General features: G+C 58.1%; 49 protein-coding genes, 13 tRNA genes, 2 rRNA genes, 2 pseudogenes and 2 CRISPR repeat arrays (2 of these 68 only partly in view). Of the genes and pseudogenes, 50 read left to right on the forward strand and 16 right to left on the reverse strand.

The features are described from left to right. The 17 genes from ADJ74_RS04770 to ADJ74_RS04850 all read left to right on the forward strand — a co-directional run. Window positions 1-2,820 (forward strand): 23S ribosomal RNA (locus tag ADJ74_RS04770) (it extends 248 nt beyond the left edge of the window). 310 nt (window positions 2,821-3,130) lie between these two features. Continuing rightward, window positions 3,131-3,247 (forward strand): 5S ribosomal RNA (gene rrf / locus ADJ74_RS04775). 5 nt (window positions 3,248-3,252) lie between these two features. Further along, window positions 3,253-3,328, forward strand: a tRNA-Asn gene (locus ADJ74_RS04780). Between the two features lie 68 nt (window positions 3,329-3,396). Further along, window positions 3,397-3,473, forward strand: a tRNA-Gln gene (locus ADJ74_RS04785). 39 nt (window positions 3,474-3,512) lie between these two features. After that, window positions 3,513-3,588: transfer RNA gene (locus tag ADJ74_RS04790), tRNA-Lys, on the forward strand. 16 nt (window positions 3,589-3,604) lie between these two features. Further along, window positions 3,605-3,680 (forward strand) — tRNA-Lys (locus tag ADJ74_RS04795). Between the two features lie 6 nt (window positions 3,681-3,686). Then, window positions 3,687-3,762 (forward strand) — tRNA-Val (locus ADJ74_RS04800). A gap of 18 nt (window positions 3,763-3,780) precedes the next feature. Beyond that, a tRNA-Asp gene (locus ADJ74_RS04805) sits at window positions 3,781-3,857 on the forward strand. 36 nt (window positions 3,858-3,893) lie between these two features. Next, window positions 3,894-3,969: transfer RNA gene (locus tag ADJ74_RS04810), tRNA-Phe, on the forward strand. Between the two features lie 52 nt (window positions 3,970-4,021). After that, a tRNA-Thr gene (locus ADJ74_RS04815) sits at window positions 4,022-4,097 on the forward strand. A gap of 1 nt (window position 4,098) precedes the next feature. Further along, window positions 4,099-4,172 (forward strand) — tRNA-Gly (locus ADJ74_RS04820). Between the two features lie 11 nt (window positions 4,173-4,183). Beyond that, a tRNA-Leu gene (locus ADJ74_RS04825) sits at window positions 4,184-4,270 on the forward strand. A 13-nt stretch (window positions 4,271-4,283) separates the two neighbouring features. Beyond that, window positions 4,284-4,369, forward strand: a tRNA-Leu gene (locus ADJ74_RS04830). Window positions 4,370-4,441: 72 nt separating this feature from the next. Then, window positions 4,442-4,527 (forward strand) — tRNA-Leu (locus tag ADJ74_RS04835). Between the two features lie 10 nt (window positions 4,528-4,537). Then, a tRNA-Leu gene (locus ADJ74_RS04840) sits at window positions 4,538-4,623 on the forward strand. 146 nt (window positions 4,624-4,769) lie between these two features. Then, a complete protein-coding gene (locus ADJ74_RS04845) occupies window positions 4,770-6,059 on the forward strand; it encodes a triacylglycerol lipase (protein WP_050342339.1) in 1,290 nt (429 codons plus the stop codon). A 265-nt stretch (window positions 6,060-6,324) separates the two neighbouring features. Next, a complete protein-coding gene (locus ADJ74_RS04850; RefSeq protein ID WP_050344209.1) occupies window positions 6,325-7,005 on the forward strand; it encodes a trimeric intracellular cation channel family protein in 681 nt (226 codons plus the stop codon). A gap of 63 nt (window positions 7,006-7,068) precedes the next feature. Here the strand turns inward: ADJ74_RS04850 and ADJ74_RS04855 are convergent, their stop codons facing one another. Together ADJ74_RS04855 and ADJ74_RS04860 are read right to left on the reverse strand one after the other, a co-directional pair. Next, on the reverse strand, window positions 7,069-7,290 hold the full coding sequence (locus tag ADJ74_RS04855; RefSeq protein ID WP_050342341.1) for a molybdopterin-binding protein: 222 nt from the start codon (window positions 7,288-7,290) through the stop codon (window positions 7,069-7,071). Between the two features lie 269 nt (window positions 7,291-7,559). After that, on the reverse strand, window positions 7,560-8,495 hold the full coding sequence (locus tag ADJ74_RS04860) for an LPP20 family lipoprotein (protein WP_050342343.1): 936 nt from the start codon (window positions 8,493-8,495) through the stop codon (window positions 7,560-7,562). 202 nt (window positions 8,496-8,697) lie between these two features. On the opposite strand from ADJ74_RS04860, the gene ADJ74_RS04865 reads away from it, so the two are divergent. The 3 genes from ADJ74_RS04865 to ADJ74_RS04875 all read left to right on the forward strand — a co-directional run bounded on the left by ADJ74_RS04865 (window position 8,698) and on the right by ADJ74_RS04875 (window position 10,263). Further along, the gene (locus ADJ74_RS04865; protein WP_050342345.1) at window positions 8,698-9,129 is read left to right on the forward strand and encodes a hypothetical protein; all 432 of its coding nucleotides are present in this window, start codon (window positions 8,698-8,700) and stop codon (window positions 9,127-9,129) included. Further along, window positions 9,111-9,416, forward strand: a complete 306-nt coding sequence (locus ADJ74_RS04870) for a hypothetical protein (RefSeq protein WP_172664512.1) — start codon at window positions 9,111-9,113, stop codon at window positions 9,414-9,416. The genes ADJ74_RS04865 and ADJ74_RS04870 overlap by 19 nt, the downstream gene beginning before the upstream one ends. Before the next feature lie 124 nt (window positions 9,417-9,540). After that, on the forward strand, window positions 9,541-10,263 hold the full coding sequence (locus ADJ74_RS04875; RefSeq protein WP_039981186.1) for a DUF4198 domain-containing protein: 723 nt from the start codon (window positions 9,541-9,543) through the stop codon (window positions 10,261-10,263). A 226-nt stretch (window positions 10,264-10,489) separates the two neighbouring features. Here ADJ74_RS04875 and ADJ74_RS04880 read toward each other — a convergent pair whose 3' ends face one another. Then, the gene (locus tag ADJ74_RS04880) at window positions 10,490-10,750 is read right to left on the reverse strand and encodes a hypothetical protein (RefSeq protein WP_050342349.1); all 261 of its coding nucleotides are present in this window, start codon (window positions 10,748-10,750) and stop codon (window positions 10,490-10,492) included. Window positions 10,751-11,089: 339 nt separating this feature from the next. Between ADJ74_RS04880 and ADJ74_RS04885 the strand changes: the two genes are divergently transcribed. The 9 genes from ADJ74_RS04885 (at window position 11,090) to ADJ74_RS04925 (ending at window position 17,941) form a co-directional block, all read left to right on the forward strand. Continuing rightward, window positions 11,090-11,491, forward strand: a complete 402-nt coding sequence (locus ADJ74_RS04885) for a hypothetical protein (protein WP_050342351.1) — start codon at window positions 11,090-11,092, stop codon at window positions 11,489-11,491. 32 nt (window positions 11,492-11,523) lie between these two features. Further along, complete coding sequence (atpB, locus tag ADJ74_RS04890; RefSeq protein ID WP_006690455.1) at window positions 11,524-12,204, forward strand: F0F1 ATP synthase subunit A; 681 nt, start codon at window positions 11,524-11,526, stop codon at window positions 12,202-12,204. A gap of 93 nt (window positions 12,205-12,297) precedes the next feature. After that, window positions 12,298-12,549 carry a F0F1 ATP synthase subunit C gene (gene atpE / locus ADJ74_RS04895; protein WP_050342353.1) on the forward strand — a complete coding sequence of 84 codons (252 nt, stop codon included), beginning with the start codon at window positions 12,298-12,300 and terminating at the stop codon, window positions 12,547-12,549. 39 nt (window positions 12,550-12,588) lie between these two features. Next, entirely contained in the window at window positions 12,589-13,113 is a 525-nt protein-coding gene (gene atpF / locus ADJ74_RS04900) for a F0F1 ATP synthase subunit B (RefSeq protein WP_050342355.1), read from the forward strand. Then, the gene (locus tag ADJ74_RS04905) at window positions 13,107-13,646 is read left to right on the forward strand and encodes a F0F1 ATP synthase subunit delta (RefSeq protein ID WP_009753344.1); all 540 of its coding nucleotides are present in this window, start codon (window positions 13,107-13,109) and stop codon (window positions 13,644-13,646) included. The genes atpF and ADJ74_RS04905 overlap by 7 nt, the downstream gene beginning before the upstream one ends. Window positions 13,647-13,663: 17 nt before the next feature. Continuing rightward, a complete protein-coding gene (gene atpA, locus ADJ74_RS04910) occupies window positions 13,664-15,181 on the forward strand; it encodes a F0F1 ATP synthase subunit alpha (RefSeq protein WP_009753343.1) in 1,518 nt (505 codons plus the stop codon). Between the two features lie 18 nt (window positions 15,182-15,199). Next, window positions 15,200-16,048, forward strand: a complete 849-nt coding sequence (atpG, locus tag ADJ74_RS04915; RefSeq protein ID WP_006690450.1) for an ATP synthase F1 subunit gamma — start codon at window positions 15,200-15,202, stop codon at window positions 16,046-16,048. A gap of 42 nt (window positions 16,049-16,090) precedes the next feature. Further along, complete coding sequence (gene atpD / locus ADJ74_RS04920; RefSeq protein ID WP_006690449.1) at window positions 16,091-17,503, forward strand: F0F1 ATP synthase subunit beta; 1,413 nt, start codon at window positions 16,091-16,093, stop codon at window positions 17,501-17,503. A gap of 3 nt (window positions 17,504-17,506) precedes the next feature. Then, on the forward strand, window positions 17,507-17,941 hold the full coding sequence (locus tag ADJ74_RS04925; protein ID WP_009753342.1) for a F0F1 ATP synthase subunit epsilon: 435 nt from the start codon (window positions 17,507-17,509) through the stop codon (window positions 17,939-17,941). 63 nt (window positions 17,942-18,004) lie between these two features. Here ADJ74_RS04925 and ADJ74_RS04930 read toward each other — a convergent pair whose 3' ends face one another. Further along, a complete protein-coding gene (locus tag ADJ74_RS04930) occupies window positions 18,005-18,283 on the reverse strand; it encodes a hypothetical protein (RefSeq protein WP_050342356.1) in 279 nt (92 codons plus the stop codon). Window positions 18,284-18,416: 133 nt separating this feature from the next. On the opposite strand from ADJ74_RS04930, the gene ADJ74_RS04935 reads away from it, so the two are divergent. Then, window positions 18,417-19,445 carry an AI-2E family transporter gene (locus tag ADJ74_RS04935; RefSeq protein ID WP_050342357.1) on the forward strand — a complete coding sequence of 343 codons (1,029 nt, stop codon included), beginning with the start codon at window positions 18,417-18,419 and terminating at the stop codon, window positions 19,443-19,445. A gap of 88 nt (window positions 19,446-19,533) precedes the next feature. Beyond that, window positions 19,534-20,754, forward strand: coding sequence for an MFS transporter (locus ADJ74_RS04940; protein WP_050342359.1), 1,221 nt, complete (start codon window positions 19,534-19,536; stop codon window positions 20,752-20,754). 170 nt (window positions 20,755-20,924) lie between these two features. Here ADJ74_RS04940 and tnpA read toward each other — a convergent pair whose 3' ends face one another. The 7 genes from tnpA to ADJ74_RS04975 form a co-directional block, all read right to left on the reverse strand. Further along, the gene (gene tnpA, locus ADJ74_RS04945; protein WP_050342360.1) at window positions 20,925-21,398 is read right to left on the reverse strand and encodes an IS200/IS605 family transposase; all 474 of its coding nucleotides are present in this window, start codon (window positions 21,396-21,398) and stop codon (window positions 20,925-20,927) included. Window positions 21,399-21,581: 183 nt separating this feature from the next. Then, window positions 21,582-22,034, reverse strand: a complete 453-nt coding sequence (locus tag ADJ74_RS04950) for a DNA starvation/stationary phase protection protein (RefSeq protein ID WP_050342361.1) — start codon at window positions 22,032-22,034, stop codon at window positions 21,582-21,584. Between the two features lie 171 nt (window positions 22,035-22,205). Next, window positions 22,206-23,543 carry an L-fucose:H+ symporter permease gene (gene fucP / locus ADJ74_RS04955; RefSeq protein ID WP_050342364.1) on the reverse strand — a complete coding sequence of 446 codons (1,338 nt, stop codon included), beginning with the start codon at window positions 23,541-23,543 and terminating at the stop codon, window positions 22,206-22,208. Window positions 23,544-23,574: 31 nt separating this feature from the next. Next, window positions 23,575-24,261 (reverse strand): class II aldolase/adducin family protein, encoded by a 687-nt coding sequence (locus tag ADJ74_RS04960; RefSeq protein WP_050342365.1) that lies wholly within the window; start codon window positions 24,259-24,261, stop codon window positions 23,575-23,577. Between the two features lie 12 nt (window positions 24,262-24,273). After that, entirely contained in the window at window positions 24,274-24,717 is a 444-nt protein-coding gene (locus tag ADJ74_RS04965) for an RbsD/FucU family protein (protein ID WP_050342368.1), read from the reverse strand. Then, window positions 24,711-26,183 (reverse strand): rhamnulokinase family protein, encoded by a 1,473-nt coding sequence (locus ADJ74_RS04970; protein WP_050342370.1) that lies wholly within the window; start codon window positions 26,181-26,183, stop codon window positions 24,711-24,713. The genes ADJ74_RS04965 and ADJ74_RS04970 overlap by 7 nt, the downstream gene beginning before the upstream one ends. 14 nt (window positions 26,184-26,197) lie before the next feature. Beyond that, the gene (locus ADJ74_RS04975) at window positions 26,198-27,988 is read right to left on the reverse strand and encodes an L-fucose isomerase (RefSeq protein ID WP_050342372.1); all 1,791 of its coding nucleotides are present in this window, start codon (window positions 27,986-27,988) and stop codon (window positions 26,198-26,200) included. A 251-nt stretch (window positions 27,989-28,239) separates the two neighbouring features. Between ADJ74_RS04975 and ADJ74_RS04980 the strand changes: the two genes are divergently transcribed. The 14 genes and pseudogenes from ADJ74_RS04980 to ADJ74_RS05040 all read left to right on the forward strand — a co-directional run bounded on the left by ADJ74_RS04980 (window position 28,240) and on the right by ADJ74_RS05040 (window position 44,360). Beyond that, complete coding sequence (locus ADJ74_RS04980) at window positions 28,240-29,106, forward strand: AraC family transcriptional regulator (RefSeq protein WP_050342374.1); 867 nt, start codon at window positions 28,240-28,242, stop codon at window positions 29,104-29,106. Window positions 29,107-29,179: 73 nt separating this feature from the next. Further along, window positions 29,180-30,469, forward strand: a complete 1,290-nt coding sequence (locus ADJ74_RS04985) for an O-acetylhomoserine aminocarboxypropyltransferase/cysteine synthase family protein (protein ID WP_050342376.1) — start codon at window positions 29,180-29,182, stop codon at window positions 30,467-30,469. A 366-nt stretch (window positions 30,470-30,835) separates the two neighbouring features. Continuing rightward, window positions 30,836-31,717: a tol-pal system YbgF family protein gene (locus ADJ74_RS04990; protein ID WP_050342377.1), complete on the forward strand. Its 882-nt coding sequence runs from the start codon at window positions 30,836-30,838 to the stop codon at window positions 31,715-31,717. Between the two features lie 26 nt (window positions 31,718-31,743). After that, the gene (locus ADJ74_RS04995) at window positions 31,744-32,625 is read left to right on the forward strand and encodes a PRC-barrel domain-containing protein (RefSeq protein ID WP_050342379.1); all 882 of its coding nucleotides are present in this window, start codon (window positions 31,744-31,746) and stop codon (window positions 32,623-32,625) included. Between the two features lie 215 nt (window positions 32,626-32,840). Then, a CRISPR array of direct repeats spans window positions 32,841-33,237; the repeat unit is 34 nt; unit sequence ATTTAAGAACCAGAACCCCGCAAGGGGACGGAAA. 152 nt (window positions 33,238-33,389) lie between these two features. Continuing rightward, on the forward strand, window positions 33,390-35,792 hold the full coding sequence (gene cas10, locus ADJ74_RS05000; protein WP_050342380.1) for a type III-A CRISPR-associated protein Cas10/Csm1: 2,403 nt from the start codon (window positions 33,390-33,392) through the stop codon (window positions 35,790-35,792). Continuing rightward, complete coding sequence (csm2, locus tag ADJ74_RS05005; RefSeq protein WP_050342381.1) at window positions 35,785-36,210, forward strand: type III-A CRISPR-associated protein Csm2; 426 nt, start codon at window positions 35,785-35,787, stop codon at window positions 36,208-36,210. Before cas10 ends, csm2 begins: the two co-directional genes overlap by 8 nt. A gap of 2 nt (window positions 36,211-36,212) precedes the next feature. Continuing rightward, window positions 36,213-36,935, forward strand: a complete 723-nt coding sequence (gene csm3, locus ADJ74_RS05010) for a type III-A CRISPR-associated RAMP protein Csm3 (RefSeq protein ID WP_050342384.1) — start codon at window positions 36,213-36,215, stop codon at window positions 36,933-36,935. After that, on the forward strand, window positions 36,932-37,942 hold the full coding sequence (locus ADJ74_RS05015) for a CRISPR-associated protein Csm4 (protein WP_050342385.1): 1,011 nt from the start codon (window positions 36,932-36,934) through the stop codon (window positions 37,940-37,942). The genes csm3 and ADJ74_RS05015 overlap by 4 nt, the downstream gene beginning before the upstream one ends. After that, window positions 37,939-39,141 (forward strand): type III-A CRISPR-associated RAMP protein Csm5, encoded by a 1,203-nt coding sequence (gene csm5, locus ADJ74_RS05020; RefSeq protein ID WP_050342386.1) that lies wholly within the window; start codon window positions 37,939-37,941, stop codon window positions 39,139-39,141. The genes ADJ74_RS05015 and csm5 overlap by 4 nt, the downstream gene beginning before the upstream one ends. Further along, window positions 39,125-39,880: a CRISPR system precrRNA processing endoribonuclease RAMP protein Cas6 gene (cas6, locus tag ADJ74_RS05025; RefSeq protein ID WP_050342388.1), complete on the forward strand. Its 756-nt coding sequence runs from the start codon at window positions 39,125-39,127 to the stop codon at window positions 39,878-39,880. The genes csm5 and cas6 overlap by 17 nt, the downstream gene beginning before the upstream one ends. A 5-nt stretch (window positions 39,881-39,885) precedes the next feature. Beyond that, window positions 39,886-41,241 (forward strand): hypothetical protein, encoded by a 1,356-nt coding sequence (locus ADJ74_RS05030; protein ID WP_050344210.1) that lies wholly within the window; start codon window positions 39,886-39,888, stop codon window positions 41,239-41,241. Between the two features lie 74 nt (window positions 41,242-41,315). Next, window positions 41,316-41,552, forward strand: a pseudogene (locus ADJ74_RS10935) (CRISPR-associated endonuclease Cas1); the annotation flags it as partial. 71 nt (window positions 41,553-41,623) lie between these two features. Beyond that, window positions 41,624-41,755, forward strand: a pseudogene (locus tag ADJ74_RS10940) (CRISPR-associated endonuclease Cas2); the annotation flags it as partial. A gap of 345 nt (window positions 41,756-42,100) precedes the next feature. Then, a CRISPR array of direct repeats spans window positions 42,101-42,858; the repeat unit is 35 nt; unit sequence ATTTCAAAACCATATCCCCGCAAGGGGACGGAAAC. Between the two features lie 233 nt (window positions 42,859-43,091). Next, window positions 43,092-44,360: a polysaccharide lyase family 1 protein gene (locus ADJ74_RS05040; RefSeq protein ID WP_050342392.1), complete on the forward strand. Its 1,269-nt coding sequence runs from the start codon at window positions 43,092-43,094 to the stop codon at window positions 44,358-44,360. A gap of 275 nt (window positions 44,361-44,635) precedes the next feature. On the opposite strand, the gene ADJ74_RS05045 is transcribed toward ADJ74_RS05040, so the two are convergent. Both ADJ74_RS05045 and ADJ74_RS05050 read right to left on the reverse strand, forming a co-directional pair. Continuing rightward, a complete protein-coding gene (locus ADJ74_RS05045) occupies window positions 44,636-45,055 on the reverse strand; it encodes a pyridoxamine 5'-phosphate oxidase family protein (protein ID WP_039981176.1) in 420 nt (139 codons plus the stop codon). Window positions 45,056-45,161: 106 nt separating this feature from the next. Then, complete coding sequence (locus ADJ74_RS05050) at window positions 45,162-47,189, reverse strand: OPT family oligopeptide transporter (RefSeq protein WP_050342395.1); 2,028 nt, start codon at window positions 47,187-47,189, stop codon at window positions 45,162-45,164. Window positions 47,190-47,991: 802 nt separating this feature from the next. Here ADJ74_RS05050 and ADJ74_RS05055 point away from each other — a divergent pair. The 5 genes from ADJ74_RS05055 (at window position 47,992) to ADJ74_RS05075 (ending at window position 51,317) form a co-directional block, all read left to right on the forward strand. Further along, on the forward strand, window positions 47,992-48,759 hold the full coding sequence (locus ADJ74_RS05055) for a cyclase family protein (protein ID WP_050342397.1): 768 nt from the start codon (window positions 47,992-47,994) through the stop codon (window positions 48,757-48,759). A 159-nt stretch (window positions 48,760-48,918) separates the two neighbouring features. Next, window positions 48,919-50,004: an aminofutalosine synthase MqnE gene (gene mqnE / locus ADJ74_RS05060; protein ID WP_172664513.1), complete on the forward strand. Its 1,086-nt coding sequence runs from the start codon at window positions 48,919-48,921 to the stop codon at window positions 50,002-50,004. 72 nt (window positions 50,005-50,076) lie between these two features. Continuing rightward, a complete protein-coding gene (locus ADJ74_RS05065) occupies window positions 50,077-50,712 on the forward strand; it encodes an LUD domain-containing protein (protein WP_050342401.1) in 636 nt (211 codons plus the stop codon). 75 nt (window positions 50,713-50,787) lie between these two features. Beyond that, window positions 50,788-51,054, forward strand: coding sequence for a type II toxin-antitoxin system RelB/DinJ family antitoxin (locus ADJ74_RS05070; protein ID WP_050342403.1), 267 nt, complete (start codon window positions 50,788-50,790; stop codon window positions 51,052-51,054). A gap of 50 nt (window positions 51,055-51,104) precedes the next feature. Then, window positions 51,105-51,317 carry a Txe/YoeB family addiction module toxin gene (locus ADJ74_RS05075; RefSeq protein WP_253271726.1) on the forward strand — a complete coding sequence of 71 codons (213 nt, stop codon included), beginning with the start codon at window positions 51,105-51,107 and terminating at the stop codon, window positions 51,315-51,317. A 46-nt stretch (window positions 51,318-51,363) separates the two neighbouring features. Here the strand turns inward: ADJ74_RS05075 and ADJ74_RS05080 are convergent, their stop codons facing one another. The 3 genes from ADJ74_RS05080 to ADJ74_RS05090 form a co-directional block, all read right to left on the reverse strand. Then, a complete protein-coding gene (locus tag ADJ74_RS05080) occupies window positions 51,364-53,907 on the reverse strand; it encodes a hypothetical protein (protein ID WP_050342405.1) in 2,544 nt (847 codons plus the stop codon). 169 nt (window positions 53,908-54,076) lie between these two features. Further along, entirely contained in the window at window positions 54,077-56,017 is a 1,941-nt protein-coding gene (locus tag ADJ74_RS05085; RefSeq protein ID WP_050342407.1) for a suppressor of fused domain protein, read from the reverse strand. A 138-nt stretch (window positions 56,018-56,155) separates the two neighbouring features. Then, window positions 56,156-56,856: the 3' portion of a hypothetical protein gene (locus ADJ74_RS05090; RefSeq protein ID WP_050342409.1), read on the reverse strand. 385 nt of this gene lie beyond the right edge of the window; 701 of the gene's 1,086 nt are visible here — the last part of the coding sequence; its start codon lies off the right edge, out of view; the stop codon is at window positions 56,156-56,158.

The raw sequence follows: 56,856 nt of genomic DNA on the forward strand, positions 1-56,856 counted from the left end.
AAACGGGAAGAGCCCAAACCAAGAGACTTCGGTTTCTTGGGGTTGCGGACCTGCAACAAGACATAAGCTTTAGTGGAAGCATCTGGGAAGGTGCGGCAAAGAGAGTGAGACCCTCGTACACGAAAGAGCGAGTGTTGGGCAGGGATCCAGAGTACCACAGGGCACGAGGAACCCGGTGGGAAGCAGGGTGGACCACCATCCAAGGCTAAATACATCGAAACGACCGATAGCGAAAAGTACCGTGAGGGAAAGGTGAAAAGAACCCCGGGAGGGGAGTGCAAAAGAACCTGAAACCGTATGTCTACAAACAGTCGGAGCACTTTACATGTGCGACGGCGTGCCTATTGAAGAATGAACCGGCGAGTTAATTTATGCTGCGAGGTTAAGCGGGAGACGCGGAGCCGAAGCGAAAGCGAGTCTTAAGAGGGCGCAAGTAGCATGGATTAGACCCGAAACCACAGTGATCTATGCATGTCCAGGTTGAAGCTCAGGTAAAAATGAGTGGAGGACCGAACCCGTGCGTGTTGAAAAACGTTGGGATGAGGTGTGCATAGGGGTGAAATGCCAATCGAACGTGGAGATAGCTGGTTCTCCCCGAAATAGCTTTAGGGCTAGCCTCAGGCGAATAACCATAGAGACGGTAGAGCACTGATCGGGCAAGGGGGCGTAAAGCCTACCGACCCCAGTCAAACTACGAATGGCTCATATGGGCAGCCTGGGAGTCAGAATGCGAGTGATAAGACCCGTATTCAAGAGGGAAACAGCCCAGACCGCCGGCTAAGGTCCCAAATGCTGTGCTAAGTGGAGAAGGATGTAGGACTTCGAAAACAACCAGGATGTTGGCTCAGAAGCAGCCACCATTAAAAGAGTGCGTAATAGCTCACTGGTCGAGAGGCCCTGCGCCGAAAATATCCGGGGCTCAAGCACAGAACCGAAGCCGCGGCAGGGTGTACATATCGACAGAGCGTTTAAGGCGCAGGAAAAATAGGTATCTGCAAGGAAACCGAGAGCGGCGTAGCAGCGCTACGTCAAACGAGGTTGACGCAGCAGAGAGCGATTTTAACAAGCCTTTTGAACGTTGTGCCGATGTGTACACACTGGGTAGGGGAGCGTTCTTATCCGGACGAAGGCAGACCGGAAGGACTGCTGGACGGATAAGAAGTGAGAATGCCGGTATGAGTAGCGAAACGACAGGTGAGAATCCTGTCCACCGAAAGCCTAAGGAATCCCGGGCAACGCTCGTCGTCCCGGGGTAAGTCGGGACCTAAGCCGAGGCGAAAAGCATAGGCGATGGACAACTGGCGAAAATTCCAGTACCGGGCGACTTCGTTTGAGGATGGAGTGACGCAGGAAGGAAGCTGAGCGCGCGACTGGTAGAGCGCGTCGAAGGCGGTAGGCTGGTATGGAGGCAAATCCCCATACTATAAGGCCGAGAACCGATAGATAGGAAAGACTACGGTCAATCTGAATTCAGCCGCACTACACTGCCAAGAAAAGCTTCTAACGAGAAGTCGTCCGCCCGTACCAAAACCGACACAGGTAGGCGGGGAGAGAATCCTAAGGTGCGCGGGAAAACCCTCGTTAAGGAACTCGGCAAAATGCATCCGTAACTTCGGGAAAAGGATGGCCGCTGGTGGTGAAGACATTTACTGTTGGAGCTGTTGGCGGCGGCAGAAAAGAGGCCCAAGCGACTGTTTACCACAAACACAGGTGCCTGCGAAAGCGCAAGCTGAAGTATAGGTGCTGACGCCTGCCCGGTGCAGGAAGGTTAAGGAGAGTTGTTAGTCCTAGAGATGAAGCAGCGAACTGAAGCCCCTGTAAACGGCGGCCGTAACTATAACGGTCCTAAGGTAGCGAAATTCCTTGTCGGGTAAGTTCCGACCCGCACGAAAGGCGTAACGATTTGGGCACTGTCTCAACGAGGGACCCGGTGAAATTGAAATACCTGTGAAGATGCAGGTTACCCGCGACTGGACAGAAAGACCCCATGGAGCTTTACTGCAGCTTGGCATTGGTCTTTGGCATATAACGTACAGGATAGCCGGGAGACTGGGAAGTCATATCGCTAGATGTGATGGAGTCACCGTTGGGATACCGGCCTTTATATGCTAAGGATCTAACCGGAACATTAACCGTGTTCGGGACAGTACCAGGCGGGCAGTTTGACTGGGGCGGTCGCCTCCGAAAGAGCAACGGAGGCGTCCAAAGGTTCCCTCAGCGCGGACAGAAATCGCGCGAAGAGCATAAAGGCAGAAGGGAGCTTGACTGCGAGACTGACGGGTCGAGCAGGTACGAAAGTAGGGCTTAGTGATCCGGTGGAAAGAGAGTGGAATTGCCATCGCTCAACGGATAAAAGCTACCCTGGGGATAACAGGCTAATCTCTCCCAAGAGTCCATATCGACGGGGAGGTTTGGCACCTCGATGTCGGCTCATCACATCCTGGGGCTGAAGCAGGTCCCAAGGGTTGGGCTGTTCGCCCATTAAAGTGGTACGTGAGCTGGGTTCAGAACGTCGTGAGACAGTTCGGTCCATATCCATCGCGGGCGTAAGATACATGAGGGAGGCTGCTCCTAGTACGAGAGGACCGGAGTGGACGGACCAACGGTGTACCGGTTGTCCTGCCAAGGGCACGGCCGGGTAGCTGCGTCCGGAAGGGATAAACGCTGAAAGCATCTAAGCGTGAAGCCCGTCCCGAGATGAAGTATCTCATTCCTATAAGGAAGTAAGACCCCTTGAAGAAGACAAGGTAGATAGGCTGGGTGTGGAAGCACAGCAATGTGTGCAGCTGACCAGCACTAATCGGTCGAGGGCTTGACTTACTGACCTGTCCGAGAAGCGAATCCGTAGGATGAAGCTGAACGGGAAACAGGTCGTATGCGAGAACGTCCCAAGAACACGAGCGAAAGCGACGTGTGATTGGATGACGTTGACCGCTATTCTAAGAAGGTATTGCCTAACAATTTGCTGACGTTTCTTCTGTGAAGTTTTGAGTGAGCAAGACTCATTCAGAGCGGTCAGTGTCAGCCAATCGTCTGCGTCCTTTGGACTTGACTCTTGGGACACTTTCCCATACGGCTTGTTACCCAATCGCATGCGCCCTGCGGGCTTTGCTCTTGGACAAGTCAGTAATGCGGTGATGATGCCTGGACGGTTCCACCTGTTCCCATTCCGAACACAGTAGTTAAGCGTCCACAGGCCGAGGGTACTTCGTTGGAGACGACGTGGGAGAGTAGGTAGTTGCCGCAACATACTCCTCGATAGCTCAGTCGGTAGAGCGTCTGACTGTTAATCAGAATGTCACTGGTTCGAGTCCAGTTCGAGGAGCCATTTTGTATTTACAGCGGCGTCGCCGCTTTGGGGATACGGATCGCATGATCGGTGTGCCCGTGGATAGTTGGGGTATAGCCAAGTCGGTTAAGGCACGGGACTTTGACTCCCGCATCCGTTGGTTCGAATCCAACTACCCCAGCCAAAATATACCCTTTTTGGCGGGTTACGTGGCGCTGATAAAGGTTCACTAGCTCAGTTGGTAGAGCATCTGACTTTTAATCAGAGGGTCCCGGGTTCGAGTCCCGGGTGAGCCACCATTTCTTTACATATCATGACTCACTAGCTCAACTGGCAGAGCAACTGACTCTTAATCAGTAGGTTCACGGTTCGATTCCGTGGTGGGTCACCATTTTATGGGCGATTAGCTCAGCTGGGAGAGCGCTTGCCTTACAAGCAAGATGTCGGCAGTTCGATCCTGTCATCGCCCACCATAGGTGCTTACCTTTTACGGCCCGGTAGTTTAGTTGGTTAGAATGCCGCCCTGTCACGGCGGAGGTCAGGGGTTCAAGTCCCCTTCGGGTCGCCATTTGCATATTACACGCTATTGTGTTATATATCCGATGCCTCGGTAGCTCAGTTGGTAGAGCAGGGGACTGAAAATCCCCGTGTCAGTGGTTCGATTCCGCTCTGAGGCACCACTTATTATCCCTTGGGGACAGCGTCTGCGGCAGTCGCCGCTTGTGCTTTGCTGCTGGCGTAGCTCAATCGGTAGAGCAGCTGATTTGTAATCAGCAGGTTGGAGGTTCAAGTCCTCTCGCCAGCTCCATGCGGGTGTAGCTCAATGGTAGAGCCCCAGCCTTCCAAGCTGGTCACGTGGGTTCGATTCCCATCACCCGCTCCATTTTGCCTATCGCCGGGGTGGCGGAACAGGCAGACGCAGGGGACTTAAAATCCCCCGATCGAAAGATCGTACCGGTTCGATTCCGGTCCTCGGCACCAACTTTTATATCATGCGGTTGTGGCGGAATTGGCAGACGCGCTACTTTGAGGGGGTAGTGTTCACAAGACGTATGGGTTCAAGTCCCATCAACCGCACCATTTAGAGACTTACGGGCAGCGCGGCGCAGATGCGCTACTTGTGCTCGATGATATTCCTTGACAACTCAATATGCGGTCGTGGCGGAATGGCAGACGCGCTAGCTTCAGGCGCTAGTGATGGCAACATCGTGGAGGTTCAAGTCCTCTCGACCGCACCATATTTTATACGCGGTTGTGGCGGAATTGGCAGACGCGCTACTTTGAGGGGGTAGTGTTCACAAGACGTATGGGTTCAAGTCCCATCAACCGCACCATCTGAAAATCTACCGTCGTGGGCGACCACGGCGGTTTTATTTTGTGTCATGAAGTATGCTCACACGTTGTTTTATCTGTCGTTCCTATGATTTTTCAAGGAAAACAGGTATAATAGCGATAGATATATTGTGTGGGAGGTGTGCTGATGAAGGTATTGCATTTCGTGATTCTCCTCTGCGTGCTTGCATTTCCGCTGCGTGCCTTCGCCGCCGCCCCTGATCTCCCTGCGCTCTTCTTTGTCGAGGCGGCGGCGTCCGAGGCGGCCTACAGCGGGGAGCTCTCTGAGCTCTTGCGTGCACGGCTGACGGCGGCGGGATGGGAGATCGTCGGCGCTGAGACCGTGGGGCACCGCGGAACGGTCGGACGTTTCTTTCACATGGTGCGCCGTGATGCCGATGGAGCAGAGCTGCATCTTATCGCTTTTCCCGGGACGGAGCGCGGCAGTGACGTCTGGACGGATCTGCGAATGAAACGCGCGGCGTTCGGCGGGCACTCGCCGGCGGAGTTTCTCACCGTGCGTGATACACCAAAGGCGGAGCGCGGCGGGATGCCGCTGGTTCACCGTGGGTTTCTCGACTACTGTCAGGCGGCGCTCTTTACGGATGCAGTGGATGGGCAGACGGCAGGGGAGCACCTTGCTGCCGACCTGCGCGCGCATCCTTCGGAAAAGCTCTATCTCACGGGACACAGCCTCGGCGGCGCGGCGGCCATTCTTGCGGCGGCGCGTCTCTCTGACCTTGGCGTGTCTCCCGATCAGCTTATCGTGACGACCTTCGGCTCGCCTGCAGTGGGGAACGATGATTTTGTCCGCACCTATAAAGATCGCTTTACCCTGCGCCGCGTTGTGATGCGCGGTGACCCCGTGAAGGATGCACTCTCCTTACCGCTTGGCTTTCAGCACTTCGGCGAGCGCATCGACTGGCAGCCTGCGCGGACGACAGCGGCATTTCCGCATACGATGACCGTCTATGTGGATGCAGCACTGCGCCGCCTCTACGATACGCATGACAGCAGCGGCGCACTGACTTTCCTTGTGGGGCAGGAGAACCGTACGGCAGGGCGTACAGTCTATCTTGCGCCGATTGCCGTGGATGTGGATGCGTCACTCGCAGAGGATGTTCCCTATCTGCGTGCCGTGCTGCATGATGCCCAGTATGTGCGGAACGCCGCGACAGTGTTTTCACCTGAGAGCGCGGAGCATGCACACAGCATAGCAGCACAGGCCGCGGCGGCACGTGCGGCAGGCGCAGAGCAGATGATCGTCTATCGCATCACGGGGGAAAAGCTTCGCGATGCACATGAGACCTATCGCCTGACACTCGAGCGCAGTGTCTATGATCGTGATGGGAATCTGATTGCTGCAGGGGCGCGCTCGGCGGCGACGGGAGCGCTTACGCCGATGGAGGTTATTCTCTATCTGTTTGCGCAGGATTGAGAGAGCTCCTATCGTCACACCGTGGACGGTGAAAGCCTCCCCCGTGCGGCACGGGGGAGGGGGACCATGCGCCGCATGGTGGAAGGGGCGCCTCGGTCGATTCGTGGTTTTCTCCGTGAGAGAGTCGAATGAGCTAGAGGCACCCCTATCGCCTCACTATGTTCGGCACTTCCCCCGCATCGGCGGGGGAAGCTAAAAAGCAGGGGAGACGTCCTAGGCGGCGCAGGTAAAATAAGCTTCAAAAGGGAAGGACGAAACTATGCTCATGGGAGAAATCGATCTCTGGCGTCTCTTTGACATCATCGGGACGCTCGCCTTCGCGGTGTCGGGCACGCTCGTCGGGCTGTCCCGCCGCATGGACATCTTCGGCATTTCCGTTCTCGCTCTCGCGACGGCGGTGGGGGGCGGCATGGTGCGCGACCTCCTCGTAGGGCTTACACCGCCGATGGCACTGCGCGATACGACGAACTTTCTGCTCTCCGTCGGCGTTGCTCTCTCCACTTCATTTCTCTATCAGTGGACAGAACTGCATCACATGCAGCGTCGGCGACTGTTGACGATCTTCAACGTCTCCGACACTATCGGCCTTGCCGCCTTTACCATCACGGGGGCGCTCACGGGGGTACGATTCGGCGGTGCGGACAGCTATGTCCTGCCCATCCTCCTCGCGGCGACGACGGCGGTGGGCGGCGGGATGATCCGCGATGTGCTCGCGAAACGGATGCCCGTCGTCCTCTATGCTGAAGTTTATGCAGCGGCCTCCCTCGTTGGAGCATTTGTGTTCTGCGCTCTGGGCGGCACTCTCGGCATCGAGGTCGTCTCATGGCTCGCCTTCCTCCTCGTCCTCCTCATCCGTTTCGCTGCGATTCACTGGAACTGGAGTCTCTATCATCCACGCCCGCCCAAGCGGCATCATGAGGACGAGGAGGAGGAATCTCTGGAATAAATAATCCCCGCATACCGGAAATGTCCGATATGCGGGGATTTGTCTGTTTAAGCCAGAGATTTCTTAACTGTGGTGATGATCGACGCCGACCATGACGGACGTTGCCTTGATGACGGCGTATGCCTCCTTGCCGACCTCGAGGCCGAGCTCCTCGATTGCACCCATGCTGATGGTGGATGTGATGACGTCGCCGCCCTTGAGCTCGATGCGGACGATGCCGTTGACGGCACCCTTCTCGATGGAGACGACTTTGCCCTTAAGCTGATTTCTTGCACTAAGTTTCATATAGTTTCCTCCTTTTTTGATAGTCCCTACATTATAACATAAAAACACCGTATTGTTTATGATCTTTATCATAGCAATACGGTGTTTTGTGTATTTAGGAATCACTGATAAATTCGGTACAACCATCTTGACGCATCTTTTTTGCCCGCACTTCGGCGGAAAATCCTCCACAGAGCACCACTCTGCGTCCGGTTTTCCACCTCGTTCGGACGAAAAAATCTACGCCAATCTGGCAGACCTCATTTTATCAGTGATTCCTTTATTTTTGCTTAGCGGATAAAGACGACGTTCGTCGCGTCAAGGAAGCCGCTTGCGCCGTTCTCAATGAGGACGCGGCGTGCATCCTCGGCAGAGAGGACGGGGTTCGCATTGCCGTCCACGCGAACGGCGCGGACGACGAGCGGGTTCCGTCCGGCACGCGTGGCATCCGCTTCACTGCGAACGTAGCCTGCCATACCGTTTGCGACGACTTTGTCGCTGTCAAGGTTCTTGTAGCCGTAAATGGGGCGGCCGTTCTCTGTCTTGATGACAGGGCTCATGACGGGGCGCAGGCCCATGCCGCGGCAGTCGACGATGAGTCCCGTGTAGCCGCCGATGGCGCGTCCGCCCGGCGCACTCGCGGCAGAGCTGGTGGAGGGGGAGCGGCGCGCAGGTGCGGCCGGCGTGGTCGTCGTGCCGTCGTAAGCGCCGCGGCGGCCGTAGGTGCCGTAGCCCGTCGTGTCGTAGTCGCGCGGGGTGTAGGGCTCATAGACGCTGTCCGGCGATGTCCACTGTTCGCGCGCAGTGTTCGGCGTAAAGACGGAGCCCGCGAGGGAGCTGACACCGAAGGCGGGCACCTCGAGGGTGACGGTGTAGGCACCGTCACGCAGTGCCTTTTCCTCGACGATGCGTGCACCGCGCACGAGGGCGCTGACGTGAGTACGGACGCTGTCGTTCGTGACCATCATGTCCTCGACGGTGGTCGAGGCATCGACGGCGACGCCCTGAATCTGCTCGGCGAGCTGACGATAGGCGTCGGCGATGGCGGCACGGCGGGCAAGGGCACGCGCCTGTGCAGCACTCACCGTGCGTGCGGGGGCGATGCCCGTTCCCTCCGCGCGGATGCGTCCGCCGTCCCAGTCGGTCGCTGCCTCTGCCGTGTCAGCTAAGCAGACGGCGAGTGCGAGCATGAGGACGGCAAGGGCAAAGGCTTTTACAATGTGCATAAATATTCCTCCTTGAAGCTATCCGAAGCATGAATCTATATCGAATATCTCAGATGAAGAATAGAGAGCAATAAAAAGGGGATTAGTATTCTGTGAGATCCTTAGAACATGGTTGCCATATCCTGTTGAAAATTACTTTCGACATGGTATAATCGAGACAGTATCTTTGTGGAGATATTGGGCGAAGAGGAGATGACGGAAGATGGATGCTGTTCTGACTGCTTTAGCTGTGATCGCGATCCTCGGCGCAATGCTCGCAGCAGGGGTGTATTTTGTTAAAAAGGCATGGTTCCTCCTGCCCTTGCTGATCGGCGTGGGGCTGGTCTATCATGGGCTGAAGGAGATGGGCGCAGAGAACGAACCGATACTGTACATTCTGGGAGGGCTTTTGCTGACTGGTATCTATCTGGGTGTCTGTATCATGTTTCTGATGGGGGATCGTGTGGAGCAGCTTGAGGTGAAAACCGACGAATGGCAGAAGGAATATAAGGACCGATTTACAGACTTTCGACGGGAGGCGCGCGAAAACATCGCGGAGATTACAAGGGAAAAGGATCTCTGGAAAAAGGTTTGGAGTTTGCCGCAAGCCTATCGTCGAGCGTGTCAGATGCCGATGTGGATAAGGATGATCTAGGTGCCCTGCGCAGGGAGGTCATAGCACTGCGGTCAGAACTTTCGCGGCTGAAAGACCATAACAACACAAATCGGGAACTCCACGAACATGCAGAGGAGCTGAAGTGGCTGCACCATGAGATCAATGCTCTGCGCGTGCAAGGAGATGCCGCCTATGGTCTTGCACCGACGAAGCCTGCCGCGCGCGGACTTATCCCTGTCGATGAGGCGCTTGCAGGGCGCAATCTCGTCCCCGTTGACGAAACTCCCAAGGGCAGTGCGCTGATCTCGGGGGAGATCGATGGATAGCGCTGCCCCCGTTTTGTTCGTATGTACTTTTTTTTATTGCAAATAGAAATCAATTATACTATAATAATATAGGAGTGGCAGTATGCATTCACAGAACCCCTTATTTTTGATGGGAGGAAATCTAATGAAGAAAAAGCTTTTGGCGGCGGCACTCGGTGCGGCCATCGGACTCTCGATGACCGCGGCATCGACGGATGCGCACGGCGTGTTCTTTGCGAATCGCGTCGATACGAAGGCACTCGTGCTCGGCGAGGGCCCCCTGGACAATGCCTACGACCCCGCATGTGTCCAGCGCATTGATGCGTACGATGTGAACTTCCAGCCGACGACGGTGGAGCGCGTGGACGGCGAGAAGAACATCACCATTGTGCCGGGCGATGATCTCGGTGTGACGGCGACGTTCTTCGACTATGGCTATTTCGCCAAGACGACGGACGGCAAGGTCATTCCGACGCGCGACTACTCGAACATCGAGAACCTCGTGTCGGTGACGTACGCCTACAAGTACAACGTCCACTACTGGAGCGACAAGGTGCGTCCGGCGGGGATCTACAATGTGCCCATCCAGATCGTTCCGATGGTGAACCCGCTGACCCTGCGGCGCGGCGACACGCTGAACCTGCGCATCTATAAGGATGGTCAGCCGTACGCGAATGCACCTGTCATTGCGGATGTGCTCGGCAACCTGACGGCCGAGACGCAGGCGGATGCAGATGGGTTCGTCTCCGTGCGCGTGGCGAACAACGGCCTGAACGTGATCGGCGTCGAGGTCGGCTTCCCGACGGACAATCCGAACGTGACGAAGAAGATCTTCAGCTCGCTGTCGTTCATCCTGCCGGCGGAGTAAAAGACACGGAGAAAAAGGGAGCTGTTGTGCGAAAGCATGACGGCTCTTTTTCTTTTGTACCGAATATGGTACAATAGAGTGGAAAGGATGTGCTAAGATGGCAGTGCTGAATTTATCAGTGCTTCCCTCTGCCTTTGATGAAAAGAATATCTGCATTGCCGCCTGCAAGGGGCATTATGAATAAGAGGCTGTCGTACGAACGAAAAACTTCGTACCACAGCCCTTTTCACACAATATGATACTTCTTCCACGGGATCTGATTGAGGCGTACAGTATTCAAAAAGTCCACGATGTCCTTGCGTCCGTAGTACAGCGGTTTGCCCTGCGGTGTGAGGCTCATGAGGATGATGGGCATGCCGGGGAAGAAGCGCATGAGGGCGCGGCGGGTCTGCGTGGCTTTGATGGTGTAGCGCGTGACCTCCGGCGCGACGTGGATGATGGCGAAGGTGACGCCCTTCTCGATAATGACAGCTCCCTCGATGGTCATGGATGCGCTCCTCTCTCTGTAATCGGCTCATTTTATCAGAGCCTATGATACAATACAAGAATAAAATTCAATTTAACATTAAAATACGGTTGCGGAAATCCGTAGAACCCCGTATAATAACCATAAGGGAAGTACATCGTTACGGCGAATGTAAATAATCCCGCTTTATGGTATTGACGGAATATTGAAAAAGTGCCTTGCCTATTGTATTCTTTCGCAAGGATTTTTTGGTATCGCGTCGAATACGATAAAGGTACTGATATTCAACGAAGACGGCGCGTGCGCCGACATTCATGGTGGATGTCGGATTTTTGTTGCGTGCGCGGTCGGAGGAGGAATATGAGGCAGGTTTTATCGGCGTATTGGAGGCAGGTTGGTCTGGCGTTCGCGGCGGCGGTTCTCCTCGGTGCGGCGGCTCTCCTCATGATGGGAGAGCTTGCGCTCATCGGGGCACTCACGGCGGGCGCGGCGGCGGCGGCGCTCTACTTTGTCCAGCTTGCGCGGCGCCTTCTGCGTGCGGCGCGGCGCGGGACAGGCGGTGCGGCGCAGGTGCAGATCGGGTTGGTGCTGATGCTCGTCCTCATCGGAGCGGTTCTCTGGGCGGCAACGATGACGGGCGTGCGGCATTTCTTTGCGGCAGTGGGAGGATTCCTTCTGATGCACGCGCTGATGATGGCACAGCTGATCGGCAGGGCTCTGTACGCAGATGGAAAGGACCGTCCGACGGACGGTTCGAAGTAGGAGGGGGGAGACCCCCGAGGGAGGTAGAGGTTATGCACGAAATCGGTGTTCGCGAGGCAGTGCAGATCGCCGGATTTACCTTCAATTCACAGACCCTCGTCATGACGTGGATCTCGATGGCCGTGGTGCTCCTGATCGGCTGGCTGGCGGTACGCAATCTGAAGGTTGTGCCGACGTCCAACTGGCAGATGATGATGGAGACGGTGATCGAGGCGCTGCATGACCAGGTGGAGGAGAACATGGGCCCGCGCGGGCGTGGATTCCTGTCCACGTTCATCGTGTCCCTGTTCTTGTTCCTTCTCGTGTCGAATTGGATTGGTCTTATTCCGACGATGGCATCGCCGACAAATGATCTGAACACCACCCTGGGACTGGCTCTGCTGGTCATCGTCATGATGCACGTCCTGGGACTGGCGGTGAAGGGAATGCACTATGTGGCACATTTCTTCCAGCCGGTCGCACCGTTCATCATCATCAACATTGTCGAGGAGCTCGCGAAACCGATTACGCTGTCGTTCCGTCTTTTCGGCAACATTCTGGCGGGTGAGATTCTGATTCACATCCTGCTGCAGCTCCTCGGGAACGGTTCGACGATCCCGTCGGTGATCTGGCTCGCGTTCAGCGTGTTCGTCGGCATTGTGCAGGCGCTGGTCTTTACGATGCTGTCGACGGCGTACATCGGCGCTGCCATCAAGACGGACGACGGTCACTAACGGCAGTATCGGTCGTGACCACACAGGTTTTGCACGCCGTGCAGCAGGCACGGACACGAAGATTTTGTTCACATATTTAAGGAGGATCTTTTCATGGAAAACGCAATCATGGTCGCAGGCGCTCTTATCGGTGCGGGTCTCTGCTTTGGTCTTGCTGCAATCGGCGCAGGCATCGGTGACGGCCTTGTCACGGGCCGCTTCATCGAGGGCCTCGCACGTCAGCCGGAGGCGGGCGGCGTCCTCTTTACGCGTACGCTGATCTCGGTCGGTCTGATTGAGGCACTTGCCATCATCGGCGTCGTTTTCGGCATCATCATGCTCTTTGCAAATCCGCTGATTCACTAAGACGCATGTGGCACGGATTTTGCAAAGGGGGCATAGGAATTGAGTGAAATTACGCAAGGCCTGATTGATCTCAACGGGACGCTGCCCATCCAAATCATCAACTTCCTGATTCTCGTTGCACTTCTGCGCGCGGTGGCATACAAGCCGATCGTGCGCATGATGGACGAGCGCAAGGCGAAGATCGCTGAGAGCATCGAGAAGGCGGATGCGGATGCCGCGGCAGCGGAGGCGACGCTGAACGAGTACAAGGCGCAGCTCGCTGCGGCGCGTACAAAGGCGCAGGAGATCGTCGATATGGCGGAAAAGCGTGCCGGCGAGGAGCGCGAGGCGAGCATCCAGGCGACGAAGCGTGAGATCGAGCAGATGAAGAAGTCCGCCGAGGAACAGATGGAGCGCGAGCGCGCCCATGCGGTGGAGCAGCTGAAGGCCGAGGTCGTCGCCCTATCGCTCGCAGCGGCGGGCAAGATCATCCAGAAGAATCTGGACGCAAAGGACAATGACGCCATCATCGGCGAGTTCATCGCAAAGCTCGACGCGAAAAAAGTCGGTGACGCGTCATGCTGAACATGGAGCTGGCGCGCAAGTATGCGCGTGCGATCTTCGAGCTGGCGTGCGAGGAGAACGCGCTCAGCGCCTACGGAAATGACCTCGCCAAGGTGCAGCAGACATACGTCGACTGCCCGGAGCTGAAGGCGTACCTCTGCAACCCGAACATCCAGCCCGAGGACAAGAAGTCCCTCCTGAAGGAAGTGTTCGGGGACGATGTGCGCGAGATGGTGCTGAACTTCCTTCTGCTGCTCATCGACAAGCGGCGCATGATGGTGTTCGAGGCGATCAGCGCGATCTTTGTGCAGCTCTCGAACGAGAAGCTCGGCATCGCTGTGGCGGATGTCACGACGGTGGAGCCGCTCAGCGAGATGCAGAAGGCAGAGCTGATGGAAAAGCTCGGACGCGTGACGGGCAAAGAGGTTTCCCTGCGCGAGCACCGCGACCCCTCGCTCATCGGCGGCGTGGTGGTGCGCATCGGCGACCGCCGCATCGACGGCAGCATCAAGGGACGTCTGGCAGCGATGACGGCAGAGTTAATGGCGAACTAGCGGGGTGACAGCGAAATATGAAAATGAATCCGGAAGAGATTACTTCCATCATCAAGGAACGCATCAAGAACTATGATGTCGATCTGAACGTCAACGACGTCGGCACGGTTCTTGAGGTCGGCGACGGCATTGCGCATATCTACGGCCTTGACAAGGCGATGGCAGGCGAGCTGCTCGATTTCGGCAACGATGTCTACGGGCTCGTGCTGAACCTCGAGCAGGAGAGCGTCGGCGCGGTGCTGCTCGGCGGCGAGACCCTCATCAAGGAGGGTGACACCGTAAAGCGTACGGGACGCATCATGCAGGTGCCCGTGGGCGAGGCGATGGTCGGACGCGTCGTGGACGCACTCGGCCGCCCCATCGACGGCAAGGGCCCCATCGACACGAAGGAGTTCCGTCCGGTCGAGTCGCCGGCACCCGGCATTGCCGACCGCAAGAGCGTCCATGAGCCGCTCCAGACGGGTCTGAAGGCGATCGATGCCCTCGTTCCGATCGGCCGCGGCCAGCGCGAGCTGATCATCGGCGACCGCGGCACGGGCAAGACGGCGATTGCCGTCGATACGATCCTGAACCAGAAGGGACAGAACTGTATCTGCGTCTACGTCGCCATCGGTCAGAAGGCATCCACCGTTGCGCGCGTCGTCAAGACGCTCGAGGACGGCGGCGCGATGGACTACACGATCATCGTCGCGGCGACGGCAGCAGACTCTGCGCCGCTGCAGTACCTCGCACCGTATGCGGGCGTGGCGATGGCAGAGTACTTCATGTACAAGGGCGGTCACGCGCTCTGCGTCTATGACGACCTCTCCAAGCACGCGGCGGCGTATCGCGCCATGTCGCTCCTGCTCCGCCGTCCGCCCGGACGCGAGGCATACCCGGGCGACGTGTTCTACTTACACTCCCGCCTCCTCGAGCGCGCGGCAAAGCTCTCCGACGCACTCGGTGCAGGCTCCATCACGGCACTGCCGATCATCGAGACACTCGCGGGCGACCTCTCGGCGTACATCCCGACGAACGTCATCTCGATCACCGACGGTCAGATCATGCTGGATACCGACTCGTTCTACTCGGGCATCCGCCCGGCAATCAGCGTCGGTCTCTCGGTCTCGCGTGTCGGCGGTTCCGCCCAGATCAAGGCGATGAAGCAGGTCGCGGGCACGATGCGTCTCGACCTCGCACAGTACCGCGAGCTCGCGGCATTCGCGCAGTTCGGCTCGGACCTCGACAAGGCGACGAAGGCACAGCTCGACCGCGGTGCCCGCATGGTTGAGACGCTGAAGCAGGCGCAGTACAGCCCGCTCTCCGTTGCGGAGCAGGTGCTCGTCATCTTTACGGCGGTGCGCGGCCATCTCGCGGACATCCCCGTCAGCAAGGTCGTCACCTTCCACACGGACTTCCTGAAGTTCATGCGCACGGCGCATCCGGAGATCGCCGCGGCGATCACGGAGATGAAGAAGCTGGACGATGGGCTCGAGGGAGACATCACGAAGGCGATCGCGGAGTTCAAGGAAACCATCTCCTACAAAGAAGCGTAAGGGGAGAGGTGACCGTATATGGCAAATTTACAGGACATCCGCCGGCGCATCCGCAGCGTCAAGAGCATCCAGCAGATCACGAACGCCATGGACATGGTCGCGACCTCGCGTCTGCGCCGTGCCAAGGAGGCTGCCAACAGCAACCGCCCCTACGCCGAAAAGACGGCTGCGGTCATCCGCAGCGTGGCGGCAGCGGCGACGGGCATCGCGCATCCGCTCCTCGAGCAGCATGAGAGCGGCAAGCGCCTCATCCTCGTCATGGCGGCGGACAAGGGGCTCGCGGGCGCATACTCCAGCAACGCACTCAAAAAGGCGATGACGCTCGTCGAGGATAAGTCCAACACGCAGATCGTCACCGTCGGGCGCAAGGCCCGCGACTTCTTCAAGAACCGCAGCTTTGACATCATCAGTCAGCGCGTTGGCATCAGCGAGCGCCCGCAGGCGCGTCATGCACAGAAGATTGCGCGCACGCTCATCAGTGCGTTTGAGTCCGGTGAGATCAAAGAAGTCTACATGGTCTACACGCGTTTCGTGTCGGCCATTACCTGTGTGCCCGAGGCCGTGAAACTCCTGCCCTTTACCGCAGAGGCAGGCGAGGGACACGCACAGGCACCCTACATCTATGAGCCGAATGCCGAGGAGGTGCTCGGGGCACTGCTGCCGCAGTACCTTTTCACCACCATCTATGCGGCGCTCCTCCAGTCGGCGGCGAGCGAGCTGAGCTCACGCATGAACGCGATGAGCAACGCGACCGACAACGCCGGGGAGCTCATCGGGAAGCTCGACCTCTACTACAACAAGGTACGTCAGGCGGGCATCACGAACGAGATCAACGAGATCGTCGGCGGCGCCGAGGCACTCAAGTGACATCCATGTACGCCGCGTGCATGGAGGTAAGGAGGTTTTCCATTGGCAAAAGGTAAAGTCGTACAGGTCATCGGACCTGTCGTAGATATTGAGTTTCCGGCGGGCGAACTGCCGGAGATTCTGAACGCCATCAAGGTCAGGGGCAAGACGGCCGACCATGACATCGACCTCACGGTCGAGGTCATGCAGCACCTCGGCGACAGCGTCACGCGCTGCATCGCCATGAGCTCCACCGACGGCCTGATGCGCGGCATGGAGGCGGACGACACGGGCGCGCCGATCAGCGTGCCGGTCGGCGAGGCGACCCTCGGACGCGTCTTCAACGTCCTCGGCGAGACCGTTGACCACAATCCCGAACCCGTCGGCAATAAAGAGGTGTGGCCGATCCATCGCGCCGCCCCGAAGTTTGACGAGCAGGAGACATCGACCCAGATCCTCGAGACGGGCATCAAGGTCGTCGACCTCATCGCCCCGTACTCGCGCGGCGGAAAGGTCGGACTCTTTGGCGGTGCCGGCGTCGGCAAGACCGTTCTCATCATGGAGCTCATCCACAACATCGCGACCGAGCACGGCGGCTACTCCGTCTTTGCGGGCGTCGGCGAGCGTACGCGTGAGGGCAACGATCTCTGGTCGGAAATGACCGAGTCGGGCGTTATCGACAAGACCGCCCTCGTCTACGGCCAGATGAACGAGCCGCCTGGAGCACGTATGCGCGTCGCTCTGACGGGTCTGACGATGGCAGAGTACTTCCGCGATGTGCAGGGGCAGGACGTTCTGCTCTTCATCGACAACATCTTCCGTTTCATCCAGGCAGGTTCCGAGGTCTCGGCGCTGCTCGGACGTATGCCGTCCGCCGTTGGCTACCAGCCGACACTGACGACCGACGTCGGTGCCCTGCAGGAGCGCATCACCTCCACGAAAAAGGGCTCGATCACGTCCGTGCAGGCGGTCTACGTCCCCGCGGACGACCTCACCGACCCGGCACCGGCGGCGACATTCACCCATCTCGACGCGACGACGGTTCTTTCCCGTCAGATCGCCGAGCTCGGCATCTACCCCGCCGTTGACCCGCTGGACTCCACCTCGCGTATCCTCGACCCGCACGTCATCGGGCAGGAGCACTACGAAGTCGCGCGCGGTGTACAGGCGGTGCTCCAGAAGTACAAGGAGCTGCAGGACATCATCGCCATCCTCGGTATGGAGGAACTCTCCGACGAGGATAAGCTCACCGTCTCGCGTGCACGCAAGATCCAGCGTTTCCTCTCGCAGCCGTTCGCCGTCGCCGAGGTATTCACGGGCTCGCCCGGAAAATACGTCGCGCTGAAGGACACGATCCGCGGGTTCAAGGAAATCCTCGACGGCAAGCACGACGACCTCCCCGAGGCTGCCTTCTACATGGTCGGCGGCATCGACGAAGTCATTGAGAAGGCGAAGAAGCTCAAAGAGGAGGAATGACGGATGGCGACCATCAAGCTGGAGATCGTATCTCCCGACCGCGTGGTCTATGCCGCCGACATCGACATGCTCATCGCCCGCTCCACGGGCGGCGAGATCGGCATACTGCCGAAGCACATTCCCCTCGTCACGGGACTTGAGCCCCATGCCATGAAGATTCATGTCGACGCCAAGGAACAGCTCGTCGCTGTGGCGGGCGGCTTCATGGAGGTTACCCCCGACAAGATCACCGTACTCGCAACAGCAGCGGAGGAGCCGATCGACATCGACATCAACCGCGCCCAGCGTGCCTATGAGCGTGCGCAGGAGCGACTGCAGCGTCTGCGCGAGGATCCCGATGCACAGGCGAGCATCATCGACGAGCAGCGCGCCTCCCTCGCACTGAAACGCGCCGCAGCACGCCTGCAGACCGCGAAGACAGTGAAACCCGGCGCATAATTCACCGGGAAAAAAAGCCGCTCCGACCGAAATGGTCGGGGCGGCTTTTGTGTCCTGAATATATCACCCTACGTCGGCAATGACTTCACCGTCCTCGCGTGCGATCTCCCAAATGAGAGAGCTGTTGTTTCTAACAAACTCGGTCAGCTTTGCGCGTTCCTCCTCGTTGAAGCCACTGTACTTTGTGCAGGTAATGCTCGGCAGCAGATACTCCGCCGTATCAAACCCGTGCGCGTTGGCACGCTCCATGCAGACCAGAATACTCTCGCCGCGCAGCGCGGAGCGGTGAATATCCGAAAACGTCGTGACAATACCGTCAATCGTGCTGTAATAGTGCTTCATGATACTCCCTCCTCATCCATAGTATACGTATGCGTGCGACTGCGGTCAATAGACAGCCGCTGTACCTTTTTGTGGACGATGCGCCGTGAATATGCTATCATAGCTCCACACATGACTGCGAAAGGAGGCATCTATGAACCTCGCAAATCACCGTACCTCCATCATCCTTGCCATCGTCTTTGCCGCACTGCTCTCCTCCTTCTGGTTCTTTCAGGACTTCGCCTTTATCGTCTTTCTCTCGCTCCTCCTGCAGCTCCTCCTTCATCCCGTCGTAGATGCGATGGAGCGGCGGCGTATCCCGCGCGGCATCGCGTCGGCGGGGGCGATCCTCCTCTTTCTCCTGCTCGTCCTCGTCCTCCTCTCCGTCCTTTCACGCTCTGTTGTCCCGTCCCTGCAGCGTTTCGTCACGGAGCTGCCGAGCATTGGGCAAGGACTCCAGCAGATGCCTCTTCTCACAGAGATGGATCTGCAGCAGGAGATGGAGAGCTTCCTCGACAAGCTGCGCAGCGTCGGCGCGGAGCTCCTGCGCGCGTCGCTCTCCTTCCTGCTTGCTGCCGTCGGCAAAATCATGGACTTCGTCATCATCATCTTCGTTTCCTTCTACCTCCTGAAGGACGGAAAGACGATCAAACGCTGGCTTGCGGGGCTCTTTCCGTATGGATCACGCGGGCGTGTCCTGAGCCTCTTTGACCGCCTGCTCCACGCTCTGCGCATCTACGTATGCAGTCAGCTTGTCATGTGTATCATCACGGGGCTTATCGTATTTCTTTACTTTGTCCTCATGGGTCTGCCGTATGGCTCCGTCTTTGCTCTGCTCTCCGGGATCAGTGAGTTCGTTCCCGTTCTTGGCCCCACCGCCGCATCCGCACTCGGCATAATCATGACCGCCTCGGCAGCCCATGACCTGACTGTGCAGACCGCACTCTTTTACCTTGCATTGACACAGATCAATCACAACATTGTCTATCCCGCCCTTGTCGGAAAGAGCCTCCACCTCCACCCCGTTGCCGTCATTCTCGGCGTCGTCTTCGGCGGCGAGATCCTCGGTGCCGCAGGGATGTTCCTCGCCGTTCCCTTCATGGTTATTGTCAAGATCGTTGTGACGGACATCTATCATGAGCAGAAAACCGAGACGACGGAGGGGGAGGAAGAAAAGCCGTGATTAAAAATTTTTTGATGAGGCATTATGATATGAACTGTGGGAATGCAGCTTTACTCACACAAATACAAACCGAAAGAAGCGACCTATCATGAAAAAAAGTCTTTCCAACATCCCCAAAATCGTGTGGTTCCAGCTCTTCCTGCTGGCTCTAGGCTATGCTTTTTACTCGGCCAACCGTTTGTCGTTCGGCGTCGGACTCAAAGCCGTCGCGGCGAGCATCTCACTGACCGCCGTTCAGCTCGGCACGATCGGCACGATATTTACTCTTGGGCAGGCACTTGTTGACATTCCTGCAGGCTATCTGGCAGACCGCTTTGGACGCAAGCGGATGCTTGTCATGGGGATGGTTGGGCTCGGCTGTATGACGGCTCTCGTGACGACCTCGGCGAGTTTCGCTGCTGCGGCGTTCTGGCGCTTTATGTTCGGTGTCGCAGAGGGCTGCTGGAACATCGTCATGTACTCCGTGGCGGGCTCGATTTTTCCTGCGGCACGCGCAATGCTCAACGGTCTCATGATGACCTTTTATTCGATCGGCGCGTATGTCGGCCCCGCCTACTACGGATGGAGCCTCGAGCGTACGGGAGAGTGGAGCGTCGGCCTTCAGCACATGGGCGTTGTGACCGTCATCTTCGGCCTTCTCCTCATCGTGGGGCTGCGGGCGCGGTACACAGACACGTCCAAGGATGTCAAGCGCCTTCACCTGTATGAGGCAGTGCGCACTGTCGGCTTCAACAAGGTCGTATGGCTCGCCGTGCTGATTCAGATTCTGAACATCATCCCATATTGGGGCTTCGCCTCGATGGGACCGTATCTCTTTATGACCTATAAGGGGTTCAGTGCGACGGAGGCAGGGCAGTTCTTCGGCGCAATTTATGGGATCGGCGGATTAAGCGGCGTCCTTTTGGGATTCTTTGCCGATCGCTTCGGCCGGCGGCCGACGGTGCTCTTCCTCTCGGCACTTAACGCGCTCTGCGCCCTCGTCATTTTCCACATTATGCCGCAGAACTCACCGCTCCTCTACATCGTCGGTGCGATGATGGGCATCGGGCTTCATGCTGTCTATGTTCTCGGCTACACGATCGCACAGGATGGCGTCAGTCATCAGCAGATCGGGCTTGCGACCGGCATCGTCGGTGCATCGAGCTACTTCCTCTCGTTCTTTTCCGGTCCTTTGATGGGCTTTTTGACGAGTACGCTCGGCCATGCGGCGGCACTTGATATCATTGTCATTGCCTTCGAGGCGGTGCTCGTCGTCGTTGCATTCTTTATGAAGGAGACGCAGCACAGAGGGCAGGAGGAACAATCATAGCGGATGGGATCAACGAGCGGGCCTGCGGCTCAGAAATGCGCTGCACCTCGTTTCTCAACAGAAATAAATATCCACCCGCATAGCGGGTGGTTTTTCATTTTCGGGCATAGCCCTTATGTAATTGGCGGCGTACAAGTACGCCTTTTATTGGCCTGCCAGCCATGCACAGATTACTTGCCACCCATAAATGGGTCTCTTGGGTCAAACAAGCTCAGTTGATCCTGCTCCCGATCCTTCTTCAGCTGGTCAGCTATGTACTCCTTAATCGCCTTGGTGTTCTTTCCTACGGTATCGACATAATACCCTTTGCACCAAAATTCTCGATTTCTATATGCAAACTTCATGTTTCCATACTTTTGGAATATCATTAAGCTACTCTTGCCCTTTAGGTATCCCATAAAGCTCGATATGCTGATCTTCGGCGGGATACTTAACAGCAGGTGGATATGATCCGGACAGATCTCCCCTTCAATGATCTCTACACCCTTCCACGCGCACAGCTTTCTTAGGATCTCCCGGATTTCCAGCCGTTTCCCTTCGTAGAATACTTTTCGCCGATACTTCGGTGCAAACACAACGTGATACTTACAATTCCACTTTGTGTGTGCTAAACTATGCGTATCGGCATTTTGTTGTTTCGACATAATGCTGTTTCCTCCCTAGTGTCTTCACTATTTTTAGGCTGGCAGGCTTACGCATAGTTTAGCACACTGGGGATTTTCTGTTCACCGCTTAAGCTCTTTCCAACCACGCGACTATCGCGTGGTTTTCTTTATACAAAAAGCCGCCGTGCAGCTGCACGGCGGCTTCTTTTGTCGGGAAGAATATTATGCAAGCATGGAGTGGAGGAACCAGATCTGCTTTGCGTAGTTGGTGATGTGATCCTCCATGAGGTTCGCAACGCCGAAGCAGTCATGCGCATCGGCCGCCTTGCGGATCGCGAGCGCCTGATCGCGGAGCAGCTCAAGGTCGGCAAGCGTGATCTCGAGCGCCTTCTTCTGATCGACCGCCTCGTCACCGAGCTCCTGGATCGTCGCGATAGCGAGGTACCCCTTGAGGCTCGCGACCGGCTGCACGCCGGCCATCTTCAGCAGCTCTGCCGTCTCATCGAGCACATCCGCGAACGCGTCGTAGAGCGACTCGAGGTACTCATGAACAGCCTTGAACTGTGGCCCGACCACATTCCAGTGGAGATTGTGCAGCTTGATATAGCCGACGCCGATGTTGGCGATGTAGGCGTTGATCGCGTTGTTGAGGTTTGCATCATTTGCATGTGACATAGTAAAATCCCCTTTCATCTTGTTGTTCTTCCTGTTTTGTATCTCATTACGTGTGTCATTATAGCGACAAATGGATTACTTGTCAATAGTAATTATTAAATAATCTTGCAAAAAAATATCTCTGCGACGTTTTCTGCCGCAGAGATATAGAGAAACAGTAGCCTTTTGTCCTCAGTCCTTCACATTGCGGAAGGCAAGCGAGTACGCGAGAACAACGGCAAAGCAGAGGACGGGGAGGTAGAAGGCACTGCGGATGGCGGCGATTTCAGGGGAGAATCCGCTGACGAGGCCAGTAAGCGTGCCGCTGTCAACGAGTGCGCCCATCATCGGGGTGATGATGGCACCGCCGAGGATTGCCATGATGAGACCGGCTGCACCGAACTTGACTTCAGGACCGAGCCCGCGCAGAGCAATGCCGTAGATGGTCGGGAACATGAGGGACATGCATCCCGAGATACCGACGAGACAGTAGATGGAGATCTCGATCGGGAGGTAGATGGTCCCGAGGCAGCAGAGGATGCCGCCGAGGGCGAAGACCGCCATCATCTTTGCGGGGACGATGTACTTCATGAGCCACGTGCAGATCCAGCGGCAGCCGATGAAGAGGAAGATGGAGTAGATGTAGTAGTTTGCTGCCTCCGCCTCGATGAGGTTCATGTTCGTCATGACGTACTTGATCGTCCATGTCCAGACGGCGATCTGTACGCCGACGTAGAAGAACTGGCTGACAACGCCGAACGCATAGCGCGGGCGGGCGACGAGGCGGCGGATTGCCTCACCGACGCTCATGGTGTCGCCTGCGTCACGGTCACTGAGACCGCTGCGGTAGAAGAAGCACCAGATGATGAAGGCGATGAGGATGAGTCCGACGTAGGGGACGCAGACCCAGAACAGCTCGGTATCGCGGACGGCGGTGAGTGCCTCCGTACTCATGGCGAGGCGGTCGTCGAGCGTGGCGGGGTTCAGGTGCGCGAGGATGACGTATTTCGCGAGGAACAGCCCTGCCATCGAGCCGAGCGGGTTGAACGCCTGGGCAAAGTTGAGGCGGCGGACGCTGGTCGACTCATCGCCGAGGGAGAGGACGAACGGGTTGCACGTGGTCTCAAGGACGGAGAGACCGCCCGCGAGGATGAAGATAGAGACGAGGAAGAGGTTGTAGCTCTGCAGGATCGCCGCCGGGATATACCCGAAAGCGCCGATCATGTAAAACCCGAGTCCGACGAGGACCCCCATGCGGTAGGAGTAACGCTTGATAATGTAGGCGGCGGGGAGTGCCAGAACGGCGTATGCGCCATAGAACGCCACCTGCACGAGAGAGGAGTCGACTGCCTTGATCATAAAGATCTTGGCAAAGGACGGGACGAGGTTGTCCGTCATGTTGTTGAGCAGTCCCCAGAGTGCAAAGCAGGAGACGAGCAGGAAGAAGTATACGCGGTACTGGTGGGGCACGACGGGGGTATCGTCCACGTCGCGCACGTCCGACGTAAAGGCGGCAGTATCTTTGGTCATGTGAATCACCCTCTGTTCGGTTTGATCTCGGTTATTCCTCAGCGTAGTGCTTGTAGCCGGGGTGGCGTCCCTTGACACCATAGTAGCTGCGTAGATCGATGAGCTTGTCGATGTTCGCACGCGAGATTTCCTTTGGTCCGCCGAGCATATAGGCGGTGAGGTTGATCTTGGCGAACAGTTCGAGTGTCTCCATCTTGTAGTAGGCGTCAATGAGGTTCGCTCCGAGGGTCAGCGCGCCGTGGTTCTCAAGGAGTACGGCATCGTGCTCCTGGATGTAGGGCGCAATCGCCTCGGGGACTTCGTATGTGGACGGCGTGCCGTACGGCGTGATGGGGATGGAGCCGAGCGAGACGACGGTCTCGATCATGTCGTAGCGGTCAAGCGGTATGTGCGCGACGGCAAAGCCGGTCGCCGTGGGCGGATGCGCGTGCACGACGGAGCGCACGTCTGCGCGGTCCTTGTAGCAGCGCAGGTGCATCTTGATCTCGGAGGAGGGGCGATAGCCCTCGTTCGCCTCAAGGATGTTGCCCTCGCGGTCGATGCGGACGAGCTTTTCGGGTGTGATAAAGCTCTTGCTGATGCCGGTCGGCGTTGCGAGCAGGGTGTCGTCATCGAGGAGGACGGTGACGTTGCCGTCATTCGCGGCGACCCAGCCGAGCTGCCACATCTTATGGCAGACATCGCAGATGGCGTCTTTGGTTTCCTTTATATTATCCATTTCTCTCACCTTTCAGGCGTCCGTGACGACACCCTTTTGCAGTATGATGTTGGCGTACAGCGCGGATTCGCCCGTGGTGACAATGGCGTACGCCGTACGCGCCTCATCGTAGAAGCGGAACCGCTCGATCGTGCCGACGGCTGCCGCGCCGCGCGCGTCATGCTTTGCAATGATCTCCTTGTACGTGTCCCAGATCGGTGTTTTGACGGGATCGCCCGGCATGACCTCCATGAGGCTGACCGGTTTGTCGACGTAGGGGTCGAGCGGGAACAGCGTGAGGATCGCGTCGAGGAGTTCGGGAACGCCGTGCCCGTCGGCGCGGATGACGATGCAGTCCTTGCCGACCGATTCGGCGGGGAAGTTGCCGTCGCCGATGACGATGCGGTCGCTGTGTCCCATCTCGGCGAGTACCTTGAGCAGCGCGGGGGAGATGATCTTCGGGATTCCTTTCAGCATGGGGTCAGCCCCTTCCATTTTTCAAAATGTGTGTCCCATTGGTCGGTGTTCTTCGGCTCGTACGCCGTGATGTCGGAGGAGGCGCGGATGAGTGCCCGTGCCTCAGCGAGATCCTTGACCTCGCCCGCTGCAATCAGCTGCAGGGCGATATTGCCGAGGACGGTTGCCTCGACAGGACCCGCGAGGACGGTGCGTCCGCACGCGTCTGCCGTAAGCTGGGCGAGGAGTCGGCTCTGGACGCCGCCGCCGATGAGATAGATCTTGTCGTAGTGTTTGCCCGTGCAGGTCTCGATCTCCGTGAGTGCCGCGCGGTAGGAGAGGGCAAGGCTCTCGTCGATGCAGCGAACGACTTCGCCGACGGTCTCTGGGACGGGCTGTCCCGTGCGCTCACACGCGGCGCGGATCCGGAGCGGCATATCGCCCGAGGGCAGGAACGCGGGATCGTCGGGGCGGATGAAGGAGCGCTGTGTGGGGGCTGCCGCCGCCATTTGCTCCAGCTCGCCGTAGGAGTATTCGTGCCCTTCGCGCATCCACTGACGGCGGCTCTCCTGAATGAGCCAGAGGCCGATGAGGTTCTTGAGGAAGGAGATCCGCGCACCGTAGCCGCCCTCGTTCGTGATGTTGCACGCGGCGGAGGTTTCGTTGATGATCGGCTCACGCAGCTCTGTGCCGAGGAGCGACCATGTGCCGCAGGAGAGGAAGATGAAGTCCTCCTCGCCTGTGGGCACGCCCGCCATGGCACTCTGCGTGTCATGCCCCGCGACGGCGATGATGTCGGGCCGCCCCATGCCGAGCTCGGCGGACAGCTCCTCCGTCATGCGCCCAATGGGCGTCGCCGTGGGGACAATGTCCGTGAGAATGTGCGCGGGCAGGTCGAGTGCGGTGAGTACCTCACGCGACCATGTGCGCCTCTGTGCATCGAGCATCTGTGTCGTGCTGGCGATGGAGTACTCGGTCTGCTTCTCCCCTGAGAGAAAGTAGTTGAGGAGATCCGGCATGAGCAGCAGCGTTTTTGCACGCGCGAGCAGCTCGGGGCGCTGCTGCCTGAGGGCGAGCAGCTGAAACACGGTGTTGATCTCCATGATCTGATTGCCCGTGATGCGGTAGAGTTCCTCGCGTGAAATCTTTTGGAATGCCGTGCCGCTCATGCCGACGGTGCGGCGGTCGCGGTAGTGGACGGGGTTTTCGAGGAGACAGCCGTCAGCGTCCAAAAGCCCGAAGTCCACGCCCCATGTGTCTGTGCCGATGCTCGCGATGTTATGCCCGCGTGCCTTCAGCAGCCCCTGCTTCATCTCGTGAAATAGGCGCAGGACATCCCAGTACATCGTGCGTCCAAGGTGGACGGGATCGTTTGTGAAGCGGTGCAGTTCCTCCATGCGGATGCGGCTGCCGTCGTACGCGCCCAAGACGGCTCTGCCGCCCGAGGCGCCGAGGTCGAAGGAGAGCACATATTTTTCCGTAGCCATGACAGCCTCCGATGTTATTTATACATTGGCCCGTAGGCGGCACAGGCGCGATAGTCCTGTCCCTCTGCGTCCATGCCGAACGCGTTCCATGCGGCGGGGCGGAAGACATCGACGTCCGCGACATTATGCATACAGACGGGGATGCGCAGGATGGAGCAGAGTGTGATGAGGTCGGCGCCGATGTGTCCGTAACTGATCGCACCGTGGTTCGCACCCCAGTTGTTCATCACATCGTAGGCGGAGCGGAATGCGCCCGCACCTGTCAGACGCGGGGTGAACCAGGTGCACGGCCAGGTGTAGTCCGTGCGCTTCCAGAGCTTGTCCGAGACCTCGTCGGGCAGGTTCACCGTCCAGCCTTCAACGAGCTGCAGTACGGGCCCGAGACCCTTCACGAGGTTGACGCGCACCATGGTCGCGGGCATCTCGCCGCGCGTGAGGAAACGGGAGGAGAAGCCGCCGCCGCGGAAGTAGCCGTTGTCCGCTGGGCACCACTCGGTCGCATCGAGGCAGGCCTTCTGATCCTTCTCCGTCAGCTCCCAGAACGGCTTGATGACGGAATCTGCGCCGTCCTTGATCTCGCCGCACGCATCAAGGCACGCTGCGCCGGAGTTGATGAGGTGGATAAAGCCCTTGCCCTCCTTGGCACGTCCTTCCAGCTCGTAGCCTGTCGCCTTTTTGACGGCCTCGGGACTCCAGTACGTACGAACATCGGCAAAGATCTGGGCGCGGTTCGTGAGCAGCTTGTTGAAGAGCATCGCAACGCCGTTCAGTGTGTCGTTCTCCGTGGCGAGGATGTACGGCTCGCGCGCACCGTTCCAGTCGAACGAGGAGTTCATCATCGCCTCGGCGAAATCGCCGTTCGGGTAGAAGTCCGTCCACTGGCGCTGCCCCTGGAAGCCGCCCGCAATCGCGTTGTGTCCGAGGACCTCCTCCTCGCAGCCCTTTGGCAGATTCTTGTTGCCGTTGTAAAGATCCTTGATGATGCACATCATCTTGACGACGAACTCCCAGGCCTCTTCTTTCTCCTTGTCGCTCTTGCGTGCGAATTCGGGGTTCTTGTCAAAACCTTCCTTGCAGTGCTCTTTCGTCCATGCGAGAGCCTTCTTGTACTCCTCGGGATCGTAGACACCCTCCGTCATGCGGCGGATGATCTCGACCTCATCGACGGACTCGACGCGCATACCGAGGTATTCCTCAAAGAACTCGGGGTTAATGATCGATCCGCCGATGCCCATTGTGATCGCACCGATCTGGAGGTAGGACTTGCCGCGCATCGTAGCGGCGGCGACGGCAGCGCGGCCGAAGCGGAGCAGCTTCTCCACGACGTCGGCGGGGATACCCTCGGCGTCTGCCTCCTGCACGTCATGGCCGTAGATGCCGAATGCGGGCAGCCCCTTCTGTGCGTGGCTCGCGAGGACGGAGGCGAGATAGACCGCGCCCGGGCGCTCCGTGCCGTTAAAGCCCCAGACGCCCTTGATCGTCATCGGATCCATGTCCATCGTCTCCGAGCCGTAGCACCAGCACGGCGTGACCGTCAGCGTGATGTCTACGCCCGCACGACGGAACTGCTCTGCGCACGCCGCCGCCTCAGGGACGCGGCCGATGGTCGAGTCCGCGATGATGACCTTCACAGGCTCGCCGTTCGAGTAGCGCAGGTTCTCCTCAAAGAGCTTCTTCGCGGCGCGTGCCATACCCATTGTCTGCTCCTCAAGTGCGCCGCGCACATCGAGAACACCGCGCCGCCCGTCAATCGTCGGACGGATGCCGATCACCGGATAACCGCCAATGCATCTTGCTTCTGCCATGATAATTTCCTCCGTTTCACATGTGATTCATCGCGTTGATGAATATTTACTTTTTTCTGTTATGTCTGTATTATAGCGTTGAACAGGGTGCGGTGCTTGTGCTATACTATGTAAAAATAGAACGATTTTATCTTTTTAATAAAATGGATATAACTTGAGAAATATTACCAGTAAGAGCAAACGGAGAATGATATGACGTTATTGATAAAAAATGCGACGATATTATCTTTTGCGAAATAGAGGAGAACACCATGAAACCTGCGGGATACAACGAATTCCGTACGCGCGGACGCTTTGATTTTCCGATCGAATTCCATCATGTGGACTGCCGTCACCCGCGCTTTCACATGCCCTATCACTGGCATATCGAGTACGAGATCGTCTACGTTCTGCACGGCGGGCTGACGCTTTCCCTCAACGAGGACACCGTGCAGGCGCGTGCGGGCGACATCCTCTTTATCCGTGACGGCATCGTTCACGGCGGTGCGCCGCTGGATCAGGAGACCGTCTACGAGTGTATCGTATTTGATATGAAGAAACTCCTGCACGGGAGTCAATGCACGGGGGAGCGCGTGAGCAAGATCCTCGAGCATGAACTTCTCATCAATAAATACATCCCCGGCGAGACACACGATGTACCACAGATGATCGCTGCGCTCTTTACGGCGATGAAGGGGGCGCGTGAGGGGTATGAGCTGATCGTCACGGGGATGCTCTACAGCTTCATTGGTGCGGTGCTGCAGCATGGACTCTGCCACGTACCGAATGCGGCGCTGCGCGAGAGCAGCCGGCGGCGTGTCATGCAGCTTAAGAAGACATTTCAGCTCATCGACGATGCCTACGATCAGCCGCTTACCCTCGGCGATCTCGCGGCGGCGGCAGGACTGACGCCGAACTATTTCTGTCGGTTTTTCCAGAAGATCACGAACCGCAGCCCCATCGACTACCTGAATCATTACCGCATCGAGGCGGCGTGCATCCGCCTCGCGCACAGTGGCGAGAGCATCACGGAGATTGCGCTTGCGACGGGGTTCAACGACATCAGCTACTTCATTAAGACGTTTCGAAAGTATAAGGGCATCTCACCGCTGAAGTATCAGAAGGCAAATTCTGCTTGACAAACAGCACATTTTATATATAATACATAGCAATAAAATATGTTATATCGTTTTGGGTGAGAGGGGAATCGCCATGAGTGAACAGAAATATCATTTTGAGACCTTGCAGGTGCGCGTCGGACAGGAGGAAGCCGATCCCGTGACGGATGCGCGCGCTGTGCCGATTTATCAGACGACCTCGTACGTCTTCCACAATGCGCAGCACGCCGCCGACCGCTTCGCGCTCAAGGATCCGGGCTATATCTATGGACGCCTGATGAACCCGACGCAGGATGTCTTTGAAAAGCGCATCGCGGCACTCGAGGGCGGCACGGCGGCCCTCGCCTTTGCCTCGGGTGCCGCGGCGATCACAGCGACGATCCAGGCACTCGCCCATGAGGGCGACCACGTCGTCGCGCAGCAGAGCATCTACGGCGGTACGTACAACTTCCTCGCGCACACGGCGAAGGACTGGGGCATCGACGTGACCTTCGTCGAGCCGCGGGCGGGCGCACAGGGCTTCGCCGATGCCATCCGCCCGAACACGAAATGCGTTTTCATCGAGACCGTCGGCAACCCGAACGCCGATCTCGTGGACATCGAGGCCGTCGCCAAGGCGGCACATGCGCAGGGCGTCCCCGTCGTCATCGACAACACCTTTGCGACACCGTATCTTCTGCGCCCGATCGAGCACGGCGCAGACGTCGTCGTGCACTCCGCAACGAAATTCATCGGCGGGCACGGATCCAGCCTCGGCGGCGTCATCGTCGAGGGCGGCACCTTCGACTGGAAGGCATCGGGACGCTTCCCGCACCTCACGCAGCCGAACGAGAGCTATCACGGCGTGAACTTCGTCGAGGCACTCGGCCCCGTCGCCTTCGTCACCTACATCCGTGCCCTCCTCCTGCGTGACACGGGCGCGGCGATCGCTCCGTTCAACGCATTCCTCTTCCTGCAGGGGCTCGAGACACTCTCCCTGCGCGTCGAGCGGCACGTATCGAACGCACTGAAGGTCGTGGACTTCCTCGCGAAGCATCCGAAGGTCGAGCGCGTCAACCACCCCTCGCTCCCGCATCATCCCGATCACGCCATCTACGAGCGGTACTTCCCGCAGGGCGGCGTATCGATCTTCACCTTTGACATCGTGGGCGGGCAGGAGGCGGCGTTCCGCTTCATCGATCACCTGAAACTCTTCTCGCTCCTCGCGAACGTCGCGGATGTCAAGTCGCTCGTCATCCATCCTGCGACCACCACGCACTCCCAGATGAACGACGACGAGCTCGCAGCGTCCGGCATCGGCAGAGGCACCATCCGCCTCTCCATCGGCATCGAGCACATCGACGACCTCCTCGCCGACCTCACGGCAGCATTTGACGCTGTCTGAGCCGTTCTCCTGTAAAAGTAAAACCTCTGCGCGAAGGCTTTCCGTCGTGCAGAGGTTTTTGTGTTGGGTGTCATCCATTTTGCCTGTTTGTGTCGATGCTTCACTGGGACATCCATTATTTTGATACACTGATCGTCGCTCCGTATGCGCTCTGTTGGAAAAGTTTTTAACGTTTTTCACAAGATTTTGGATATGTATAGAAGGATTTTCCGCATTTACGTCGAAAGCGTCCTAGAGTACCTATATGTAGATGCTTCGGATTTCTGACCGAGCGGTCGCAGATGCGTCCTGTCTCCGGGCTCTACGCGGTATGGACGTGCAGCGCCTCATCGGTGATGGGGATGCCCTAGGGGAAGGAGGGCGGCGATGTTTTCGGAGATACGGCTTTCTGCACTCATTCTCACCGTCCTCATCAGTGTTGCCCTCGTGGTAGGGCTGATCCACTATGCTCCGCCGCTGACGCAGACGTACTACTGGCGACTCGGCGGACTGATCGCGGGCGCGGGGCTGCTCGTCACCCTCTTTGACCGCCTGATGGCGGCGCGGGCGCGGCGGCGTGCGGCAAAGAATCCACCGCTCTCCTTTGAGGAGGGGCAGACCGCCCTGCCCGTTGCGGCAGAGGCCATGACGGAGCGTCCGTCCGTCTCCGTCTTCCCGGCAAAGGCAGCTGCCATGCCCCAAGCCCCGCCCCAACCGGCGGGAAAGAAATCGGCGGCAAAAAAGAAAAAGACAAAGGCACACGCGGAGAAGAACGCAGCGAAGCCAGCTCCACCCCTCGCGGCAGTACTGCCTTTGGCGGCAGAACCGCCCCCAGTGGCGGCACCGCCCGCGAAGAGCCCGCCGCCAGCTCCCTCGCCGGCAGAACACCTGCCGGATGGGCTCGATGCGCTGCTCGACATCGCCTATGTGTCGGCAGAGCCTGCGCCTGAGCGCGCCGTCGCCGCCTACCGAAAGGCACTCGCACGGTACCCGCAGGACTCCTACATGCCATATCTCATCATCGAGCTCTCCACACTCTACAAGCGTCTGGGGAACTACGACGAGGCGCTTCACCTCTTTGACGAGGCGCTCGCACTGCCTATCATTGCAAAGAACGCCGTCATGGTGCAGGAGTTTCGCCACTCCCGCCGCACCCTGCACGCCGTTTCGGATATGCTCCGCGCGCGGGGAACCCCTGCGCTCCCCTTCGGCGAGGTACCGGAGGACGTGCTGGCGGAGGCTGATCGACAGGCGGGCAATCACACCTGACATTTTATTAAAATGGAGGAATAAATATGAAGAAAAGCGTTGACATCCTGGGACTTCCCGTCATCAGCATCACAGAGGGGCGCGAGCTCGGCATGAGCAAGACCCTTCTCATTGATGCGCCGAACCGCATCGTGGCAGCGATCACGATTGAGGACGAGGACTGGTATCGCGGAGTCAAGCTCATCCCCTATGATAACGTGATTGCCGTCGGCGATGATGCAGTCACCATCAACAACAGTGAGAACATCCTCACGCTCGATGCGGCGGGAGATTTTGAAACCCTGCTCGACGACAACATTCGCGTCATCGGCACGAAGGCGATCACGCGCACGGGCGTCATCCAGGGCAACATCACCGAGATCTTTATCGGCGAGGACGGCAGCATCGAGAAATGCGAAGTCACGACGCCGGAGGGCTCGACCTCCGAGGTCACGGCAGATCAGGTCGCGATCTTCGGTAAGGAAGTTACGGTCATCTCACCGGAGGGCGATGCAGGAAAAAAATCTGACACAGCGTCTGCACCGGCGGCACCCGCTGTGACAGCCCCCGCAGCAGCAGAGCCCGCTGCGGCTGAGCCGGTCGAGGAGACTGCCCCTGCGGAGGAGACGCCTGCCGAAGAGCCGGCTGCTCCGGAGGAGACGGCTGCCCCCGAGGCACCGGCAGAGGAGCCCGCACCTGCCGCAGAGGAGCCTGCCCCTGAGGCACCGGCAGAGGACGAGGCCAAGGACGCAGAGCGCGCGAACGAGGATCGTCATCGCCGCTTTCTCCTCGGCAAGAAGGCGACGCGCACCATCAAGATGGACAACGGTGTCGTCATCGTCGAGGCGGGCGCGGACATCACCGAGGAAGTCCTGCAAAAGGCGAAGCTCGGCAACAAGTTCATCGAGCTCTCGATGAGCGCACAGTAAATGACATGGATGCGGCGGGGCGATTGCCCTGCCGTGTTTTCTCTTGAAATCTTGCGGAGAATCCCGTGCGCGGGAGAGGAATCCGCGCCGCGCGAGATAGGACGGGGCATACAGCAGATTTTCAAACAAACGGACGCTGCTTTTCGCTCCCGCAACACCTCCGCGCCGCGAAATGGCATTTTCATCCAGATACCGCAAGGCCTCGCACGGCGAGGATTTAAGAACCAGAACCCCGCAAGGGGACGGAAACTTCTCCTTCCTATGTGTCAATGCACATAGCATCTCAATTTAAGAACCAGAACCCCGCAAGGGGACGGAAACCTTGAAACCATGAGTTTCAAGGCTTATCTGGTGTTTATTTAAGAACCAGAACCCCGCAAGGGGACGGAAACCTTCTGGGCTTTCGCCCTTGACCTTTATCTTGATTGTAATTTAAGAACCAGAACCCCGCAAGGGGACGGAAACGTGTTGATAATCTCAAAGCAGATGTCATAGGTCGGACGGTATTTAAGAACCAGAACCCCGCAAGGGGACGGAAAGCCTTGCATTCTTCGTGCATGGAGTTACAAACCCTATAATTTTAAGAACCAGAACCCCGCAAGGGGACGGAGCGTACCTCCAGCCTCTCCCATAGAGATGGTCGTCATGAATATGTAAGAGCGACCATCAAAGATCGCCGTCCACTTTGTCCTGCCATAATGGCAGGACTTTTTCATTTTCTGTGGAAATTACAATATTAAATAATAATGAAAGGAGATGAGTCTATGGAAGATCTGTGTGAGCGGATCGAACGTGCGGCACTGCTGCGTGCCGCACGCATTCTCGCCGAGCGCGCACATCCCCACGCACCGGATGCGGGGGCGGCGTTCCTCAGGGATCTCTGTGCGGGGGATACGGCACTCCTGCATGCCGCCTGTCCAGCAGAGGGCGGCTGTGACATCGGATGGCTCCTCGATGCGGCAGAGCGCATTGCCATGGGGACTGCCCCTGCCGCAGAGCCCGCGGACGACACGCCATCCGTTCATCTGGAGAGCGTGTTCAATCGATTCGGGCGCACTGATGGACGAAAGGAGGGCTTCCCCGTCGGCTGCCTGACCGACGATGCCGCACTGCTGTTCCCGCAGCCGATCACGGAACTGCACGCCGCAGAGGAGGGCTGCTGCGCATGCTATGAGACACTCGCGGCACACTTTGCGCGGGAATCCCCGCTGCGTATGCCGATGAGCGAGCTGCTGCGCGTTCTCGAGGAGACCACGAGCTACATTCCCTCGCCGACGGCGGCGGACATCTCGCTTTATGACTACACGCGCATGACGGCAGCCTATGCAGCCGCGCTCTATCGCTACTGTGCGGCGCACGACATCCCCGACGCAGCGACGTATGCGCAGCAGGATGGCGGCAGCCGCACCGTCGCACTTCTCGTATCGGCGGACATCTCGGGCATCCAGCCATTCATCTATGCCATCCCGTCCAAGGGCGCACTCAAAAGCCTGCGCGGACGATCGTTCTACCTCGAAATCCTACTTGAAAACATCGTGGATGAGCTCCTCACCGCATGTCGTCTCAGCCGCACAGCACTCCTCTACACGGGCGGCGGGCACTTCTACATGCTCCTGCAGAACACCGACGACGTGCAGGACATACTCGTACGCTGCCACACGGCGGTCAACGACTGGATGCTGCACCACTTCGGCAGCAACCTATACATTGCCATGGCGTGGACTGCGTGCACGCCGAACGAGCTCGCAGGGGAGGGGACACAGGAGGTCTTTCGCCGCGTGAGCGACAAACTCTCCGCCGAAAAACTCTGCCGCTACTCTGAGGAACAGCTTGCCGCGATGTTTACGCCCGAGAGCGCATGGAACAAAACGCGGGATAAGGGACGCGAGTGCGCCGTCTGCCACACATCGACAACGCATCTCGTACCCTATCCCGCCGACCCTCATATCGATGCGTGCGACATGTGCTCCAATCTCTTCACCTTTGGCGAGCGCATCCTGAAAAAGAACGCATTCTGCGTCTCCACCACGTGCGGGACCAATGCACTCTCCCTCCCCGGCATCGGGCGTACACTCTACCTCACCGCGGAGAAGTTGGACGACGTTGACCGTCTCCCGTACAGGATTGAGCGCATCTACGCGAAGAACGCGGCGTATACAGGCGACCTGCCCGCCGCACACCTCTGGCTCGGCGACTACTCCGCCTCCGAGGACAACGCCGTACTCGAGATGGAGACACTGGCACAGCGCAGCGGCGGCGCGAAGGACAGCAAGGGCATCCCACGCATCGGTGTCATGCGCGCCGACGTGGACAACCTCGGAGCGGCATTCCTCGCGGGATTCCCGGCGGCGTATGCCACCATGACGCGCACAGCGGCACTCTCCCAGCGGCTCTCGATCTTCTTCAAGCACTACATCAACGCCATCTGCCGCGGCACAGCGGATGCGGTCACGGACGCGCCCTTTACCCTCTTTGGCAGGGTCAAAAAGGCGGCGCGCGACGTTCATATCGTCTACTCAGGCGGCGACGACATCTTCCTCCTCGGCGCGTGGGACGACATCGTCGAGCTCGCCGTCGATCTGCGCCGTGCCTTCCTGCGCTTTACGGGCGGCAAACTTCGCTTCTCGGCAGGGCTCGGCTTCTTCAAGGACAAATACCCCGTCGCTGCGATGGCACGCCGTACCGGCGACCTCGAGTCGCGTGCCAAGGATCGGCGTGACGCAGACGGTCGCCCGCTAAAGGACAGCGTTGCCATCTTCGGTGCCGTCACCGAGGGACGCTCGTACGCAGCGTTTAAGGAACGGGCGCAGACCTATGGATGGGATGAATTCATCGACGGCGTCTGCGGAGAGAAAATCGCGTTCCTGCGAGCGCACTGCCTCTTTGAGGAAAACGCAAAGGGAGAGCAGCTGTGTCTTGGTAAGAGCAGCGTCTATCGCCTGCTCACACTGTTGGAGGAGGACGGTCCGATCCAGCTCGCACGGTTTGCCTACGCACTCGCGCGGCTCGACCCGGGGACGCATCACCCCGCACAGAGGGCATACGAGCGCGTGCGTACGCAGCTTTATGACTGGTACCGCGACCCGGCAGCACGCAGACAGCTGTCCACCGCATTACAGCTCATCATATACAGCATCCGAGAGAAGGGAGAGAGGTCAAATGCCTGAGACAAAGGACACACTGGAGCGGATTCCCGACCTTGCGCGCGAAGCGGAGAATGTGATTACCCGCCTAAACAAAAGACGCAACAAGCGCGGAGAGGAGGAGATCGCGCTGACCACAGCACAGATTCGCAAATTTCTCTCTGCGGTCAACGCCCTCACGAACAAGATCTCCATGTACCGCACGCGCAGCGGTGAGACGGACATCCTAAGCCCCGAGCTCGCCGCCGAGGTGAAATTCCTCAAGGTCAAGCTCGCCTATCAGGTCGCGCGCAACCGGGGAACAGTGGGCGATTTCGAGAGAAAGGCAAATCTGATGGCGCGCATCGACGACATCGGTACAGACATGAAGAAATACGACGAATTCATCCACTTTGTCGAGGCACTTGTCGCCTATCACAAATTTCACGGTGGGAGGGACTGACCATGGAGAGCAATCAGAGCGTATTGAAGGGGAAACTGAAACTCACGGCGATCCTTCGCGTCGAAACAGGAATGCACATCGGTGCATCCAGCGACTTTTCGCCCATTGGCGGCGTCGACAGCCCATTCCTGCGCGATCCGCTGACGAAACAGCCCATCATCCCGGGCAGCTCGCTCAAGGGGAAAATCCGCACCCTTCTCGCACGGAGCCACTCCACAAAGGAGTATGTCCTGAACCAGATCGAGGACGACATCCTGCAGATCAAGCGCCTTTTCGGCACGGCTGCGAAGGGCAGCGCAGGCGGCAAGGCGGCGCGCCTCCAGTTCTCAGACATTCGAATGACAGAGGAGTCGCGTCGACAGTTCGACCGCATGGATCTCGACACCTACATCGGTGAGATCAAATTTGAGAACGGCATCAACCGCGTGACCGCAGGCGCGACCCCACGCCAGATCGAGCGTGTGCCGGCGGGAACCGAGTTCGCGTTTACCCTTGTCTACAACATCGAGCGCATGGACGAACTCATGGAGGACATGGAGATGCTGCGCGACGGACTGCACCTCCTGCAGATGGACTACCTCGGCGGTCATGGCTCGCGCGGCTACGGCAGAGTCTCTCTGCGGGAATTCACGGCAGAGTGCTTTGCACTCTCCGATGATTGCACAGATACAGAGCAGATGAACGCGATTGCACGCATGATGGAGGAAGGCGGCGGATCTGTGTGAGCTATGTGATCTATCCCCTTCACTTCGACACGGCCGTGCATTTTGCTCCGTCGGGACGCGGCGGCAGACTCGACGAGGCGTGCATGGAGTATACCGCCGACGCCCTCTTCGGTGCACTCTGCACAGAGCTTGCCGCCGCCGGAGAGCAGGTGATGCTGACGCGCCTTATGGGCAGCATCGAGACGGGCGGCCTGCGTCTCTCCGACCTCCTGCCGTGGCAACAGCGCACATCCGACCGTGCGATGGCACTCTTTCTCCCGCGTCCTGTCCTGCGCATCGAGCGCAGCGTACGGGCGGAGCGAGAGGACTATCGCACCACGTGCGCGAACGCAACCCTGCGCAAAAAACAGAAAAACCTCAAATATCTCCGCGCGAGCCGCATGCAGGACTACATCCGCGCCATGGAGAGCGGCACGCCGTTCGAGGACAACGACTTTGACGGCGACTTCGGCACACTCTCCCTGCGTCAGCGCGTCAACACGCGCGGCACCGAGCCCCTGCCTTACTACGTCGGACAGTTCACCTTTGCCGACGGCGCAGGGCTTTACCTCCTCGCGCAGATACAGGACGAGGCACTCATCCCGTGGCTGCACCGCCTCCTCACATGGCTCGGTACCGCCGGCATCGGCGGCAAACGCACGAGCGGCTGCGGCAAATTCCACCTCGGCGACATCATCCGTGTGGATGAGAGCGGCGGCGTCGACGCGGCAGCACTCGGCACCATGCTCGCGGCGGAGCACGCCCCGTGGCAGCTCGCACTCGCGCCCGTACTGCCCGCAGCGGACGACCTCGCCGCCGTGAAACGCGGTGCCTATCGCCTGCGCCGTGCGGGTGGCTTTATCAGCAACCCGACCCACGCCGCCGAGAAGAAGAACAGCGTCTATCTCCTCGATGCAGGCTCGTGCTTTCCTACGCGGATCGGCGGCACCTGCGGCACACTGGGGACGCATGACGGGCATCCCATACTGCGCTATGGCTATGGACTCTATGCGGGGGTGACAGCATGACGACGGGACTACTCTGCCGCAGCTATGAACTTACGTGCATCAGCCCCATCCATACGGGCTCAGGCGGAAAACTCAAACCATTTGAATACCTCTACAACAGCGAGACACATGAAGCCGCCTTCTTGAACCCGACAAAATGGATCGCCTTCCTCGATCAGCGCGGGCTCATGGAGCGATTTTCCAACTACGTCGTAAAGGGAGCCGGCGGCACCGACAACCTGCGCACGTGGCTGCTCGCGCAGGGTGTCACCGAGGACGAACTAGAATCTCTCATCATCCGTCGCGCACACGCAGACCCGCTCGACACCGACGGCGACAAGGCAACCCTCAACGAAATCATCTGCCAGACCACACTTGCGGATGGACGCCCCTACATCCCCGGCAGCAGCATCAAGGGGGCACTACGCACCGGCATCCTGCATGGACTCATCCGTCGTCGCCCGCAGCTCTTTCGCGGCAGGCTTCAGGAGTTCCACACACTCCTGAAAAACAAGAAAAAGCGCGACATAGACTTCCTCATCGGGCAGATCGAGACACAGCTCCTGCACACACTCAAAAGGGAACAAAAAACACCGCCTTGGAACGCTACCGTCAGTGCCATGCGCGGACTCAGAGTCAGTGATGCCGCCTGCCCCGCAGATGAGACGGACAGCGTCATCCTGCGCAAACTCGACTTCACCACCGGCATGGAGGATGGCGCGTGCGAGAACCGTCTATCCCTCTTCCGTGAGAGCATCCCGGCGGGACGGCGGCTTCGTTTCACCATCACCGTCGACCCTGCCATGCTGAGAACCCTCGGCATCCGCTCCATCGACGAGATCGTCGGCATGGTTCATGCCTACACCGCAGACGGACTGCGCCTGCAGGAAAAAGTCTTTGGCAGACAATACCCCGCGCTCTTTGCGGCGGCGAAAAACGCGGATGCACTCCTCGGCGGCGGCACAGGATTCCTCTCAAAAACCCTCGTCTATGCACTTGCGGATAACGACAAAGAAGCGCGGGACTTCATCGTCGACTACCTCGATCAGACCTTCACCGAATGGGATCCCATCACGCGGCAGCGCGTTCCCGCTCATCAACATCGCGCGTTCGATCGCGCCATCAGCCCGCGCACACTAAAACTCGCGCGCATGGATTCCGAGGACTGGATCATGGGACTCTGCTCCATCACGGAGGTTGGCAATGCTCAGACGCTTTGAGGCGGAGCTGCGCCTGCCCGACGGCGCGCGTGCGCCCTCCTCCATGGGCTCCGTCCTCCACGGCGCACTCATCGAGCAGCTGCCGGAGGACTACGCCGCCTACCTGCACACAGAGAACTTGCGCCCCTACAGCCAGAGCATCCGCTGGGACAGAGCGCGGGAGCGCGTCATCTGGCGTATCGGTACACTTGATCGGGCGGCAGCGGAGATCATCGGCGCGGTACTGCAGAGCTTGGAGCACATCCATCTCAGACAAAAGGGCTACACCGTCGACGTGCAAAACATACAATGCGTCGAGGCACGCAGCTATCAGGACATCGCCGATGAATACTTTCGTGCGGAAATCGCACCGCGCGGCGCAGAGATACACTTTCTCACCCCCACGAGCTTCAAACAGGGCGGCGCATACATCCTCCTCCCCGAGAGTGTCCTCATATTGCAGAGCCTCCTCCTGCGGTGGAACGCATTCTGTCCGGACATCCGCATCGAGGAGGACAACCTCGCACAGGAGCTCGCCGCCCACATCCACCTCACACGTTACGCGCTGCGCTCTGCGGCATACTCCGTCGAGGGATACAATATTCGCGGCTTTCGCGGGCAGATCGCCCTTCGCTTTACCGGCAGCGACATGGTACGCCGCATCCTCGGCACACTCCTCGCCTTTGCCCCCTACGCGGGGCTCGGCATCAAGACCGCCCTCGGCATGGGCGCGGTAGAGACTGACATCTGGAAAGGATGAACGAGATGAAGCGAATTTTGTTCTCGCCCATTGGGAGCACCGATCCCATCAAAAACTGCCACGACGGTGCTTGCTTACACATCGTGCGCCACTATCAGCCGGAGCGCGTTCTCCTCTTCTTCACCAAGGAGATGGGCGACACCGAGCAGAACGACCACCGCTACACCACCGCGATCAAACATGTAGCCCCCGACTGCATCATCGACCCGCCGATCTACACCGACATCGTCGACCCCAGTCGCTATGAGGCATTCAGTCAAATACTGCCGCAGACGGTCGCAGATCTGTTGGAGAAATATCCCGATCATGAGATCCTGCTCAACCTCAGCTCGGGCACGCCACAGATCAAAACCGTTCTCGCCATCCTTGCCGCAGACAATGATCGCTGCATCGGCATACAGACCGTTACCCCCGTTCGGGCGGCAAACGATCATAAAATGGTCATGACGGAAAAGGAGATACAGGATCTCATCGCAAGCAACTATGACAACGAGCCTGAGACAGAATCGCGCCTTGAGGAGCCGCCCCTCTCCGTCTTCCGCTACTACTCCGAGCGCAACCGCATCGTCGCACTCATCCGCTCCTACGAGTACCAAGCAGCCCTCATGCTCGCCGAGCAAAGCCCGCGTGTCCCCGAGGAGGCAAAGGTGCTCCTGCGCCATGCGGCAAAGCGCGTCGCACTCCTGCCCGCAGAGGCACGCGAAATCCTGAGCAGCTATCGGGACACCGAACTCTTTTTCTTCAAGGGCTACAAAGAGGAAAGTCTCATTGAATACTTCCTTATCATGCAGATTGATCAGGAAAACGATCACCTCTCCAACTTTATGCTGCGCATCTCCCCATTCCTCGATAAATTTCTGCTCGATTACGTTCAGAAAAACGTAAGGGGAGGCAGACAGAACCCGAAAAACATCCTTAACCTCTCCAGATATATAAAACGTAAAGGCAGCTATAGACTCGAGCGTGAACGCATAAAGCAGGCTGCGCCCAAATGGTTGACGCGTTTGGATCGGAAATATCGGGGCTACAAAGACAGTGACCTCAGCTTTACCTTGCTCATATACTATTGCGATTATATGCAGGAAGAAGGGCTGACAAAGGACACAAAACTCCATGATGATATGATGGCGGAACTCGGCAAGTTAGGCAACATCAGGGATCTGCGCAACAACGTCGCACATCAAATTACAAACGTCACCAGAGAGAGCTTTCAGGAGGTCACGCAGATGACCCCGCCCGCACTCATGGCGATCTTCACACAGATGCTCATACTGGTCTATGGCGGAAAAGTCAAGGAGGCACTCACAACCTACAGTCGCATCAACAGCTGGCTCGAAGAAGCCCTCGAAATCCACGAATAGCCCCGCTCGCCCTCGCAGCATGGCGCCGTGCTCATGCTAAGGGGTCGACTCCCTTGTGGAAAGGAGACCGCGCCATGAGCTTTGCCTACATCACCGAGGAAGGCGCATACATCCAAAAACGCGGCGGATGCTTCACCGTCGGGCGCAACCGGGAATGTGTCATGGAAATCCCCGCCGAAACCCTTGAGGGACTCACACTCATCGACGCCGTACAGGTCTCCTCCAAGGCAATCGTCGAACTCTTGCGCCTCGGCATCCCCGTCACATGGCTCTCGCGCACAGGATACTTCTTCGGACGGCTCGAGTCCACCGGGCGTCATAATATTTTCAAAGATGGCAATCCGCATTCGAGGCATTCCTCACCGAGCGCAGATACAACGAACTCATCGAGCGAACAACACGCCTCATCGACCCGCACACCGACTCCCTGCGCATCTACCTCCTCGCAAACCACACCTCCGTCCGCTCGTGGGGCGTTGGCGACCGCCACATCGAGGACGTCATCATATTTTAGGGAAACACTGATAAAACAGTCTCTCAGATTGGCGTAGATTTTTTCGTCCGAACGAGGTGGAAAACCGGACGCAGAGTGGTGCTCTGTGGAGGATTTTCCGCCGAAGTGCGGGCAAAAAAGATGCGTCAAGATGGTTGTACCGAATTTATCAGTGCTTCCTTAGGCGGCGGGATTGCGCACATCAGCCCACTGTGCTATACTGGGAGTGAGATCCCCGCCGCACTTAGAGCCGTGGGACATACAGCGGCTTTTAGAACGCAGTGTCGCCGTGAAAGAGAGGGAAAATACATCCGCGCCGCAAAACGGCATATTGAGCTAGGCACAGCAAGGCATCCCGCCGCAAGGATTTCAAAACCATATCCCCGCAAGGGGACGGAAACGAAATTCTCTTCTCCATCTGCGCAACAAGCCAGTCGTAATTTCAAAACCATATCCCCGCAAGGGGACGGAAACAAACCATCAGCGTTTTTCACGCTTTCAGGGATGCTCATTTCAAAACCATATCCCCGCAAGGGGACGGAAACTCACAGTAAACCACCAATTCCTTTCTGATCAGGGGTGATTTCAAAACCATATCCCCGCAAGGGGACGGAAACCCGTAGACATAATACAAGGAAGACTTGTTCTGCGTCGGCATTTCAAAACCATATCCCCGCAAGGGGACGGAAACAGTCCGATGAAGCCCATGCTCAGTGAACCGTTCCGAAATTTCAAAACCATATCCCCGCAAGGGGACGGAAACATCTCCTCTTCCCCAAGAAGATCTTCAAGACGCCCATCATTTCAAAACCATATCCCCGTAAGGGGACGGAAACTTGATATCGTGTGGTGTTACGTTGATGATCATGATATATTTCAAAACCATATCCCCGCAAGGGGACGGAAACCTAGAACGTCACGCCGTCCATCGTCAGAACGAACGATTTCAAAACCATATCCCCGCAAGGGGACGGAAACTGCCAAACTTCGATAGGTTGGATAGTCCAGAGTTTCATAATTTCAAAACCATATCCCCGCAAGGGGACGGAAACTTTCATTTTTTCACCTCCTTTCAGAAAACCAACAAGAATTTCAAAACCATATCCCCGCAAGGGGACGGAACCCACGCACCGAGCCAATCAGCCACACGAAAAGAGCAGCCACATCTCTGGCTGCTCTTTTCGTATTGTCCTTATTAACGTGGTTTTTCTCTTCCCGCGAATATCATCAAAGAAGATGACGTGAAGCGATCTTTTTTGATCGGTCGTATCCGCGAAATCCTATTTTCTTTCGTAAGTGGTATACTATAGGTCGGAGGGGCTCTTTATTAAGACGATGACGACAGGGAGATAAGAATATGAAAAAGAAAATTTTACTGATTGCCTGTATTACTGCGTTAGCGGCCGTTTTCCTCTTGCCGCTTGTCCAGAGCTCGATGGGGAAGACGGATTTTATACGGGAAGTGCTTGCTAAAAATGATGGATTTGCCGCAGAGGGCAGCGGGACAACCGGCGGGGCTGCTGCCGTAGAGGACAATATTTTCCGCGTGACCAATAGGCAGGAGTTTATTGCCGCATTGGGGAATCGCAAAAATACGGAACCTAGGATTTTGATGATTTATGGGACGATCGACTTCGATACGGACGCGGATGGCAAGCACCTGACGATGGAAGATTATATGGCGGAGGGCTATGATTTTCAGCAATATCTGGAGTCACATGCACCGCATAGTACTGCGTCGCAAAGCAAAAAAGAAGAGCAGGAGGAAAAAAGAAAACAATCTCAAAAGAATCAGGAAAAAAACATCATGGTTCATGTTCCCGCCAATACGAGCATCATTGGGATTGAAGATGCGAAATTAAAGGGCGTGGATCTAGTCCTCGATGCGGACAATATGATCATCCGAAATATTATGTTTGAGTCCCCGTATGATTATTTCCCGTCGTGGGATCCAAACGATGGGCCGGACGGCAACTGGAATTCTCAGTATGACTGCATTACGATCCGTGGGGGCACGCATATTTGGATCGATCATTGCCATTTCGAGGATGGGCAGCAGCCGACGGAAACGTATTTTCATCGCGAATACGAGCATCGAGACGGCTTGGTCGATATCACGAATCAGGCGGACGACATCACGATGTCATACAATGTTTTTGAACGTCACAATAAAGCAATCTTGATCGGGAACAGTGATGAAAAAACGTCGGACGATGGCAAACTGAATGTGACGCTGCATCATAACTATTTCCATAATTTGGTTCAGCGCGTACCGCGCGTGAGATGGGGAAAGGTTCACGTGTATAATAATTACTACCAAACGGACGATGAAAACGGCGCATACCGTTATGCGTATTCGTTGGGCGTCGGAAAAAACTCGAAAATATATGCCGAAAATAATGTCGCGGATATCGACGGCAGGACGTATCAAAGTTTTGTCAAGGTGTTTGGCGGAACGGAGTTTACTGCGGTCAACAATGTTTTTAATGGCGAGAAAATCGATACATTTAACGAGCATTTATCCCCGGTCGCGTGGGCGCCTGAGCGATACATAAAAATCGACGATGTGAGTGCGGTGAAAGAAAAAGTTTTACAGCATGCGGGCGTGCTAAAAAATGAAGATTAAGGAATCACTGATAAAATGAAGTCCGTCAGATTGGCGTAGATTTTTTCGTCCGAACAAGGCGGAAAACCGGACGCAGAGTGGTGCTCTGTGGAGGATTTTCCGCCGAAGTGCGGGCAAAAAAGATGCGTCAAGATGATGGTGCTGAATTTATCAGTGCTTCCTTAATTTGTTCCGACTGGAATATGACCTGCCCCCAAAAGGCCGATCTTCTCATCTAACCTTTGGGGGGGCAGGTCATAAAACTTCGTGCGGCAGCCTCGATTGCCGGCCCACTCTCAGAGCCGGATGCGCTCGATATGCTCCATGTCGATGGTGACAACCGCTGTGTCGAGCGAGATTTCGTAGAGGATGAGGTCGTCGCCGACAGCATCAATGGTCTCCTGATAGCGTGGGATCTTTGCGGCAAAGAGTGCCGCGAGATCGTAGACGGTGCGCGCAGACTTCACGGCGCGTCCGCTCGCGCGGACGTGTTCGTTTGTGCCGTTGTGCGGAACGGTAGTGAATGCGATATTCGGATTTGCCGCGATCTCGACGACCTTCTCGTTGTCTTTGAACGTGGCGAAGTAGACGCAGTGTTCCTCGGGGGCATAGTAGAAGTTCACAATGCGGACATGCGGCAGCCCGTCCGTCGTTGTTGCGAGCGCGATCTCGCGCTGTTCGCGCATGATGCGCTCAAATTCGTCCCGTAGATTCATCTCATTCACCTCTTTGATGATGATACAATATTCTTCGTGTGAAAGATATGAAAAGAAACGCCATCGGTCATGTTTGCCGATGGCGTTTCCGCTTTTGCGAAAAATTTCATGCTTCCTTTTTCCCGCTCAGCACGACTTTGCTGAAGAGGACGAGAACGCCGAGGAAGACGAGGAGCCCAAGCATCTCGGCAGTGCCGGCAAAATCGGCGCCGACGACGGCGAGAGGGCTTTCGCTGCCGCCGTTCGAGACGGAGACGACGATGATGCCGGCCAGGAGGACGCCGATGATGGATTCGCCGACGATGAGCCCTGAGGCAAACAGCGTGCCGCGCCGCAGTCCTACCCGCTCTTCATCCTCGCCGTGCGTTTGACGCAGGCGGCGGTTGAGGAAGTAGCCGAGGACCGCACCGACGATGAGCGGTGTCTGGATGACGGGCGGGAGGTAGATGCCCATGCCGACGGCGAGCGGCGGCATGGCGAGGTTCTTCGTCGAGCGGCGCAGGAAGAGGTCGATGAGGACGAGGACAATGCCGACCCCAATGCCGATGTAGATATACTCCCATGCAAGTTTTTGCGAGAAGATGCCCTGTGCGATGGTCGTCATGAGCACCGCCTGCGGGGCGGCGAGTGCCTGCGCGGGATCCATGCCTGCACGCGGCAGTGCGCCCGAGAAGCCGTACGCCTCATAGAGGAGGTTGAGCACGGGGGCGATGACGAGCGCGCCGATCACACAGCCGATGAGAAGTGCGACCTGCTGACGCCACGGCGTTGCGCCGACGAGATAGCCGGTCTTGAGATCCTGCATATTGTCATTCGAGATGCAGGCGATCGCGAGAATGATCGACGTGGTAAAGATGGCAGTCGCCGTCGCGAATTTCTCACCGCCCGGCAGCGTGAAGATGCCGAACATAGAGCAAAGAGAGTACATGACGAGCGACGCGACGATGATGCCGAGGATGCCGATGCCCGAGATCGGGCTGGAGGATGTGCCGACGAGACCTGCCATATAGGCGCAGGCAGCGGCAACGAAGAAGCCCATGAGGACGGCGACGCCAACGCCGACGAGGGTGAAGATGATTTTCTGACTGCCTGGGATCTGCTCGGGGCTGACGAAGGCGTAGAAAATCGCGAGCAGTCCGATGACGGTGACGGCAAAGACAAGGCCGACGCTCTTCATCGTCATATCGATGTCCATGCGGTGCAGACCGCGCTCTGCGCTGTCTGCGCGTGCGCCTGCGATGGACTCCTTTACGCCGTCAATGACGGGGCGCGCGAGGCAGAGCAGCGTCCAGATGGCGGCGACACCCATTGCGCCGGCGCCGATGAGGCGCACCTTCTGCTGATAGACGGCACCCGCGAATTTCTGCAGGGTCATGCCGTCGGGGAGGACATCGGTGATGGTGAAGTAGGGGACAAAGCCCGCCCACGCAATGGCGATACCGATCAGCATCGCGAGTCCGCTCGTGATGCCGATGAGGTAGCCCGCACCGACGAGTGCCGACGAGTAGCCGAGCGGGAGCTGGGTCATGCCGCGCCCGACGTGGAACCATGCGGAGAGACTGTCGCCGAGCACCTGCAGACCGTTCGTGAGGAAAGCGATCACGCCCGCAACGGCACTGCCCGAGAGGATCTCTTTCAGTCCAGAGCTGTGCTGCTCGCGGCTGTCATCGTGCGAGCCGACCTTTAGGATCTCTGCCGCAGCGACGCCCTCCGGGTAGGCGAGGTCGCTGTGGACGACCATTGCACGCCGCAGCGGGATGGTGAAGAGAACACCGAGACAGCCGCCGCAGGCGGAGACGACGAGCGTCTGCCAGAACTCAAAGTCCTGCCAGTAGCCGATCATGAGCATGCCCGGGATGATGAAGATGATGGCGGACAGCGTACCTGCTGCCGATGCCTGTGTCTGCACCATGTTGTTCTCGAGGATGTTCGCATCCTTCGCCATCTTGAGCACCGCCATCGAGATGACCGCCGCCGGAATGGCGGAGGAGAACGTCAGACCGACCTTGAGGCCGAGGTAGACGTTCGATGCGGTAAAGATGATGGTGAGGATTGCGCCGAGGATCATGCCGCGCATTGTCAGCTCAGGGAGCCGCAATTCGTGCTGCATGAACTCGTTTTCGGAGTGTTTCATGCCAATACCACCTATCTATAATAAAATGAAAAACATCTGTATTATAGCACGTAAATCCAAAATAGCAAAAATACATTGGCACGCTGTGCCCGCAGCGCTAGGAAAGATACGCCGAAAACAAAACCGCCGATGCGCTTTCTCGTCACGCATCGGCGGTCCTGAGGAAAATACGGGAAGTGATAGGTAACTCTCTTGCATTCAAACGATCCACGCTTCATTCCGCACCGCCGCTAGCATGAGATGCGGAACTTTTCGGCGAAAACGCTGAGAAAAACCACCACGACATGTTCTCTGTGCGCACATTCTGTCCCGCTCTGGGGAACGTCCTCCTCGTCATGCGCTAATCCATGCCCTCTTGTGTGCCCACCCCACGCGGGCTGCCGCATTCCCTGCCGCACCTTCGCTCGGCATCCCCGTCCGACACAGCGGGGCGGGGTGCACGGTGCAGAGCTTTGCGGCCACTCAGTAACCCATCGGAATCTCCTCCCAGTCCGTCGTGGACGCTGCGGCTGCTTCCTCACTCAGCCAGCGAGGTGCATCCCGTGTCCCTCTCCAACAACCGTCGGTCAACACGGTGGGAAATCCCCGAAGGAGATACACCATGTGCTTACGGATCACATGGGGGCAGCCTGTCCTGAATCAGCCTGCCGCTTTAAGATCTCCTTAACTATCCTTAGTATAGTAAAACTTCAGAAGATTGTCAACGAATTTTTTGAAAAAATTTTTCGCGGTGGATTGACAAACGCGGAAATTCGCAATAGAATAACATATAAATTTACTATGTTATTAAGGAGATGGAACGATGGGATATCAGTTGTGGAACGCACTGGAGGAGCTGAAGTCGGATGCGTATGAGTGGGTGGATCTGACGCACCCACTGAATAACGACAGTCCGTGCTGGGCGGGGATCCCCGAGGGCTCGGTGGAGCTCTCAAAGACGTGCTTTGACTGGGGCAACCCGATGCTTGACTGCCTCATCCAGACGTTCAAGTTCCCGGGGCAGTTCGGGACGCACATCGATTTTCCGGGACATTTCGTCCGCAATCGGCCGCTCGCGGATGCCTTTGGTGCGCGGCACATGCTCTATCCGCTGTGCGTGATCGACGTGACGGAGCAGGTCGCACGCGATGTCCACTATGCGGTGACGGTGGAGGACATCCAGGCGTACGAGGCGAAGTACGGCGCGATTCCGGACGGTGCGTTTGTCGCACTCTATACGGGGTGGAGCAGGCATTGGCCGGATATGGACGCGATCTCCGGGATCGCTGCGGACGGCAGTGAGAACTTCCCGGGCTGGTCGATGGATGCGCTGAAGTATATCTATGAGACGCGCAATGCCGCGGCGAACGGACACGAAACGCTCGATACGGATGCCTCGACGGAGGCGGCAAAGGCGGGGGATCTCGCGTGCGAGCGCTATGTCCTCGGTAAGGGGAAGCTGCAGGTCGAGGTGCTGACGAATCTCGACCGCGTGGCGCCGGCAGGGGCACTGCTCTTCCTCGGGTGGCCGAACATCGAGGGCGCGACGGGGCTGCCCGTACGCGCGCTGGCGATTACGCCGAAAAAATAAGGGAATGACCTGTGGCAGAGGTGCTGCCATCGTCTTCGAGCCGTTTTGCAAAGCCGATACCTACCGGCTTGCAGGCGGCTCCTTTTGTCTCTGTGGCAGGACTTTTGCGCTGGGTATCGAATCATAAAGAGGTAACTTGTGTGTTTAGGAGACGATGAATTGCAGAGTAAATACCTCGATATTGAGAAGAAAGCAGAGCGCGGAGAGCGGCTGACGTATGAGGACGGCGTGGCGCTCTTTGCCTCGCACGATATCGCGTGGCTCGGTGCGCTCGCCGACCATGTGCGCGCGGAGAAATGCGGTGATATTGTCTACTACAATGTGAACTGCCATGTGAATCTGACGAATATCTGCATGGCGCACTGTAAGTTTTGCGCGTTTGGGCGCGATGCGGAGGATGCAGGCGCATACGAAATGAGCGTGGAGGAGGCGGTGGCACACGTCGCGGAGGCGATGCGCGACCCGCATCTCGCGGGACTGCACGTCGTGAGCGGGCTGCATCCGACGTGGACGTTTGACGACTATCTCCTGCGTCTGCGCGCGCTGCACGAGGCCTTCCCCTCACTCTACCTGAAGGGGTTCACGGGCGTGGAGATCACGCATTTTGCCCACACGTCGGGGCTCTCCGTGCGCGAGGTGCTCCTGCGCCTGCGCGAGGCGGGGCTGCAGTCGATCGCGGGCGGCGGCGCGGAGATCCTCTCCGACCGCGTGCGCGGGGAGCTCTGCCCGAACAAGGCGACGGCGGATGAGTGGCTGGCGGCACACCGCACGGCGCATGAGCTCGGCATCAAGACGAATGCGTCGATGCTCTACGGACACATCGAGACGCTCGAGGAGCGCGTCGCGCACATGATGCGCCTGCGCGACCTGCAGGACGAGACGGGGGGCTTTCAGACGTTCATCCCGTTCCCGTTCCTGCCGTCACATACGGAGCTGGGGCGGACGGTGCGGCAGACGTCGATGTGGGACGATCTGCGGACGATCGCGATCGCACGCCTCCTGCTCGATAACTTCCGCAACATCAAGGCGTACTGGGTGATGCTGACCGTGCCCGTGGCGCAGGTCGCGCTCGGGTTCGGTGCGAACGACATCGACGGCACCGTGCACAAGGAGACGATCCTCCACGACGCGGGGGCAAAGAGCCCGCGCGCCCTCTCCGAGGATCACATCATCCGCATCATCCGCGAGATCGGACGCACGCCCGCCGCGTGTGACAGCAATTTCAACATCATCGAGACGTACTGAGGATTTCGCCAATATGTCCACCGCGAATCCCTTGGAATCAGGGAATATGGCGTGACGAAGGAGATGAGGACAATGTCCGACACGACGGACGAGGAACGCATTGTGCGCACGATGGAGGCATTCCGCAAAAATCGCTACGATGTCTCGCGCTTTGCGGAGCGGACTGCGGCGGCGGATTATCTCGCTCGTGAGATTCGCGGCAAACGCGTCGGATTCGGCGACTCCGAGACGCTGCGGGCGCTTTCCCTCTACGAGCGGCTAAGTGAGCATAACGAGGTGGTCGATCCGCCACGTGCAGGACACGTCGGCGGCATCGAGGCATTTCTTGCCGCAGGGCGCGAGGCACTGATGACGGACATCTTTGTCCTCTCGGCGAACGCCATCACGGAAGAGGGGCAGATCCTCAACATGGACGGCGCGGGCAACCGTGTCGCAGGCTCACTCTTCGGACATGAAAAGACCTACTTCGTCGTCGGCATCAACAAGCTTGTCCCCGACATCGAGGCGGGGATCGAGCGCATCCACCGCATTGCCGCCCCGCGCAACGCCCACCGCAAGGGCAAAAAAACGCCCTGTGCGAAGGACGGCACGCGCTGCTATGACTGCGCGGCACTGGAGCGCATCTGCAATGCGCTGACCATCCACTACAAGAAGATGAGCTATCGCCCGATGGAGCTGGTATTGATCGAGGAGAAACTGGGATTATAGATGCAAAGCAAATGATGCGAAAAGATTGATTTGCCTATACAAACATGATATTCTACAAAAAAGGAGGCGATTGATATGGCACAGACGATGGTAAATTTTCGTATGGATGCAGAGCTCAAGCAGCGTATGGAGGAGACCTGCCACAAGATGGGGTTGACGCTGACCGCTGCATTTACGATGTTTGCGGCAAAGGTGACACAGGATCGCCGCATTCCCTTCGAGGTAACGGCAGAACCCGATCCGTTCTACAGCGAGGAGAACATGGCGCGTCTCCGTGCGGCGATTGCGGATGTCAAAGCGGGGCGCAATCTGACGGAGCATGAACTCATCGAGGCTGACTGATGGATAAGATTTGGCAGGATGCGGCATGGGCAGATTATTTGTACTAGCAGATGCAGGATAAGAAGACACTCAAGAAAATCAATCGTCTTCTTCAGAGCATTGACCGCAGCGGCTATGACTGCCAGGGACAGCCCGAACCGCTCAAGGGGGATCTCTCGGGCTTTTGGAGTGTTCGCATCGACGCGAAGAATCGCATTGTTTTTCGGATTGTGGATAACCGCATGGAGATTGCACAATGCGGCTCGCACTATCGGGACAAATGAACAAAAAAAAAGACGGCAAACGCCGTCTTTTTCTTTTCCGCCCGCCTTATCCCTTCCGTTCGCCGACATTCCAGTCGGCATCCACCTCGAAGTAGGCGCTTTTTTCCTTCCACGGGTATTTGTACTCGAGCACGACGGTGTGATCGAGTAAGATGTGCACGGCGATGAGCTGTGCCGTGCCGTGCTCATCCGTATGTTTTACCCATGCCCCGCTGTCGATGTGATCCCTGACCTCGGTCAGCCATGTGATGGGGAGCTTGGACATGCCCGCCTCATTCATGCGGAATACGATCTCCACCTCTGTATCCCCGGCCTTGCGCGGGAAATGGCAGTAGGGCGCGTTGCGCGTGTAGCTGCCCGCCGATATGGGGGCGAAGAGGCGCAGGACGCGGGAGAGTCCCTCCTCGTCGACGCGGATGCAGAGGATGGAACGCTGCTTTTGGTACATGTCATCGAGGGCATCTGCCGCTGCGCCCTCCTGCGGAACCTCGGCCGCACGCGATGCCTGCTGCAGCTCCTCGTCATACGCTCCGTCGACCCAGTGAAAGCACATCTGCTCAATCGTTGCACCCTCCTCGATCTCACGTTCTAGCGTCAGGAACTCGTGGTCGTCCGGCACGAGGGAAAGCCCCTGCCGCACGGCGTCCAGCGCACCGTCACGGTCGCCGAAATGGGCGCGCAGCTTGCCGAGCACGAGATAGCACCACGGATAGTCTGGCTCCTCACGCGTTCCCTGCGCGGCATAGCGGAGCGCCTTTTCCAGATAGCCGCAGTGCATGAGGGCGACGGCGTAGCGATAGTACCACGTCCCGCACCCGCACGCATTCGGCTCGGAGTCCGGCATCCACTGTATCGCACGGTAGAAGTAGGGGTACTGATCGACATTGTTGCACGCATAGGCATACCACAGCGCAATGTCGCGGTCACGATGCGCCTCCTCGCGTGTGAACCGCCCCTTGATGATGCCGTTCTTGATGTATTTGTTCAGATAGCTGAGCATTTTAAAGAAATAGCCCGTGGATCCATCCTCCATCGCCTCGAGTTTGGCGACGGCCTCCGCTGTGAGCAGGGGGCCTTTTTCTGTGTCGGAGCTCTCCGGCGCGTCGGCGGCGTCCTCCTCCTCCTCGTCGCGATCAAAAATGTTGACGGTGCCCGCCGCGTCTCGTCGGAAGGAGTGAAACACCGCCCACGGCAGATTCGTCCTCTTGAGAACGGTTTCTGCGGCGACGAGGACGGCGTGCAGATCCCACGCGAGAAAGTCCAGATAGCCGTAGTTCGTGCCCGTCGCTCCGCCGAGGAAGGTCACCGCGTGCAGACAATCGGTCTCCTCCTCAATCGCCTGCATGAGCGCATCGCGAAAATCGAGAATCCCGTCGGCACTCTCGCGCATCTCATCCGTCAGCGGATAGGCGATAAAGCCCGCCGCGATCCCATCCGCATGGTAGATGTCCACGAGCGTCGCATCGTTATCCATATAGGAACTGAGGAGGGAGGGCAGGCGCGTGCTGCCCGCATAGACATCGAGCCGCAGATCCGCATCGTCCGATGTGTCCGGCTCGCGCTCGTAGGCGAGATAGTAGTGGTCAAGGTACTCCTCTGCATCGTTCGCGAGGGAGTACCCCGCCTCTGCGAGTGCCTGCGGCAGATCCGCCAGCAGGGCCGACGGCTCCTCGCGCGGCGCATCGAGGAGATCAAAATCATGGATGAGTCGGATGGCGGCGATCTCGCCGAGTGCCTGATCGACGAGCGTGGAGAGCATCCACCACGCGCGGCTCTCGTCCTCCTGCAGGAGCGGCAGGAGCTTTTCACAGTAGACCGTGAGGGCGATCCCGTCGCCGTCCGGCGCGAACCAGACGGCGACATCCGTCATCTCGATGCTGTAGTCGTCCGTGCGCAGGGAAAAGCCAAGAGAGGACGTGCGCCCGACGTGGATGTCCCAGTGCTCGCGCACAGAGGCAGGGGCATGGCACGCGAAATAGACGAGCGGAAAGAGCTTTGCGCGCAGACCTTCGGGCGTGAGGATGAGCTCATATTTCTCGTTGCCCTTTCCGAGCTCGAATGAGACATCGTCAAAGGCGATGTGCAGAGCGGAGCTGCACCGCTCGATGAGCTCCTCGCCGTGATCCGGTCCCGCATCCATCAGCGCGCGCAGCTCCTCCTCCACCTCGGAGAACGCGAGCCATGCCTCCTGCACGCGGATGCGGAACGGGCGCGAAAAGAGCGGGAGAGAGAGTCCGCGGCGGCAGTCCTCGATCATCTGCTCGGTGTCCTCGTCGCCCGGCAGCGCCGCAAGCGCCGCCTCAAAGTAGGGCAGGGCGCGGTTTTCCTGATCGAGGTAGTAGTAGGCATAGCCCATGCGGAAGTTCCAGACGTGATCGTCGGCAGAATCCTCTGCGTGCGGCGCGAGGAGGTCGATCGCTTTTTTGAAATACCACCACTCGCTCGGCTGCGCGAAGTTGTTGTAGGCGCGCGCCAGCTCGCCATCGAGCTCGGGCGTGCGCTCTGCGGCGGGGATCTCCTCAATCGCCGTGATGATCTTCTCGTAATCTCCGTGATTGTGCCATGCTTGACACTGTTCCAGTAATGTCATCTGCTGCTCCTCTTGTCTGGGTCTAAGTTGCGCTCAGGGCGCCCTATCGGCTCGTGATGCTCGCCGCTTCCCCCGCGCGACGGGGGAAGCGAATATACCGTCATCCAATGCCTCCCCCCGTGCGACACGGGGGAGGGGGACCGCGAAGCGGTGGTGGGGGCGCTTGTTCCTAATCCCACCAGAAATACCAAATATGCGATTTCCGCAGGCTGTCGGCGAGCCTGCGGATGCTCATGTCGGGTGTGCCCTGCTCGATGATGTCGCTGCAGTAGGCGTACTGCTCCACGGCGCGCGCGGCGGCGTGCTCCGGCGCGACGGGCGCGGGGACGCGGTACTCAAGCGTGTCGTAGGTGAGGACGGCAGGGACGGCTCTGTCCGTCTCGTACCAGTACTTTGCGACCGCCGTATGCGCGGAGGTATCGGGGCAGTCGTTCCACCCGCCGAAGGGCAGGTAGGTGAAGATCTCCCACGGATGCTTGACGGGGATCTTGGCGAGGATTACGGGATGCGTTTTCCGCGTCTCGCAGTTCCAGTAGGTGATGAGGTTGTCGTTTGCCTCACCCTTCGTATCTTCTTTGACCGTCATGTCCTCCGTACATGCCGCGCGCCGCTGCATGAGCACCGTTTTGCCGTCCTTGACCAGCTTTTTCGCCATGCGCTCACGGAACGCGATGACGGCATCCCGATCGAATTCGTAGTCCTCAAACGCACCCTTTTCGGCCTCAGCATTCATCGTCAGTGCCTCCCAGAGCGTGTCGCTCGGGACGATGATGACGGGGACAATGCCGTCGCGCGCGGCCGTGCGCGTGGCGTAGCTGTACCATGATGTGATCGGGTCGTCGTCCACCAGCGGCGGGAGGTACATCAGAGAGCAGCTCGCCCTGCTGGCGTTCAGGTACTGCATCGTTGCGATGGCAACGTCGCTCGGATCGGCGTCCACCTGCTCCTCAGTGTTGCGCTTCCACGCCTCCCAGTGCCGCTCGATGAGCTGCGCCATCTCCCGATAGAGCTGCTCGTCGAATGGGACGAAGAGATATGCCTCGTCGTCAAACTCCTTCGAGTAGTATTTTTCCGCCCCGAAATACGCGAGGGCGTGATTGTCGACGTCCGAGGGGTAGGAGGGGGCCTCGCCGTCGTAGTAGTAACGAGCGAACGCCGCGCCCTCCGCGTTGAAGAAGCCGCGCATCAGGATCCCGTGCAGCTCGTCGCGGAGGAAGGGGCGCAGGTCTGTCTCCGCCGGGTGCTCCTTTACGGCACGCACGGTCGTCTCGTACTCGCGGATGAACCAGTCCGCCATCAGATCATGCAGGATGCACCACCGCAGGTAGACTGCCATGTGGCTGTACGCCTCGATCTCATCGACGGGGAGCTTCTTCTCGTGCAGGCTGGAGAGATGCCACTCCGCATTGTCCATCACGAGATCCTCAAAGTCCTCAGGGGCGCATGCACTGCGCCGCTGTGGATCAATGACGAAGCTCACGTGCCGCTCGTCAAAGAGGTTCAGCAGTTCCTTTGCACTGCGGTCGAATTTGTAGTTGAGCTCGTCGCGGTAGAGCGGGATGATCTGATAGAAATTGACCTCGTCGCCGTCCGGCAGGGGACAGACCGTGTTGTCTCCCTTTACCTGCGCTCCGATGATCAGGGAGGCGGTCAGCTTGGTGTTCTCGGCGTAGTTGTTTGTCCTGCTGTCGATGGTATGCCCCCAGCCGAGCCATGTATCATCCTCGATCGGCAGACGTTCGAGGCTCTTCAGCAGGCGGATCGGCCAGTAGTGCTCCTCGTCGTCCTCGTGGATCTTCCAGTCGGACGGCAGGGCGATCGCGAGTTCCGCGCGTTCGAGCTTGTACTCGGCGAGCTCTTTTGGCACGTTCATGCGGTGCGCCCCCATCCCGAGGGTGACGAGCATGTAGTAGTTCCGTTCCTCGGTCGGATCGACGATGCAGATGTCCAGATGGATATCGGGCGAGACAATCTCGTGAAAGACGTTTGCATACGTGCCGAAGTTCGTCTCAATGTAACTTTCGACGGCATCCAGTTCTTCCTCGGTATAGACCTCCGTGGGCACGGGCTTTTTTCCATGCGAAGAATTATTGCGGACGATTTTTTTCATTGTGTTCTCCTTTATGACTGAGGAGCAGGCTCTCCAGCATCGTTTCCAGAAGGCTTGTCGGCGTGATGACAAATCCCTCCGCCGTGATCGTTTTGTTGAAGAAATCGACGGAACGGTCGTGGTTGATTATGGCGCACCTCACGTCTGCTGGTGCTGCATGGAGACAATCTGACAGTCGGGGCAGAACTCGATGTAGAGCGTGCCCTCCATATAGTCCGTCAGTGCATCCCAATGAATCTGCATGAGGTACTTCATCGGCTGCCCGCAGTTGGGGCAGGTCGTATATTCCCAGTCCTGCCACCAGAGTGCAAAGCCGCCGAGCGTGCAGACATCCTCGAAGCGTGCGCCGTAGAACAGAGGAACAGGCGTCTCGCCGAGGATGAGATCGTTTTCAAAAATCCTGACAAGCTCCTCTTCGATATACATGGTATCGCCCGCATCCTCGCAGGAAAGCACCTCACTGCCGCCGTCGAGCGTATAGCGGCTCAGCCTCGGTCCCTCATACGAAACGCAGTTCGGACAGCAGGTCGCTGTGAGAATGCCGTCAATGCCGAGGAAGTGCAGACGCGCATCCCGTCCGTCGAGGACGAGCATATCCGCCATGCGGCAGCCGCAGTGCGGGCAGTTTTCCTCCCGCGGACGGGCGATGCGGACGGGCGAGCGGCGCAGCTCCTCCTCCGATGCGGCGTGCACCAGCGTATAGCAGGTGTCGAAATTCAGCGTGCGCCGTCGCCCCTCACGGTCGAATGTCCAGCCGCCGCACTGCGCATAGACAGAGGGGTTGACGTGCAGCTTTCCGCGCCAGGGGCGCGGATTGCGTTCGAGTGCGAGGAGTGCCG

It is taken from the genome of Selenomonas sp. oral taxon 478 (assembly GCF_001189555.1).
Classification (GTDB): domain Bacteria; phylum Bacillota; class Negativicutes; order Selenomonadales; family Selenomonadaceae; genus Centipeda; species Centipeda felix.

What these genes read in the sequence shown, in the direction of transcription:
- ADJ74_RS04935 (WP_050342357.1), top strand. Translation starts at nt 18,417, where the DNA reads ATGAACCTCGCAAATCACCGTACCTCCATCATCCTTGCCATCGTCTTT.
- ADJ74_RS05065 (WP_050342401.1), top strand. Translation starts at nt 50,077, where the DNA reads ATGTCCGACACGACGGACGAGGAACGCATTGTGCGCACGATGGAGGCA.
- atpE (WP_050342353.1), top strand. Translation starts at nt 12,298, where the DNA reads ATGGAAAACGCAATCATGGTCGCAGGCGCTCTTATCGGTGCGGGTCTC.
- ADJ74_RS04960 (WP_050342365.1), bottom strand. Translation starts at nt 24,261, where the DNA reads ATGGATAATATAAAGGAAACCAAAGACGCCATCTGCGATGTCTGCCAT.
- fucP (WP_050342364.1), bottom strand. Translation starts at nt 23,543, where the DNA reads ATGACCAAAGATACTGCCGCCTTTACGTCGGACGTGCGCGACGTGGAC.
- cas10 (WP_050342380.1), top strand. Translation starts at nt 33,390, where the DNA reads ATGGAAGATCTGTGTGAGCGGATCGAACGTGCGGCACTGCTGCGTGCC.
- ADJ74_RS04905 (WP_009753344.1), top strand. Translation starts at nt 13,107, where the DNA reads ATGCTGAACATGGAGCTGGCGCGCAAGTATGCGCGTGCGATCTTCGAG.
- ADJ74_RS05040 (WP_050342392.1), top strand. Translation starts at nt 43,092, where the DNA reads ATGAAAAAGAAAATTTTACTGATTGCCTGTATTACTGCGTTAGCGGCC.
- atpA (WP_009753343.1), top strand. Translation starts at nt 13,664, where the DNA reads ATGAAAATGAATCCGGAAGAGATTACTTCCATCATCAAGGAACGCATC.
- ADJ74_RS05055 (WP_050342397.1), top strand. Translation starts at nt 47,992, where the DNA reads ATGGGATATCAGTTGTGGAACGCACTGGAGGAGCTGAAGTCGGATGCG.
- ADJ74_RS04930 (WP_050342356.1), bottom strand. Translation starts at nt 18,283, where the DNA reads ATGAAGCACTATTACAGCACGATTGACGGTATTGTCACGACGTTTTCG.
- ADJ74_RS04975 (WP_050342372.1), bottom strand. Translation starts at nt 27,988, where the DNA reads ATGGCAGAAGCAAGATGCATTGGCGGTTATCCGGTGATCGGCATCCGT.
- ADJ74_RS04875 (WP_039981186.1), top strand. Translation starts at nt 9,541, where the DNA reads ATGAAGAAAAAGCTTTTGGCGGCGGCACTCGGTGCGGCCATCGGACTC.
- tnpA (WP_050342360.1), bottom strand. Translation starts at nt 21,398, where the DNA reads ATGTCGAAACAACAAAATGCCGATACGCATAGTTTAGCACACACAAAG.
- ADJ74_RS05045 (WP_039981176.1), bottom strand. Translation starts at nt 45,055, where the DNA reads ATGAATCTACGGGACGAATTTGAGCGCATCATGCGCGAACAGCGCGAG.
- ADJ74_RS05030 (WP_050344210.1), top strand. Translation starts at nt 39,886, where the DNA reads ATGAAGCGAATTTTGTTCTCGCCCATTGGGAGCACCGATCCCATCAAA.
- cas6 (WP_050342388.1), top strand. Translation starts at nt 39,125, where the DNA reads ATGCTCAGACGCTTTGAGGCGGAGCTGCGCCTGCCCGACGGCGCGCGT.
- ADJ74_RS04850 (WP_050344209.1), top strand. Translation starts at nt 6,325, where the DNA reads ATGGGAGAAATCGATCTCTGGCGTCTCTTTGACATCATCGGGACGCTC.
- csm5 (WP_050342386.1), top strand. Translation starts at nt 37,939, where the DNA reads ATGACGACGGGACTACTCTGCCGCAGCTATGAACTTACGTGCATCAGC.
- ADJ74_RS05075 (WP_253271726.1), top strand. Translation starts at nt 51,105, where the DNA reads ATGCAGGATAAGAAGACACTCAAGAAAATCAATCGTCTTCTTCAGAGC.
- ADJ74_RS04970 (WP_050342370.1), bottom strand. Translation starts at nt 26,183, where the DNA reads ATGGCTACGGAAAAATATGTGCTCTCCTTCGACCTCGGCGCCTCGGGC.
- ADJ74_RS04985 (WP_050342376.1), top strand. Translation starts at nt 29,180, where the DNA reads ATGAGTGAACAGAAATATCATTTTGAGACCTTGCAGGTGCGCGTCGGA.
- ADJ74_RS04860 (WP_050342343.1), bottom strand. Translation starts at nt 8,495, where the DNA reads ATGCACATTGTAAAAGCCTTTGCCCTTGCCGTCCTCATGCTCGCACTC.
- csm3 (WP_050342384.1), top strand. Translation starts at nt 36,213, where the DNA reads ATGGAGAGCAATCAGAGCGTATTGAAGGGGAAACTGAAACTCACGGCG.
- atpB (WP_006690455.1), top strand. Translation starts at nt 11,524, where the DNA reads ATGCACGAAATCGGTGTTCGCGAGGCAGTGCAGATCGCCGGATTTACC.
- ADJ74_RS04845 (WP_050342339.1), top strand. Translation starts at nt 4,770, where the DNA reads ATGAAGGTATTGCATTTCGTGATTCTCCTCTGCGTGCTTGCATTTCCG.
- ADJ74_RS05050 (WP_050342395.1), bottom strand. Translation starts at nt 47,189, where the DNA reads ATGAAACACTCCGAAAACGAGTTCATGCAGCACGAATTGCGGCTCCCT.
- ADJ74_RS04855 (WP_050342341.1), bottom strand. Translation starts at nt 7,290, where the DNA reads ATGAAACTTAGTGCAAGAAATCAGCTTAAGGGCAAAGTCGTCTCCATC.
- ADJ74_RS05070 (WP_050342403.1), top strand. Translation starts at nt 50,788, where the DNA reads ATGGCACAGACGATGGTAAATTTTCGTATGGATGCAGAGCTCAAGCAG.
- atpG (WP_006690450.1), top strand. Translation starts at nt 15,200, where the DNA reads ATGGCAAATTTACAGGACATCCGCCGGCGCATCCGCAGCGTCAAGAGC.
- ADJ74_RS04950 (WP_050342361.1), bottom strand. Translation starts at nt 22,034, where the DNA reads ATGTCACATGCAAATGATGCAAACCTCAACAACGCGATCAACGCCTAC.
- ADJ74_RS04965 (WP_050342368.1), bottom strand. Translation starts at nt 24,717, where the DNA reads ATGCTGAAAGGAATCCCGAAGATCATCTCCCCCGCGCTGCTCAAGGTA.
- ADJ74_RS04880 (WP_050342349.1), bottom strand. Translation starts at nt 10,750, where the DNA reads ATGACCATCGAGGGAGCTGTCATTATCGAGAAGGGCGTCACCTTCGCC.
- ADJ74_RS04865 (WP_050342345.1), top strand. Translation starts at nt 8,698, where the DNA reads ATGGATGCTGTTCTGACTGCTTTAGCTGTGATCGCGATCCTCGGCGCA.
- ADJ74_RS04980 (WP_050342374.1), top strand. Translation starts at nt 28,240, where the DNA reads ATGAAACCTGCGGGATACAACGAATTCCGTACGCGCGGACGCTTTGAT.
- ADJ74_RS04925 (WP_009753342.1), top strand. Translation starts at nt 17,507, where the DNA reads ATGGCGACCATCAAGCTGGAGATCGTATCTCCCGACCGCGTGGTCTAT.
- ADJ74_RS04995 (WP_050342379.1), top strand. Translation starts at nt 31,744, where the DNA reads ATGAAGAAAAGCGTTGACATCCTGGGACTTCCCGTCATCAGCATCACA.
- ADJ74_RS04885 (WP_050342351.1), top strand. Translation starts at nt 11,090, where the DNA reads ATGAGGCAGGTTTTATCGGCGTATTGGAGGCAGGTTGGTCTGGCGTTC.
- ADJ74_RS05080 (WP_050342405.1), bottom strand. Translation starts at nt 53,907, where the DNA reads ATGACATTACTGGAACAGTGTCAAGCATGGCACAATCACGGAGATTAC.
- ADJ74_RS04990 (WP_050342377.1), top strand. Translation starts at nt 30,836, where the DNA reads ATGTTTTCGGAGATACGGCTTTCTGCACTCATTCTCACCGTCCTCATC.
- ADJ74_RS05085 (WP_050342407.1), bottom strand. Translation starts at nt 56,017, where the DNA reads ATGAAAAAAATCGTCCGCAATAATTCTTCGCATGGAAAAAAGCCCGTG.
- ADJ74_RS04940 (WP_050342359.1), top strand. Translation starts at nt 19,534, where the DNA reads ATGAAAAAAAGTCTTTCCAACATCCCCAAAATCGTGTGGTTCCAGCTC.
- csm2 (WP_050342381.1), top strand. Translation starts at nt 35,785, where the DNA reads ATGCCTGAGACAAAGGACACACTGGAGCGGATTCCCGACCTTGCGCGC.